Source organism: Maribacter luteus, from assembly GCF_009674825.1.
Taxonomy (GTDB): Bacteria; Bacteroidota; Bacteroidia; order Flavobacteriales; family Flavobacteriaceae; genus Maribacter_A; species Maribacter_A luteus.
The window spans coordinates 57,672-115,342 of sequence record NZ_WKJH01000008.1; the positions used below are offsets into that span (position 1 = coordinate 57,672).

60 protein-coding genes and 1 riboswitch (1 of these 61 only partly in view) are annotated in these 57,671 nt (G+C 37.7%); of the genes, 41 read left to right on the top strand and 19 right to left on the bottom strand.

The annotated features are described in order from the left end of the window. Positions 1–3 precede the first annotated feature (3 nt). Together GJ691_RS10680 and GJ691_RS10685 are read right to left on the bottom strand one after the other, a co-directional pair. Positions 4–1,122: a GTP cyclohydrolase gene (locus GJ691_RS10680; protein WP_154366711.1), complete on the bottom strand. Its 1,119-nt coding sequence runs from the start codon at positions 1,120–1,122 to the stop codon at positions 4–6. 104 nt (positions 1,123–1,226) lie between these two features. Then, positions 1,227–2,285, bottom strand: coding sequence for a transporter (locus GJ691_RS10685; protein WP_154366713.1), 1,059 nt, complete (start codon positions 2,283–2,285; stop codon positions 1,227–1,229). Positions 2,286–2,372: 87 nt separating this feature from the next. Between GJ691_RS10685 and GJ691_RS10690 the strand changes: the two genes are divergently transcribed. The 4 genes from GJ691_RS10690 to GJ691_RS10705 are packed head-to-tail and all read left to right on the top strand — an operon-like array spanning position 2,373 to position 7,834. Further along, positions 2,373–2,636, top strand: a complete 264-nt coding sequence (locus GJ691_RS10690; protein WP_154366714.1) for a DUF4834 family protein — start codon at positions 2,373–2,375, stop codon at positions 2,634–2,636. A gap of 34 nt (positions 2,637–2,670) precedes the next feature. Continuing rightward, entirely contained in the window at positions 2,671–5,112 is a 2,442-nt protein-coding gene (locus GJ691_RS10695) for a YfhO family protein (protein ID WP_154366716.1), read from the top strand. Further along, positions 5,109–6,380 (top strand): glycosyltransferase, encoded by a 1,272-nt coding sequence (locus GJ691_RS10700; RefSeq protein ID WP_154366718.1) that lies wholly within the window; start codon positions 5,109–5,111, stop codon positions 6,378–6,380. Before GJ691_RS10695 ends, GJ691_RS10700 begins: the two co-directional genes overlap by 4 nt. Beyond that, the gene (locus GJ691_RS10705; protein WP_154366720.1) at positions 6,380–7,834 is read left to right on the top strand and encodes an oligosaccharide flippase family protein; all 1,455 of its coding nucleotides are present in this window, start codon (positions 6,380–6,382) and stop codon (positions 7,832–7,834) included. Before GJ691_RS10700 ends, GJ691_RS10705 begins: the two co-directional genes overlap by 1 nt. Before the next feature lie 121 nt (positions 7,835–7,955). Here GJ691_RS10705 and GJ691_RS10710 read toward each other — a convergent pair whose 3' ends face one another. Both GJ691_RS10710 and uvrA read right to left on the bottom strand, forming a co-directional pair. Next, a complete protein-coding gene (locus GJ691_RS10710; RefSeq protein WP_154366722.1) occupies positions 7,956–9,176 on the bottom strand; it encodes a hypothetical protein in 1,221 nt (406 codons plus the stop codon). Positions 9,177–9,408: 232 nt separating this feature from the next. Continuing rightward, positions 9,409–12,192, bottom strand: a complete 2,784-nt coding sequence (uvrA, locus tag GJ691_RS10715) for an excinuclease ABC subunit UvrA (protein WP_154366724.1) — start codon at positions 12,190–12,192, stop codon at positions 9,409–9,411. A 383-nt stretch (positions 12,193–12,575) separates the two neighbouring features. Here uvrA and GJ691_RS10720 point away from each other — a divergent pair, with 383 nt between their 5' ends. From GJ691_RS10720 to GJ691_RS10725, 3 genes are all read left to right on the top strand, one after another. Then, on the top strand, positions 12,576–13,157 hold the full coding sequence (locus GJ691_RS10720; protein WP_154366726.1) for a sigma-70 family RNA polymerase sigma factor: 582 nt from the start codon (positions 12,576–12,578) through the stop codon (positions 13,155–13,157). Between the two features lie 115 nt (positions 13,158–13,272). Then, positions 13,273–13,416, top strand: a complete 144-nt coding sequence (locus GJ691_RS19535) for a hypothetical protein (protein ID WP_179955095.1) — start codon at positions 13,273–13,275, stop codon at positions 13,414–13,416. 373 nt (positions 13,417–13,789) lie between these two features. Then, positions 13,790–14,374 (top strand): sigma-70 family RNA polymerase sigma factor, encoded by a 585-nt coding sequence (locus GJ691_RS10725; protein ID WP_154366728.1) that lies wholly within the window; start codon positions 13,790–13,792, stop codon positions 14,372–14,374. A gap of 228 nt (positions 14,375–14,602) precedes the next feature. Here GJ691_RS10725 and GJ691_RS10730 read toward each other — a convergent pair whose 3' ends face one another. Next, complete coding sequence (locus GJ691_RS10730; protein WP_154366730.1) at positions 14,603–15,265, bottom strand: endonuclease III domain-containing protein; 663 nt, start codon at positions 15,263–15,265, stop codon at positions 14,603–14,605. Positions 15,266–15,318: 53 nt separating this feature from the next. Between GJ691_RS10730 and bcp the strand changes: the two genes are divergently transcribed. After that, complete coding sequence (gene bcp, locus GJ691_RS10735) at positions 15,319–15,771, top strand: thioredoxin-dependent thiol peroxidase (RefSeq protein ID WP_154366732.1); 453 nt, start codon at positions 15,319–15,321, stop codon at positions 15,769–15,771. Positions 15,772–15,844: 73 nt separating this feature from the next. Here the strand turns inward: bcp and GJ691_RS10740 are convergent, their stop codons facing one another. Continuing rightward, positions 15,845–17,296, bottom strand: coding sequence for a TonB-dependent receptor (locus GJ691_RS10740; RefSeq protein WP_154366734.1), 1,452 nt, complete (start codon positions 17,294–17,296; stop codon positions 15,845–15,847). Between the two features lie 89 nt (positions 17,297–17,385). On the opposite strand from GJ691_RS10740, the gene GJ691_RS10745 reads away from it, so the two are divergent. Both GJ691_RS10745 and GJ691_RS10750 read left to right on the top strand, forming a co-directional pair. Continuing rightward, positions 17,386–18,150 carry an MBL fold metallo-hydrolase gene (locus GJ691_RS10745; protein ID WP_154366736.1) on the top strand — a complete coding sequence of 255 codons (765 nt, stop codon included), beginning with the start codon at positions 17,386–17,388 and terminating at the stop codon, positions 18,148–18,150. A gap of 10 nt (positions 18,151–18,160) precedes the next feature. Next, positions 18,161–18,655 carry a hydrolase gene (locus tag GJ691_RS10750; RefSeq protein WP_154366738.1) on the top strand — a complete coding sequence of 165 codons (495 nt, stop codon included), beginning with the start codon at positions 18,161–18,163 and terminating at the stop codon, positions 18,653–18,655. On the opposite strand, the gene GJ691_RS10755 is transcribed toward GJ691_RS10750, so the two are convergent. From GJ691_RS10755 to GJ691_RS10775, 5 genes are all read right to left on the bottom strand, one after another. After that, positions 18,652–19,311, bottom strand: coding sequence for an alpha/beta hydrolase (locus tag GJ691_RS10755; RefSeq protein WP_154366740.1), 660 nt, complete (start codon positions 19,309–19,311; stop codon positions 18,652–18,654). The genes GJ691_RS10750 and GJ691_RS10755 overlap by 4 nt on opposite strands. A 1-nt stretch (position 19,312) precedes the next feature. Further along, positions 19,313–19,654, bottom strand: a complete 342-nt coding sequence (locus GJ691_RS10760) for a hypothetical protein (protein ID WP_154366741.1) — start codon at positions 19,652–19,654, stop codon at positions 19,313–19,315. 21 nt (positions 19,655–19,675) lie between these two features. Further along, positions 19,676–20,932: a dihydroorotase gene (locus GJ691_RS10765; RefSeq protein WP_154366743.1), complete on the bottom strand. Its 1,257-nt coding sequence runs from the start codon at positions 20,930–20,932 to the stop codon at positions 19,676–19,678. A 31-nt stretch (positions 20,933–20,963) separates the two neighbouring features. Beyond that, positions 20,964–22,883 (bottom strand): BatA domain-containing protein, encoded by a 1,920-nt coding sequence (locus GJ691_RS10770; RefSeq protein WP_154366745.1) that lies wholly within the window; start codon positions 22,881–22,883, stop codon positions 20,964–20,966. Between the two features lie 66 nt (positions 22,884–22,949). Next, positions 22,950–23,957: a glycosyltransferase family 2 protein gene (locus GJ691_RS10775; RefSeq protein WP_154366747.1), complete on the bottom strand. Its 1,008-nt coding sequence runs from the start codon at positions 23,955–23,957 to the stop codon at positions 22,950–22,952. A gap of 219 nt (positions 23,958–24,176) precedes the next feature. Here GJ691_RS10775 and GJ691_RS10780 point away from each other — a divergent pair, with 219 nt between their 5' ends. The 6 genes from GJ691_RS10780 (at position 24,177) to GJ691_RS10805 (ending at position 29,397) form a co-directional block, all read left to right on the top strand. Beyond that, positions 24,177–26,195, top strand: a complete 2,019-nt coding sequence (locus GJ691_RS10780) for an LruC domain-containing protein (protein WP_154366749.1) — start codon at positions 24,177–24,179, stop codon at positions 26,193–26,195. Between the two features lie 186 nt (positions 26,196–26,381). Beyond that, entirely contained in the window at positions 26,382–26,609 is a 228-nt protein-coding gene (locus GJ691_RS10785; RefSeq protein WP_154366751.1) for a hypothetical protein, read from the top strand. Between the two features lie 156 nt (positions 26,610–26,765). Further along, a complete protein-coding gene (locus GJ691_RS10790; protein WP_179955096.1) occupies positions 26,766–27,602 on the top strand; it encodes a sialate O-acetylesterase in 837 nt (278 codons plus the stop codon). 435 nt (positions 27,603–28,037) lie between these two features. Then, positions 28,038–28,115 carry a hypothetical protein gene (locus GJ691_RS19860; protein ID WP_343033479.1) on the top strand — a complete coding sequence of 26 codons (78 nt, stop codon included), beginning with the start codon at positions 28,038–28,040 and terminating at the stop codon, positions 28,113–28,115. Between the two features lie 169 nt (positions 28,116–28,284). Beyond that, entirely contained in the window at positions 28,285–28,869 is a 585-nt protein-coding gene (locus tag GJ691_RS10800; RefSeq protein ID WP_154366753.1) for a hypothetical protein, read from the top strand. A 162-nt stretch (positions 28,870–29,031) separates the two neighbouring features. Then, on the top strand, positions 29,032–29,397 hold the full coding sequence (locus GJ691_RS10805) for a hypothetical protein (protein WP_154366755.1): 366 nt from the start codon (positions 29,032–29,034) through the stop codon (positions 29,395–29,397). A gap of 154 nt (positions 29,398–29,551) precedes the next feature. Here GJ691_RS10805 and GJ691_RS19540 read toward each other — a convergent pair whose 3' ends face one another. After that, on the bottom strand, positions 29,552–29,719 hold the full coding sequence (locus GJ691_RS19540) for a hypothetical protein (protein ID WP_179955097.1): 168 nt from the start codon (positions 29,717–29,719) through the stop codon (positions 29,552–29,554). A 268-nt stretch (positions 29,720–29,987) separates the two neighbouring features. On the opposite strand from GJ691_RS19540, the gene GJ691_RS10810 reads away from it, so the two are divergent. After that, positions 29,988–31,430, top strand: a complete 1,443-nt coding sequence (locus tag GJ691_RS10810; RefSeq protein ID WP_154366757.1) for an ATP-binding protein — start codon at positions 29,988–29,990, stop codon at positions 31,428–31,430. Positions 31,431–31,611: 181 nt separating this feature from the next. Then, positions 31,612–32,016, top strand: coding sequence for a DUF6326 family protein (locus tag GJ691_RS10815; protein ID WP_154366759.1), 405 nt, complete (start codon positions 31,612–31,614; stop codon positions 32,014–32,016). 115 nt (positions 32,017–32,131) lie between these two features. Here the strand turns inward: GJ691_RS10815 and GJ691_RS10820 are convergent, their stop codons facing one another. Next, a complete protein-coding gene (locus GJ691_RS10820) occupies positions 32,132–32,362 on the bottom strand; it encodes a hypothetical protein (RefSeq protein ID WP_154366761.1) in 231 nt (76 codons plus the stop codon). Positions 32,363–32,780: 418 nt separating this feature from the next. Between GJ691_RS10820 and GJ691_RS10825 the strand changes: the two genes are divergently transcribed. The 8 genes from GJ691_RS10825 (at position 32,781) to GJ691_RS10860 (ending at position 39,781) form a co-directional block, all read left to right on the top strand. Then, positions 32,781–33,197 carry a hypothetical protein gene (locus GJ691_RS10825; RefSeq protein ID WP_154366763.1) on the top strand — a complete coding sequence of 139 codons (417 nt, stop codon included), beginning with the start codon at positions 32,781–32,783 and terminating at the stop codon, positions 33,195–33,197. A gap of 267 nt (positions 33,198–33,464) precedes the next feature. Continuing rightward, a complete protein-coding gene (locus GJ691_RS10830; RefSeq protein WP_154366765.1) occupies positions 33,465–33,875 on the top strand; it encodes a VOC family protein in 411 nt (136 codons plus the stop codon). Between the two features lie 159 nt (positions 33,876–34,034). Next, the gene (locus tag GJ691_RS10835; RefSeq protein WP_154366767.1) at positions 34,035–34,526 is read left to right on the top strand and encodes a hypothetical protein; all 492 of its coding nucleotides are present in this window, start codon (positions 34,035–34,037) and stop codon (positions 34,524–34,526) included. A gap of 28 nt (positions 34,527–34,554) precedes the next feature. Then, the gene (locus GJ691_RS10840; RefSeq protein ID WP_154366769.1) at positions 34,555–35,160 is read left to right on the top strand and encodes a hypothetical protein; all 606 of its coding nucleotides are present in this window, start codon (positions 34,555–34,557) and stop codon (positions 35,158–35,160) included. 231 nt (positions 35,161–35,391) lie between these two features. Next, a complete protein-coding gene (locus tag GJ691_RS10845) occupies positions 35,392–36,720 on the top strand; it encodes a DMP19 family protein (RefSeq protein WP_179955098.1) in 1,329 nt (442 codons plus the stop codon). Positions 36,721–36,791: 71 nt separating this feature from the next. Beyond that, positions 36,792–37,364 carry a DUF7010 family protein gene (locus GJ691_RS10850; RefSeq protein ID WP_154366773.1) on the top strand — a complete coding sequence of 191 codons (573 nt, stop codon included), beginning with the start codon at positions 36,792–36,794 and terminating at the stop codon, positions 37,362–37,364. Positions 37,365–37,538: 174 nt separating this feature from the next. Beyond that, positions 37,539–37,744: riboswitch (cobalamin riboswitch) on the top strand. A 107-nt stretch (positions 37,745–37,851) separates the two neighbouring features. Next, positions 37,852–38,997: a PKD domain-containing protein gene (locus tag GJ691_RS10855; RefSeq protein WP_154366775.1), complete on the top strand. Its 1,146-nt coding sequence runs from the start codon at positions 37,852–37,854 to the stop codon at positions 38,995–38,997. Positions 38,998–39,409: 412 nt separating this feature from the next. Further along, complete coding sequence (locus tag GJ691_RS10860; RefSeq protein ID WP_154366777.1) at positions 39,410–39,781, top strand: DUF805 domain-containing protein; 372 nt, start codon at positions 39,410–39,412, stop codon at positions 39,779–39,781. Between the two features lie 194 nt (positions 39,782–39,975). Here the strand turns inward: GJ691_RS10860 and GJ691_RS10865 are convergent, their stop codons facing one another. Continuing rightward, on the bottom strand, positions 39,976–41,232 hold the full coding sequence (locus GJ691_RS10865; protein ID WP_154366779.1) for an NAD(P)/FAD-dependent oxidoreductase: 1,257 nt from the start codon (positions 41,230–41,232) through the stop codon (positions 39,976–39,978). 133 nt (positions 41,233–41,365) lie between these two features. Here GJ691_RS10865 and GJ691_RS10870 point away from each other — a divergent pair, with 133 nt between their 5' ends. From GJ691_RS10870 to GJ691_RS10880, 3 genes are read left to right on the top strand one after another with little or no spacing between them, the layout of a single operon-like run. Then, entirely contained in the window at positions 41,366–41,776 is a 411-nt protein-coding gene (locus GJ691_RS10870) for a 6-pyruvoyl trahydropterin synthase family protein (protein ID WP_154366781.1), read from the top strand. After that, a complete protein-coding gene (gene folE / locus GJ691_RS10875) occupies positions 41,739–42,440 on the top strand; it encodes a GTP cyclohydrolase I FolE (RefSeq protein ID WP_154366783.1) in 702 nt (233 codons plus the stop codon). Before GJ691_RS10870 ends, folE begins: the two co-directional genes overlap by 38 nt. A gap of 5 nt (positions 42,441–42,445) precedes the next feature. Beyond that, positions 42,446–42,970 carry a glutathione peroxidase gene (locus tag GJ691_RS10880; RefSeq protein WP_154366785.1) on the top strand — a complete coding sequence of 175 codons (525 nt, stop codon included), beginning with the start codon at positions 42,446–42,448 and terminating at the stop codon, positions 42,968–42,970. Positions 42,971–42,975: 5 nt separating this feature from the next. Here the strand turns inward: GJ691_RS10880 and GJ691_RS10885 are convergent, their stop codons facing one another. The 5 genes from GJ691_RS10885 to GJ691_RS10905 form a co-directional block, all read right to left on the bottom strand. Further along, positions 42,976–44,457 carry a cryptochrome/photolyase family protein gene (locus tag GJ691_RS10885; RefSeq protein WP_154366787.1) on the bottom strand — a complete coding sequence of 494 codons (1,482 nt, stop codon included), beginning with the start codon at positions 44,455–44,457 and terminating at the stop codon, positions 42,976–42,978. Then, on the bottom strand, positions 44,454–44,582 hold the full coding sequence (locus tag GJ691_RS10890) for a DUF2256 domain-containing protein (RefSeq protein WP_154366789.1): 129 nt from the start codon (positions 44,580–44,582) through the stop codon (positions 44,454–44,456). The genes GJ691_RS10885 and GJ691_RS10890 overlap by 4 nt, the downstream gene beginning before the upstream one ends. A 640-nt stretch (positions 44,583–45,222) precedes the next feature. Beyond that, positions 45,223–46,338 carry an FAD-binding domain-containing protein gene (locus GJ691_RS10895; protein WP_343033477.1) on the bottom strand — a complete coding sequence of 372 codons (1,116 nt, stop codon included), beginning with the start codon at positions 46,336–46,338 and terminating at the stop codon, positions 45,223–45,225. A 4-nt stretch (positions 46,339–46,342) separates the two neighbouring features. Further along, on the bottom strand, positions 46,343–46,633 hold the full coding sequence (locus GJ691_RS10900; RefSeq protein ID WP_154366791.1) for a TIGR03643 family protein: 291 nt from the start codon (positions 46,631–46,633) through the stop codon (positions 46,343–46,345). An 18-nt stretch (positions 46,634–46,651) separates the two neighbouring features. Further along, entirely contained in the window at positions 46,652–46,816 is a 165-nt protein-coding gene (locus tag GJ691_RS10905) for a Lacal_2735 family protein (protein WP_154366793.1), read from the bottom strand. A gap of 449 nt (positions 46,817–47,265) precedes the next feature. Between GJ691_RS10905 and GJ691_RS10910 the strand changes: the two genes are divergently transcribed. The 12 genes from GJ691_RS10910 to GJ691_RS19715 form a co-directional block, all read left to right on the top strand. Next, on the top strand, positions 47,266–48,639 hold the full coding sequence (locus GJ691_RS10910) for a reverse transcriptase domain-containing protein (protein ID WP_179955099.1): 1,374 nt from the start codon (positions 47,266–47,268) through the stop codon (positions 48,637–48,639). A 136-nt stretch (positions 48,640–48,775) separates the two neighbouring features. Then, a complete protein-coding gene (locus tag GJ691_RS10915) occupies positions 48,776–49,384 on the top strand; it encodes an SLATT domain-containing protein (RefSeq protein ID WP_154366797.1) in 609 nt (202 codons plus the stop codon). Positions 49,385–49,516: 132 nt separating this feature from the next. Then, positions 49,517–50,476 (top strand): putative phage abortive infection protein, encoded by a 960-nt coding sequence (locus GJ691_RS10920; protein ID WP_154366799.1) that lies wholly within the window; start codon positions 49,517–49,519, stop codon positions 50,474–50,476. 172 nt (positions 50,477–50,648) lie between these two features. Beyond that, entirely contained in the window at positions 50,649–51,722 is a 1,074-nt protein-coding gene (gene amrB / locus GJ691_RS10925; protein ID WP_154366802.1) for an AmmeMemoRadiSam system protein B, read from the top strand. Positions 51,723–51,954: 232 nt separating this feature from the next. After that, the gene (locus GJ691_RS10930; protein ID WP_154366804.1) at positions 51,955–52,245 is read left to right on the top strand and encodes a hypothetical protein; all 291 of its coding nucleotides are present in this window, start codon (positions 51,955–51,957) and stop codon (positions 52,243–52,245) included. Between the two features lie 64 nt (positions 52,246–52,309). Then, positions 52,310–52,843 carry a hypothetical protein gene (locus tag GJ691_RS10935; RefSeq protein WP_154366806.1) on the top strand — a complete coding sequence of 178 codons (534 nt, stop codon included), beginning with the start codon at positions 52,310–52,312 and terminating at the stop codon, positions 52,841–52,843. Positions 52,844–52,906: 63 nt separating this feature from the next. After that, a complete protein-coding gene (locus tag GJ691_RS10940) occupies positions 52,907–53,734 on the top strand; it encodes a hypothetical protein (protein WP_154366807.1) in 828 nt (275 codons plus the stop codon). Between the two features lie 441 nt (positions 53,735–54,175). Next, positions 54,176–54,799, top strand: a complete 624-nt coding sequence (locus GJ691_RS10945; RefSeq protein ID WP_154366810.1) for an imm11 family protein — start codon at positions 54,176–54,178, stop codon at positions 54,797–54,799. Positions 54,800–55,486: 687 nt separating this feature from the next. Further along, positions 55,487–56,062 (top strand): Crp/Fnr family transcriptional regulator, encoded by a 576-nt coding sequence (locus GJ691_RS10950; protein ID WP_154366812.1) that lies wholly within the window; start codon positions 55,487–55,489, stop codon positions 56,060–56,062. 80 nt (positions 56,063–56,142) lie between these two features. After that, the gene (locus GJ691_RS10955; protein ID WP_154366813.1) at positions 56,143–56,556 is read left to right on the top strand and encodes a RidA family protein; all 414 of its coding nucleotides are present in this window, start codon (positions 56,143–56,145) and stop codon (positions 56,554–56,556) included. A gap of 8 nt (positions 56,557–56,564) precedes the next feature. After that, positions 56,565–57,371, top strand: coding sequence for a DJ-1/PfpI family protein (locus tag GJ691_RS10960; protein WP_154366815.1), 807 nt, complete (start codon positions 56,565–56,567; stop codon positions 57,369–57,371). Between the two features lie 192 nt (positions 57,372–57,563). After that, a protein-coding gene (locus GJ691_RS19715) for a methyltransferase domain-containing protein (protein ID WP_246200161.1) crosses the window boundary here: on the top strand, positions 57,564–57,671 show its 5' portion. It continues 75 nt past the right edge of the window; 108 of the gene's 183 nt are visible here — the first part of the coding sequence; it begins with the start codon at positions 57,564–57,566; its stop codon lies beyond the right edge, outside the window.

The window sequence follows — 57,671 nt, forward strand, 5'->3', positions numbered from 1 at the left end:
TGATTATAAGTTTTTACGGTACGTTCTCCTACGTTTGTATATTTCCGGATTAAAATGTTTCCATAGTTGTTTTATGGCGATATTATCCGCCAATTCCGGTGTACGAATACAATTCACGATTTTCTTAGCAGTGAATGTTTTATAGTATTCTTGGAACATTACAGCCGTTACCCCTTTGTTTTGGTAATCGGGATGTACGCCTATCAAATAGAAAATAACGTCCTTACTATGTTTTTTGGCGTGTAACATATGAAAAAGTCCAAATGGGAAAAGTTTTCCTTTGGCCTTTTGAAGGGCATGTGAAAAAGAAGGCATAACGATACCAAAGGCAATGAGATTATCCTCTTTATCAAGAATGAACTTTATATATTCGGGATTGATGAAGCTTATGTATTTCTTTTTAAAATAGGCTTTTTGAATTTCGGTAATCGGTACAAAAGAGGATAAGGAAGAATAGGTTTCGTTGAAGAGGTCGAACATTGTATCGGCCATGGCCATTACATCTTTTGTTTTTGTATAACTTAATGCTTTTACACCATACCTTCTTTTTACCAATTCACCGGCCTTATCATAAAATTTGGGATGGGCATTTGAAAAAGGAAACCTGTTTTCTACATATTCCTTTTCTTTTACAAATCCCAAACGCTCGTAATGTTCAGGATAGTATGCATGATTGTACCACGTGATCATGGTGCCCATTTCATCAAAACCTTCAACAAGTACCCCAACTTTGTCTAAATTGGAAAAACCTACGGGACCTTCCATATATTCCAGTTGGTGTTCTTTGCCAATTTCTTCGACTTTCTTCAATAAGGTTTCCGAAACTTCGGTATCATTGACGAAATCAAACCAACCAAAACGCATTTTTTTAACCTTTTGGTCATTGATTTCTATCCAATTGATGATAGCGGCTATCCGCCCAACGATTTCATTGTTTTTATAAGCTAGGAAAAAACGGGCTTCGGCATTTTTAAAAGCAGGATTTTTGGTTTTATCAAACGACTCCAGTTCATCGTTGATAATGGGAGGTATCCAATATGGGGAATCCTTATAGATCGAAAAAGGAAACTTTACGAACTTCTTTAAATCTGTTTTGGTTGTGGCTTCTTTCAGGGTGACCATACGTGTATTTTGTAAGGTCAATATTAGGAATATTAATCAATATCAGGAAATTAAGCCACTTTTTTTTAATACCAAAAGTCAAGGTTTTGAACGTTTCTTTTGGCTTACAGTCCGTTATCTTTTTTCTGTTCTTTTTTTAGCTTGCGGAGTTGTTTTTTTGTGGGCCCTAAATCAATGTCTTCAGCTCCACTTCCTTTATTTTTTTTCTTTTTTTCTTTCTTTTTCATGGAACCTTTCTTGATCTCGCCTCCGTTTTCATCCGCATTTTGGTCCTCAATGGCTTTTGGGGCATCCTTATGAAAATCAAACCGATAAGAAACTCCGGCACTAACGAAGATTCTTGATGGGGTGTTTTTAAAACTCGCACCCATATGTAAATCGGTCTGCAAGTCCTCATTGAATAAATAAGCTATACCACTTCGTAAGAGAATATCGGAATAGCGATCACTCTTAAAGCCTTGGTTTTCTGCAAATACACTCCATTTAGGATTTCGGAATGCATGTGAAAGTGAAACGGTATAACCCATTTCAGGAAAGTCCGTTCCAATGCGATCATAAGATAAATTGGTGATCAATACGAACCTGGGCGATAGCCTACTCTGGGTTGCGACCATTACCCTTGGGGATATGGTGGGTTCATCAATGTAAAAAGGATTGTCTCCTAGTACAAAATTCGCTCCTGCATATAATGATACGGAGGGTATCAGGTTTTTTAACTGGAAAATATTATTGGCCCTCCAACTGTAAAGATTCGGTTTATCTTCTTTATATCTGTCATAGATCAAGAACTTAAGTCCGATCCTATTTCTATAGAAATCAGTTCTTGAATCGCTGGTATCAAAACTGTTGAAAGTGATGTTTTGGTTTTGAAAGGTACCTTCCCAGTTTAATTCCAATCGTTCAAATAGAAGTCCATATCGCAACGAGATATCGGTGCCGATGATATTACTTTGGGTATTCAACAGATTATGGTCTTGTTGTTCGTAAAACAGACCGGATTCCAATTGCAATACGTTTTTACCTATGGCATAAGCACTTACAGACAAGCCTGGTCTATTTGAATTAATGACATCCGTATATTGGGATATTCCGAAAAATGGAATTATAAAGACTAAAAAAAGTGTTGCGTACACTGGTTTTTTCAACTCAAAACAACCGCTCATAGTTTGATTTTATTATTATTTTAAGACTTTTGCGCTACTATTACAACGTTAGAATTGTATTTTTGATATAAATTACCGAAAATTAATATGGCTTTTCTTAAAACGATTTTAATAATCTTATTGGTGTATTATCTGCTGAAAATTTTAGCAAGATGGTTTGCACCGAAGATCTTTAGCTATGCGGCAAAGAAGACCGAAGAGCGATTTCGTGAGAACTTTGGAGGATTTTCCCAACAAACCCAAACCAATGAGGAAAAAGTCGGGGATGTAATTATAGACAAGAAACCATCAAAAAAACCTTCATCCTCTAAAAAAGTTGGTGAATACATCGAGTTTGAGGAATTAGATTGATTATTTTAGCATTACCAACCACATTAATAAACCAATGAAGTCAGGTTTAAAAGCTTTTTATACCCATTCTTTCGTACTTGTTTTTTTTGTAATCATCGCCTTGGCATACTTTAGTCCTGTACTACAGGGCAAGGTCATTGAACAATCCGATATACGCCAGTATACGGGTATGGCCAAAGAGCAGAACGATTTTCGAAAAAAGAACGACGGGCAAGAACCTTATTGGACGAACAGTGCCTTTGGAGGCATGCCTACTTATCAACTTGGGGCTTACTATCCGCATGACTATGTGAAGAAATTGGATCGTTTGATCCGCTTTTTGCCAAGGCCTGCCGATTATCTGTTCATTTATTTTTTGGGCTTTTATATTCTTCTATGCTGCTTAAAAGTCGATTATAGATTGGCCGCTATGGGGGCACTCGCATTCGGATTTTCAACGTATTTGATCATTATTCTAGGAGTGGGCCACAATGCAAAGGCCCATGCTTTGGCTTATATTCCGATGCTCTTAGGGGGAATAGTACTGACATTTCGGGGTAAGTATTTATGGGGATTTGTTTTGACTGCATTTGCCATGGCTTTGGAAGTAGGGGCCAACCATTACCAAATGACGTATTATTTTATGCTTTTGGTACTCATATTAGGTGTCGTATATCTCATTTACGCTATTCGTAAGCATACTTTGCGTAATTTCTTCATATCCGTAGGGCTGCTTATCCTTGCCGTTGTACTGGGTATTGCTGCAAATACGACCAGTTTAATGGCAACAAAGGAGTATGCCGATTGGAGTACACGTGGTAAATCCGAATTGACCATTAATCCTGACGGGTCAGAGAAAACCAAAACGCAAGGACTCACCAATGAATATATTACCCAATACAGTTATGGTATCGTTGAATCCTTGAACTTATTCGTGCCTCGATTATTCGGGGGGTCCAATGCAGAGGATTTAGGTGGAAACTCCAAAACCTATGATTTTCTCATTGATCAAGGAATTTCGAGAAGTCAGGCTTTGGACTTCTCTAAAAATCTTCCGCTTTATTGGGGAGACCAACCCATAGTCGCTGGCCCGGCCTATATTGGTGCCATTATCCTTTTTCTGTTTTTATTAGGATTGCTTTTGGTGAAAGGAAAGGCCAAATGGTGGCTTTTGGGCGGTGTTATTATGGCCTTGTTATTATCTTGGGGCAAGAATTTTGGACCCTTGACCGATTTTATGATCGATTACTTCCCCCTATACAACAAGTTCAGGGCCGTATCATCCATTCAGGTTATTGTTGAGCTATGTGCTCCGGTTCTAGGCGTTTTGGCAGTGAAGGAACTCCTTGATCATAATGTGGATAAAAAAGAAAAATTAAGGGCATTGAAGATTTCTTTTTTCATAATGTTGGGAATTGGGGTGGCCTTATTCTTAATGAAGGGGGCTTTCAACTTTGTTGGTGCATCGGATGAAACGCTACAACGCTATTACGGTGATGAGATACTTTCGTTGATCAGGTTGGACCGGGAGGCAGTTTATACCAATGATCTTTTACGTTCCATAATATTCGTTGTGCTGGCAGCTCTATTTATTTGGTTGTATTTAAAAGAAAAAATAAAGACGAATCTGTTAGTGTTGGTTTTGGCACTTTTGATAGTTGTTGATTTAGTCGGTGTTGATCTGCGTTATGTAAATAAGGATGATTTCGTTTCAAAACGAAAAATGGCCGAACCTTTCCCGGAAACAATGGCCGATAAGCAGATTTCCCAGGATAAAGGAATTTATAGGGTATACAACACACAAGAAGGTATAAATGGTGCTAGGACCTCCTACTATCATAAATCAATAGGAGGATACCATGCAGCTAAACCGGCAAGGTTACAGGATCTATTCGATTTTTATATCTATAAGGGAAAAATTGAAATCCTGGATATGTTGAATGTCAAATATGTAATTCAACAAAACGAAGAAGGTAACAGTGTTCCGACAATGAACCCCAATGCCAACGGCAATGCATGGTTCGTTGACAAGTTGATAGCGGTTAATTCCGCCAATGAGGAAATAACGGCTTTGGAGCATCTTGATTCAAAGCATGAGGCAGTAGTGAATACTTCTGAGTTTTCAAACATAAACCGATTCGATTATCAGACCGATTCATTGGCTACAGTGGTCTTAACGGATTATGAACCCAATCAATTAATATATCGATCTTCAAACCCGAATGCAGGGGTTTTGGTATTTTCAGAAATGTATTATAAAAATGGGTGGAACGCTTATATCGATGGTGAATTAAAAGACCATTTTAGGGTCGATTATGTATTACGTGCCTTAAAAGTGCCAGAAGGGGAACATGAAATTGTCTTTAAGTTTGAACCGGAAATCGTTAAAACTGGAAGTGCGATAACCTTGGCAAGTTCAATTTTACTAGGGTTAATCGTAATCGGAGGTATAGTATACTCTGCAAGGGGTTCTTCGAAAAAAGAAGGGGATCAATGAAAAAAGTCTTGATCATTACGTACTATTGGCCACCGGCGGGTGGGCCTGGGGTACAACGATGGTTGAAATTCGTAAAATATTTACCTCATTTCGGAATAACCCCGATAGTCTATATTCCAGAGAATCCCAATTACCCTATTTTGGATAATTCTTTTGTAAAAGAGGTACCTAAAGATGTCATTATTTATAAGCATCCCATTCGAGAGCCGTACAAGTTGGCAGGACTTTTCTCCAAAAAAGATGCAAAGCGAATAAGTTCCGGTATTATAACGACAAAGAATCAATCGATTATAGAAAAGGCCATGCTTTGGGTAAGGGGCAATTTCTTTATTCCCGATGCCCGTAAAAACTGGGTTGGGCCTTCGGTAAAGTTTTTGGATGCAATAATTGATAAAGAACGGATTGATACTGTGGTAACGACCGGTCCGCCACATAGCATCCATTTGATAGGCAATCGTTTAAAGGAGTTAAAAGGTATTCGTTGGTTGACGGATTTTAGAGATCCATGGACGTCTATTGGGTATCACAAAAAACTGAAACTGACCCGGAAATCCCAACTTGAGCATAAGCGTTTGGAGCATCAGGTGTTGAACAATGCCGATGGTATTATCGTAACCAGTTATACGACCAAAAAAGAATTTGAAACGATTACCGATAAGCCCATTTCCGTAATTACGAATGGTTTTGACTCAGATGACCAAGGGCATGCACCTTTGACCAAAGATTTCACCATTTCTCATATAGGGTCCCTGCTTTCAGGTAGGAACCCTTTGGTGTTATGGAAGGTTTTGGGGGAATTGGTGAATGAAAATGAAGGTTTAAAAACCAGTTTCAAACTACGATTGGCTGGAGTCATAAGTGAGGATGTTCTTCAAACTATAAAAGATTCTGGCTTAGAAAACCATACCGAAATATTGGGCTATATATCCCATGAAGAAGCAATTACACTACAACAGCAATCCCAAGTGCTTTTGTTGGTAGAAATCGATTCTAAAGAAACTAGGGGGATATTGCCGGGCAAGTTGTATGAATATATGGCTGCTGAACGACCTATTTTGGCAATTGGCCCGGAAAAGTGGGATGCCGCCCAAATCATTGCCGACACCCATTCGGGGTTCAGCTTTGGATATTCGGATGAGAACGAATTAAAAGATGTACTTTTAAAGTGGTTTTGGGCCTATAAGAATGAAGGATTGGTAATGAAATCCGTAGGCTTGGAAAAATTTAGTCGAAGGGAGCTCACCAAGGAATTAGCCAAACACATTTAATGGGAATAGTCAGTAAACAAGCATTGAACAATACCATAATCACTTATTTGGGATTTGGGGTTGCGGCTATAAATACACTTTTTCTCTATACCAATTTTTTGACCGATGCCTATTATGGCCTGGTAACGGTTATCTTGTCCACTTCTGCGGTTCTGATGCCTTTATTGGCATTTGGGGTGCCCAATACTTTTATTAAGTTTTACAGCAGTTTTAAGAAAGAGGGAAGCAAAGAGGCCTTTGAGACCCTTATGCTGTTATTACCCTTACTTCTTATTCTTCCCCTTACTTTGTTGACTTTTTTATTTACAGATGCTATTGGAAGTTTTATCGCGAAGGAAAACAGTATCGTAAAGGACTATGTATGGTATATTTTCCTCATTGGTATGGCCATGGCATATTTTGAGGTCTTCTACGCTTGGGCGAAAGTTCAAATGAAATCCGTGTTTGGTAATTTCATGAAAGAGGTCTTTAATCGGGTAGGGGTCATGTTACTTTTGTTTTTGGTGTATTTTGATGTTATTTCGGTGGATTTTTTCTTGAAGGCCCTAGTAGGTTTGTATCTTCTAAGAACCGTGATCATGAAAATTTATGCCTATGGTCTAAAAATGCCGAAATTGAATTTCGATTTTCCTGCCAATACACGGGCAATCATTGGCTATAGTGCTTTGATAATCCTGGGAGGGTCCGCTGCGGTGATCATTTTAGAGATCGATAAGGTAATGATCAATCAATATAAAGTAATTGAAAATGTAGCTTATTATGGAGTGGCCATTTATATTGCAACAACGATCATTGTGCCATCCAGGGCGATGCATCAAATCACATATCCGTTAACGGCCGAACTGTTGAACGATAAAGATCATGACGGACTGGAATCACTTTACAAAAAATCATCATTGACCTTGTTCATAGCTTCGGGAATATTGTTCGTTTTGATCATTACCAATTTGAACGACCTTTTTCTTATTCTTCCAGAGGAGTATAGAGGTGGGTTCGTTATCGTATTTCTTATCGGATTGGTAAAGGTTTATGATTCGCTTTTAGGAAACAATAATGCGATCATGTATAATTCCGACTATTATAAAACGCTATTGGTTATGGGGGTGTTCCTGGCGTTACTGGTTATTTTGCTCAATATGTTCTTTATTCCGGCATATGGACTTAATGGTGCGGCATTGGCCAGTTTTATGGCTATTTCAATCTATAATACCATCAAATTGTTCTTTGTTAAGGCTAAGTTCAATATTATGCCATTTAGTTTGGAAACCCTAAAAGTGTTCGTGATCTTGTTAGTTATGGGAGGTGTTTTTTATATGGTAAGCCTGCCGTTCCATCCCATAATAAACATTGGTTTAAAAAGTGTTGTGACCATTGTTTTTTATATGGGAATACTTTATCGGTTCAAGATATCTGAAGATGTACATAGATTGCTTTCCAAGTATATAAAAAAATAAACCCTGACGGAAAAATATCGCATCAGGGTTTAAACAACTAACCAACCTAAAAACTATCTTAATGTGACCGGGATTTCAAAAGCCCTCTGCTAATTGTAACGCTTTGGTCAACTATTGTTTTTTAATATCTTCTAGAATTACTTCTGGTACTGCTACTTCTAGTTGCAACCTTTGTACTTCTAGATGGAGACTTTCTTACCGTGCTTTTACTGGTGCTACGGGTTGTTGAAGGTCTTTTGGCAACCGATCTCTGTGTTCTAGTAGTCGTACTACGTACCGTTCTTGTCTGTGTTCTATTTACAGGCTTCTTATACGTTGTTGTACTTCTGGTTACCGTAGTACTTCTTGGCGTTTTGGTTACAGATCTCTTGGTAACCGTATTTCGCTGTGGAGACCTTGTTGTTGTTGATCTTTTGGTAACGTTTCGATTGGCTGTAGACCTGGTGTTGGTTGTACGGGCCGATCTCGTTTGTACATTTTTTGATCTGTCAACTGCTGTTCTACCAGCTACCTTTGTATTTGATCTACTTGTACGTGTTCCAGAATTTCGAACAACATCGCCTCTATTATTATTTGATTTATAGTTTTTATAAGAATCATTGTTTCTAGCTACAGATCTATTGCTACGCACGTCACTGTTTCGTCTTACATTGTTAGAACGTTGAGCGACCCTCTTATCATTTCTGTAAATTGTAGCTCTCTCTCTACGAACTTTATTGTATCTATGTTCCCTACCGATCTTTGCATAAGCCCTTCGCTCATTAAAACGATATGGTCTGTAATAAGTATATCTATAAGGCGTATAATACCTTCTGTATGGTCTGTTCAATACCAATGAAAATCCGATGGAAGGTCTTAAGAAAAACCTATGGAAAGGTCTGTATACATAATGTCTGTTATAAACATTGATGTATCCTGTATGGTAATCATAAAAACCATTTCGGTTGTAATAAACATACATGCCACCCATTCTGAACACTCTATTGTTCCTATAACGGATATCAACATCCCCAATTTGGGTAACGCGACCATAATAGTCATAATATACGGGTACGTTCTCAACTTGAATTACCGCTCCGTAATCATCATATTGGGTATACGGACTATAGTCATATCCTGAGTTCATGGTTATCCCGTTCTTACGACCGGATACATAATTCTCTATATAAAAATCAAATTCACCATCGGGATATACGGAAAACGTAATGCCTTGTTCAACGAAAATGAACGAGTTGTTGTTTGTATAAGCATTGCGTGTTGCAACCTTATCTTCAGTTGTACTAGCCATGGTACCTGCAGTACCTAATAAAAGGGCTGTAAAAAGGAGTACTAATTTTTTCATGATATAAGGTTTAAATTCCTGAATGCAACTATTTACATTCGATTAGTATATACCAAACAGCGTGCCAAAAAATAATTTAATACGTTAAGTTATTGAACATCAATTACTTAAATATATTTTTGACGTTCGAAAATTGTGAGGATTTATTTTAAACCTTTAATCGAATCAGAAATAATTCAATTTATTCCAAAGAGAAAGTGTACCTAATTTAGGCTTTAATATGTATCAATTATTATTTCGTTAGTTTGTCTTTTAGGTAATTTGCGGTGAAAGATGTTTTACTTTTGATTATTTCCTCCGGAGTACCTTCCGCCAATATCATTCCGCCATTTTCACCACCTTCTGGACCAAGATCGATAATATGGTCGGCACATTTAATAAGTTCTATATTATGTTCAATTACCACTACGGAGTGTCCTTTTGCGATAAGCGCATCAAAGGATTTCAATAATTTTTTTATATCGTGGAAATGTAATCCGGTGGTAGGTTCGTCAAAAATGAACAAAGCCTTATCCTTTGTACTTCCTTTAACAAGAAATGAAGCAAGTTTGATCCGCTGGGCCTCTCCGCCGGAGAGGGTCGAGGAAGATTGTCCTAAGGTAACATACCCAAGGCCAACATCACGGAGTGGGTTCAATTTCCCTACGATTTTGGTCTGTCCGTGTTTTTCAAAAAAGTCGATCGCATCATCCAAGGTCATATCAAGGACATCGGCAATGCTGGCACCTTCGAAGGTAACCTCCAAAACCTCTTTCTTAAAACGTTTGCCGCCGCAAGTGTCACATTCCAAATGCACATCGGCCATGAACTGCATCTCCACGGTAATTTCACCTTCCCCTTTACATTTTTCACATCGACCACCGTCTACGTTGAATGAAAAGTGTTTAGGTTGATAACCTCTGATCTTACTGAGTTTTTGGGCAGCAAAGAGGGCCCTGATATCATCATAGGCCTTAATATAGGTTACCGGGTTGGAGCGCGATGATCTTCCTATCGGATTTTGGTCAACGAACTCTACATGTTTTATAGATTGATATTTGCCTTCGACAGAAGTAAACTGTCCGGCTTTTTCTCCATAACCACCTATTTCCTTTAATATAATAGGATAGAGTAGTTTTTTGACCAATGTACTTTTGCCGCTGCCGGAAACGCCTGTTATCACCGTAAGCATGTTAAGAGGAAAGTTGGCGTTGATGTTTTTAAGGTTATTTTCCCTGGCCCCTTTAATTTCAATATAATTTTTAGAGGTACGTCTTTTCTTCGGTACGGCTATTTCCAAGGTGCCATTTAAATAACTTGCGGTCAAGGATGAAGATTTCAGTATTTCGGACAGTGTACCATGTGCAACGACCTCACCACCATGGGTACCTGCTTCGGGCCCAATGTCTATGACTTCGTCAGCAGCGTTCATGATATCCTCATCATGTTCAACGACAATGACCGTATTGCCTAGATCGCGCAACGATTTCAGTACATCGATTAAATTCTCCGTATCCTTGGGATGCAGGCCTATACTGGGTTCGTCCAGAATATACATGGATCCAACTAGACTACTTCCTAAAGAGGTAGCCAGGTTTATACGTTGGCTTTCCCCTCCCGAAAGGGAGTTTGATTTACGGTTGAGGGTAAGGTAGTTGAGTCCTACCTTTTGCAAGAAACCCAATCTGGTATTTATTTCTTTCAGTAATCTGTCCGCGATTTGGGCATCATGTTCATTAAGGGAAAGCTCTTTGAAAAAGTTGGCCAACTTTCTAATGGGCAGCTCTACAAGGTCGGTTATCGATTTGTTATCGATCTTTACATACTCGGTCTCTTTGCGGAGGCGTTTTCCTTTGCATTCGCTGCATTTTGTTTTGCCACGGTACCTAGAGAGCATCACCCTGTTTTGGATTTTATAACTCTTCTCCTCCAGCAGACCAAAAAATTTATGTAATCCCGTAAAATGCAAATTCCCGTCCCATACCAATTGTTTTTGTTCTTCAGTAAGCTCAAACCATGGTTTATGTATGGGGAAACCGAACTTATAGGCATGGTTTACCAACTCGTCCCGGTACCACCCCATGCTTTCGCCCCTCCAAGGAAAGATCGCATTTTCATATACGGATAAGGCAGTGTTCGGTATGACCAAATCTTCATCTATACCTATAACATCCCCATACCCCTCGCATTTAGGACAGGCCCCGTACGGATTGTTGAAACTAAAGAGATGGACGTTCGGTTCTAAGAAAGACATACCGTCTTTCTCAAATTTATTATTGAAAATCGTCTGTTTTTCCGTTGCCAATTCTTCAATGATACACTCGCCTTTTCCTTCAAAAAAAGCAGAATCAATGGCATTGGCCAAACGATTGTAGAAATCTTCATCGTTCTTGGTTATGATCCGATCTATGACCAGGCTAAATTTATGGCCAATGTCTTCAGGAGCGGCGTCGATACGAATGACTTTTCCGTTATGCTTGATCCTTGCGTACCCTTGTTTTGAAAACAACTGCAATGACTTTATAGGGTCTCTATCTTTCTTTATTACTATAGGGGCAAGAAGCAAGAGTTTTTCTCCTTCTTTGAATTCTTTAATGAATTTGACTGCGTCGGTAACCGTATGTTTTTTTACCTCTTCACCGGAAATAGGGGAGTAGGTCTTACCGATCCGGGCAAATAACAATTTAAGGTAATCATAGATTTCGGTAGTGGTGCCAACCGTTGAACGGGGATTGGTGGAATTCACTTTTTGTTCAATGGCTATGGCAGGGGCTATACCTTTTATATAATCTACTTTTGGTTTATTCAGTTTGCCCAAAAACTGGCGGGCGTATGAGGATAGGCTTTCTACATACCTCCGTTGCCCCTCCGCATATAAGGTGTCAAAGGCCAAACTTGATTTGCCCGATCCTGAAAGTCCTGTTATCACTACCAGTTTGTTTCTTGGTATTACAACATCGATATTCTTAAGATTGTGCAGTTTGGCACCTTTGATGATAATATTATCCTTTGGATTAACGTCTTGTATTTTGGGCATATGTTTCATTAGGATTGCAAAGATACAATGTACGTATCTAAACTTTTATAATTGACCTTAAATTTGACTTGTCAACCTATGGCTTTTAATACGGGACAATAGAATTGGTGGGCGTATCATAGTATCGGATATTGGGCCGGACGAACTTCAAAAGACAAAAAAGTACGGGCCTATGGACTTGTTTTGCGGTTTCTTATATATTTATAAATTGATGATTATTAGGGTGCTATTTTTTTATAACCTATAATTTTGTCTATATTTGAACTAAATAAAATGTTAATACGCCTATAGAAGAACAATTACTTTTTAAAATTAGTGTAACCCCAAAAAGGCTTTTCCCTAAAGGACTGGCCCCTAGTTTTAACTTTAAAAAAGTAATTGACATGGAACTTCAAATAGCCGATTCCCTACTTATACAAAATTATATCAACGGAGATGAAAGAGCTCTGGAAACCTTGATCAGAAGACACAATCAACGATTGAGCAGTTTTATTTATTCTAAGGTAAATGATCGGGAGATTACCGAAGATATTTTTCAGGATACATTTATAAAGGTCATTAGAACCCTAAAGAAGGGTAGATATAATGAAGAGGGTAAATTTTTGCCTTGGGTAATGCGTATAGCCCATAACCTTATTATAGACCATTTTAGGAAGAATCGCAGATTACCTTATTTCGAGGGATCCAATACTTTCGATATTTTCTCTATTATTCATGATGAGAAATTGAATATTGAGAAACAACTTATAAAGGAACAGATTGATGAGGATTTGGTTCTCTTGATCGAAGAGCTGCCCAAAGACCAACGGGATGTACTGGTGATGCGAATGTACAAGGATATGAGTTTCAAGGAAATTTCGGAAAATACGGGTGTCAGTATCAATACGGCACTGGGGCGTATGCGGTATGCACTTATAAATCTTCGTAAGATCATAGAGGATAACAATATTGTTTTAACGAACTAATCGTAACTTAGGTCGACCTTCTTGTGTTTTGGTCGAATATAAATGACGTAGGTCGAACGGTTTTATTATATTTATCCTAATAGCGTTTTAGTAATGAAACAATACTGAAATAGATATGGGGAAATTTTACGTAGAGGATAAAAACAAGATTAAAAAGGTCGAGGCCAAAAAAGAAACTATTGATTTTTTGTTGAACTACTCAAAATCATTGAAAATAGATAAGATCAATGGTGTCGCCTATGAAAGTAATTTGAATTGAATATTATTGTACCGCTTATAAAGCCCTTGTTGCAAACGCAATAAGGGCTTTTTTAATTTTCTGCCTTTTTGAGTTGGTTCCTTTTTACGTTTATCCCCTGAAAGTATGCCGAAAAGTATAGTATGGATGTAGTTCGTCAAAACAACTAACAATTTTCCGGATTATTGTACAGAAAATCAAAAATGATTGTTTCACATCATAAAAAGGGTATTTGACAACATAGTTTTTTTCTCACCCCCCCTTTTATCTAGTTTAGAGTCATAATTAATGAATAGCACCTTTTTTAACCGAAAGCTGTTTAACTCAAAGTAAAGACCGAATAACTTAAATCAAGCTTTTTTTAAAGAAGCCCTAAACTTAAAAAGTACTTTGTATGGAACTACAAATTGAAGACTCAATATTAGTAAGAGATTATATCAGTGGAGACGAAAAAGCTTTAGAGATATTGATCCATAGACACAACCAACGTATTTCTAGTTTTATTTATTCCAAAGTATTGGATAGGGATATCACAGAAGATATTTTTCAGGATACCTTTATTAAAGTAATCAAGACCTTAAAGAAAGGTACGTATAGTGAAGAAGGTAAGTTCTTGCCATGGGTAATGCGAATAGCACACAACCTTATTATAGATCATTTCAGAAAGAACAAGAGAATGCCTATGTTCGAGGGGAATGATGATTTCAATATTTTCTCTGTAATAGGTGACGATAAGTTGAATGCCGAAAAGCAATTGATCAAGGAGCAGATCAATGTAGATCTTAGATATCTTGTAGATGAGTTACCGGATGATCAAAGAGAAGTGCTTTTAATGCGCATTTATAAGGATATGAGTTTCAAGGAAATTTCCGAAAATACGGGAGTAAGTATAAACACAGCTTTAGGTAGAATGCGTTATGCCCTTATTAACCTTAGAAAGATCATTGATAAGAATAACATTGTACTTACAAATTCATAAGCAAAATTCGGTTAAAACAATATTTTGATTTTAGTTGCGTTATTGTAACATAACAATACTATAATCACTATGGAAAAAATTTACTTTGAGAACGAAAAGAAGAGCCATCCGGTAATGGCATGTAGTGAGACAATCCAATTTTTGACAAGTTTTTCCAAGTCACTTTGTATCGTCCGTCCAAACAAAATGCAGTTCGAATTGAATTTGAACTAATAAAAAGACCCGCAGTTAGCGGGTCTTTTTATTTTTAAGGTAATCGTTCAGCACCGATTTTCTTCCTATTGTGCTGGTTATAATGTCTTTATTAAGGTCCCAACCTCTAGCCGGCGAGTATTCCCGACCATACCATATTATCTGTAGATGTAGGTCGTTCCATGCTTCCTTCGGGAAAATACGTTTTGCATCTTTTTCCGTTTGGGTTACATTTTTTCCGTTCGATAGTCCCCATCGGTACATTAATCGATGAATATGGGTGTCCACTGGGAAAGCTGGAGTACCAAAGGCCTGGGATACCACAACGCTAGCGGTTTTGTGGCCTACGGCCGGAAATTCTTCCAAAAGTTCAATATCATTGGGTACCACTCCGTCATATTTATCTATCAATATTTGGGATAAGCCATGAATACCCTTAGCTTTCATTGGTGATAATCCAACGGGTTTTATGATTTCGCGAATTTCATCCACCGATAATTTCACCATGTCATAAGGATTATCGGCCCGGGCAAAGAGTAGGGGTGTAATTTGGTTCACCCTTACATCAGTGCTTTGTGCGGACATTAGTACGGCGATCAATAGGGTGTAGGGGTCTTTATGGTCTAAAGGTACAGGTATCGTAGGGTATAGTTCCTGTAATTTTCTTAAGACAAAATCTACCTTTTCTTTTTTCGTCATTTAAAGCTTAATTTAGCTATGGATAAAGAATTGCTAATTTATAAAAATCAACTATGAAAACACTACAAGTAGGGGATAAAGTCCCTGATTTTGAGGCCAAGGACCAAGATGGGAATACCGTTAAATTATCTGATTTCCTGGGAAAAAAGCTGATCGTATTTTTCTATCCCAAGGCCAGTACGCCCGGGTGTACGGCTGAGGCCTGCAACCTAAGGGATAATTATGGCGAACTGCAAGCCCAAGGTTTCCACCTACTGGGTGTTAGTGCCGATTCGGAAAAAAGACAGGCCAATTTCAGGAATAAGAATGAATTTCCATTCCCACTTTTGGCAGATGAAGATCATACCGTTATCAATACTTTCGGAGTTTGGGGCCCCAAAAAATTCATGGGTAGGGAGTATGATGGTATACATAGAAAAACTTTCGTGATCAATGAGGAAGGTAAGGTAGCCAAGGTCATTGATAAGGTGAAGACCAAGGATCATGCCGCTCAACTTCTTGATTAAAGGCTAAGGGTTATAATCAAAAAAAAACGTCCCAATGTTAGATTGGGACGTTTTTGTTTATTGAATAATATTCCTATTTCATATCGATATCCCTTTCTCGGGTAAAGAGTTTTTTCTCTTTGATAATATCGGCAATACCTTCTGGAAGCGAATCTTCCCAACCTTCTTCATTGTTAACGATTTTCTTGAAGACATCCCTGGAGAAAATATCCATGATCTCAGTATCATAGTCGATGATATCCATGACCTTTCCATTATATTTAAAGAACTTGTAGAGTTCCTTCATCCTAGGATGTACCTTGATATTGTTACTGGTCATGATCTGGCCAGTTTCAGGATTTTTCATCGGATAGAGGTAAACTTGAAGTTCTTTAAAGAACAATTTACCGAAGGCTTCCAAAATACCACCACTTAAATGGCGATAGTATTTTTCATCGAAAATGTCCACTAGGTTATTTACACCCATGGTAAGCCCGATTTTGGCCTTCGTATAATTATTGAAATATTCGACCAATTTATAATACTCCTGAAAATTGGATATCATTACCGTATGCCCCATTGAACAAAGCAATTCGGCCCTATCCATAAAATCCCTTTCATCAATTTCCCCATCGGCTTTAAGGTTGGATAAGGTAATCTCAAAAATCACAATGGCCTTACTTTCATCTACAGCCCGGTCACGTACAAATATATTGTAAGATTTCTTGAGCATATCCATATTAACCTTGGTAACGGGCCTGAAACTACCCCTTAAGGCCAAAATGTTCTTTTTGTAAAGCTTGGCGGCAGGTAAAAGGTTGTTGCCGTCGGGACCGAACATTACGGCATCGGTCATTCCGTTACGGATCAACTGAAGGCTCATCAATCTGTTATCGACCCCCTTGAAATTAGGGCCTGAGAAATTGACCATGTCAATTTCTATGGTATCCTTATCGATATGGTCGTAAAGATATTTTAATAATTTTCTTGGCTTGTGGTATTTGTAGAAGGCCCCGTAAATGAGATTTACCCCAATAATACCCAAAGTTTCCTGTTGTAAACGGGCTTCGGTCTGTTTAAAGCGCACGTGAAGAATTATTTCATCAAATTCTTTTTGATCGGGCTCTAATTGAAATCGGATACCTAACCAACCATGACCTTTATACCTTTTTGAAAAATCTATGGTCGCTACGGTGTTGGCATATGAAAAGAAAAGACGATCAGGATGCTTATCCCTGGTAATACGTTCTTCCATAAGACGCATTTCGTGGGAAAGCATTGTTTTCAATCTAGGTTGGGTAACATAACGTCCATCAGCTTCTACGCCGTAGATGGCATCACTGAATTCCTTATCGTACGCACTCATGGCCTTGGCGATCGTACCCGATGCGCCCCCCGCCCTAAAGAAATGTCTGGCTGTTTCTTGACCTGCACCAATTTCCGCAAAAGTTCCGTAAATATCAGGGTTTAAGTTTATCCTCAAGGTTTTTGCCTTGATAGAAGGTATGTTCTCAAATGCTGTGTCCCTTTTTAGAACTAAAGACATATAATGGTTTTTCGTTTGTCGCAAAGTTAGCAAGATCGGGTAATCTATTAAATAAATATGTTATAAATTTGAAATAAACTGTTGAAGCGTTGAAAATTACATTTTTGGGAACAGGCACATCACAGGGTATCCCTGTTATCGGGAGTTCACATCCGGTCTGTTTAAGTAAGGACCCTAAGGACAAACGACTTCGTGTTTCGGTATTACTTTCTTGGGGGGATTATACTTATGTGATCGATTGCGGGCCCGACTTTAGACAGCAGATGTTGACCAACGGGGTTACTAAATTACATGGTATTCTTTTTACCCATGAACATTCTGATCATACTGCCGGTATCGATGATATTCGACCGTTTTTCTTTCGGCAGGGCGATATACCCATATATGCCCATAAAAGGGTGGTTGAATCCTTGAAAAAGAGATTCGATTATATTTTTGCCGATGCAGACCGATACCCGGGTGCTCCGGCCGTTGAAATCAATCAAATCGAGAACAACGAACCTTTTACTATTGGGGGAAGGCAGGTGGTACCCATTAATGCAAAGCACAATAGGCTTCAGGTATTCGGTTTTCGGATAAACGATTTTACATATTTGACCGATGTAAAAACAATCGATGATTCAGAGATCGAAAAAATAAAAGGTACAAAGGTGCTGGTGGTAAATGCCCTGAGGGAAGAGCCCCACCATTCACATTTTAATTTAAGCGAGGCCTTGGCCTTTATTGAACGGGTTAAACCGCAAAAAGCCTACTTGACCCATTTAAGCCATTTGTTGGGTTTTCATCGGGAAGTAGAAAAAAAATTGCCAAAAGATGTACATTTGGCTTACGATAATCTTCAAATAACCCTTTAGGTAGTCAACCATGAAAAATAAACTCTTTTTATACCTTTTTGTCTTTACGGCCTTGATCTGTCTCTTTTTGTTCGTAAGTAACGGTAATATGCAAAAATCTAAGGACGCTAAGTTGGAAAAATTGGGGAATAAGGTAACAGCATTGACAGATTCCCTTCAGGATGCTCGACTAAAGGTGTTGGATATGCAATACTTTTCATTGGAGAACAATGAGGATGCCTTGGCATATTATGATCATTTGGAAATCGAGGACCCTAGCCGTTATATAGCTGATAAGTTATTGGAAACCAATGAGTCCAAAGGTGATAATCCTTTAATCCCTTATGAAGGGATGGAGAGTGATTTTAAATTGAACAAAATCAAGATCTTGAACCATAAATGGATTGTGGCCGATTTTTCCGATGGAAAATATTGGGGCGAATTATTGATCAAATACGAATTGAAAGACGATTTGGGGGTTGATTTTACCCTTCTAGATCATTTGTTGTATACCCGTAGTAATTAGAATTTATCTTGCAGCCATTTCTTGAACGAATAAAAGTTCTGGGGTGCCACACCATGGCCTACAGGAAATTCCTCATAAACGTGCTCAACTCCTAAACCACTTAGTATTCCAGGTATTTTTTGTGCCCAGTCCGGAGGAATTACTTGATCAACTTGTCCGTGGGAAGCATAAATTTTAAGTTTGCCAAAATCTTTTTTGGTAGGGTCTCCGGCAATAAGCTTTTTGTTTATATATCCACTAAGGGCAACAACGTTCTTGATTTTCTCAGGATAGGAAAGTGCAACGGCATAACTAAGGATAGTACCTTGGCTGAAACCCAATAAGGATATCCGATCCGTATCAAGCCCGTAGGTATTGCAAGCTTCGTCTATAAAGGATACTATTTTTTCCCTGGATTCCACAGCTTGTTCATCATCGCTCCATTTTCCTTGGTCGGCATCAAAATTTATGGCATACCAAGCATGTCCGTACGGTTCTAGGTCGTAAGGGGCACGCACGGCGATAATACAAAGTTCCGATGGTAGTTCCGGTGCGAATGAAAATAGGTCTTCCTCATTGCTGCCATAACCATGGAACATGAATAGAACTGGGGCTTTGCCTTCTTTTAAGGAGGAAGGCCTGATCAAATGGGTCAAAGAAAGTTGGGCAGTTGTCATATCAAGAAATAAATGTAAACCATTTTTGAAAATAAGGTCCTAGGGCTGGGACCAATTGTTTTTTATTGCCCAAGACTCCTAAAAAGCCATAGATCCAGAGGATGAAATAGCAAAGATAGAGCCCAAAAAGAGCATATTGATTGTACCAAACACTGGAAAACAGGGCAAAACCGTGAAACATAAGGTGTAGACCAAAAGCCTGACGCGTATGAAAACGGGCGAACTCATTTTTAGGTTCCGAGTTCATGAAAATGGCTATGATGGCACCAACAATGGTGAGGTAGGCCACAATTGCGGTTGTTTTTCCTTTAGCAATGGTATCATCTGAAGAATTCGGAGTCATGCGAAACGTACTTTAAAAGGGCTAATTTAAAACCAATTGATCGTTATTGAAAATTCCATAGACTTTTCCTTTCAAGGATTCACCTATGGTCATACTGTTTTTAGATGTGGAATGAATATTATCCTTTTCAAATGTATATTCTTTATCAGGGTCAAAAAGGGTAAGACAAGCTTTGTTGCCCTCTGCCAAAACGGTTTCCGATAGGCCATATCGTTCTTTTCCATGTGTCAAGAGTTCAATACACTTCTCAGTATCGAATATCTTATGTAAAAGTCCAAAAGCGGATTCCAAACCAATGGAGCCATAGGTTGCATTATCGAATTCCACCGCCTTCAATTCAATATTCAGTGGGGTGTGGTCGGTGGTTACAAAATCAATGATGCCGTCATTCAATCCCTTGATCAGTACTTTGGTATCTTTTTTATCCCGTAATGGCGGATTTACCTTAAATGCCGTATCAAATTCTTCAAGAACTTGATCTGTATAGTATAGGTTATGTATGGCAACACTGCAGGTCACATCCAATCCTTTTTTCTTGGCATCAGCAATGAGTTTAACCGAATTGGCCGTGGAAATGGTTGGTATATGTAATTTTCCCCCTGTGTATTCCAGGATAAAAAGATCGCGTACGATCTGTAGCTCCTCGGCCATTGAAGGAATCCCTTTTAATCCTAATTTGGTAGATGTAGTGCCTTCGTGTACCAAGCCTTTACCGGCTATTTTGGTATCCAGCGGTTCTGAATATATGAGTCCGTTGAAATTTTGCACGTATTGCAAGGCTATTTTAAGCAGGTTCGAATTTTCTATGGGCGATTTAAAATCGTAAAAGCCTACGGCCCCCGCATTGCTCATATCATATAATTCAGCTAAGTCGATACCCTCTGCACCCATCGTCATTGTTCCTAAGGGAAAAAGATCGGTAGCCGAATCCCGAGAGGCATTTTTTAAAAAGACAATATCGGAACTACTGTCCGCAATAGGGTGCGTATTGGGGTTCAATACAATATCGGTGAACCCACTTAATGAGGCCGTCCTAAGGCCGTTTAATATGGTTTCCCTTTCCTCATAACCCGGCTCGCCAAAACAAACACTACTATCGAACCAACCTAGGGACACGTGTAGGTTTTTCAATTCCACGATTTTCGTTCCTTTTGGGGCATCTATTTTACTTGCGATTTTGGCCAAGGTGCCGTTTTGGATTAAAATATCCCTTTTTTTTAAGTGCAGATCCTTGCTTTGTGCATTTACGATTTTGGCAGATTTTAGGAGTACGTTCATTTCCACAGGGTTTATCTATTGTTTTTATGGATCATTTAAAAAATTTGATAATAAGCACTTCGATCAAAAGAAAAAATAGTGCTAAAATAACAAACCATTTCCAAAGCTCGGTTATACGATTATCGTCTTTCAGTTCTTGGAAAAGGGTCGTTATCGAATTATGTATGCTCGCGGGATCGACCTGGTTCAAATCCATAAAACCAAGGTCACTTTCATCCCGAGGGTAATTGAAACTTATTTTTTTCAAAGGAGTCATATTTTCTGAAATAGTATAGACACCATCTTCGGTGGGGTTATCTATAAAGCTTAAGGAAACCTTATTCGCCAACGTCTTTTGTTGGGGTATGAACTCTTGGTCGCCTTTGGAAACTTTAAGAATATGGTCTTTTGCCATTTTTCTTGAAACATCCATATTTACAGAGCCGTTCATGACAAAATACAATGGAGGGGGTTGTAGGCTGTTGGTCCCCATTTTCAGGAAAGTGGGAACGATCAAAGGGGATTGTTGAAAGTTGGAATTTTCGATGGTAAGTGCGGCCGTAAACAGATAAACCCCATTAGAGCCCACTAGGAATGCCTCACCGTTTTGATAGGTCAATGCTTGTTGGGTGTTCGACTTTAACTTATAAAATTGGTTTACTTTCGGATATTGGAAATTATCGATGCTCTTTTCAAACACCCCTTCATAAAGTGGGTGGCCGAAAGTTATTTGTGTAATCAGGTTTTCTGATTTTACCCCTTCAGTGATAGTGCCCAAGGATAAGGGGCCTAATAATTGGTTGTATGAGTTGATATCGGCATTAATGGCAGGGATAATGGTTAGGCTACCTCCATCCGCAACAAAAGATTGAATACTCGAGATAAGGGAGTTGGGAATGTTCTGTAATTCATTCAGTATAATCAAGTTTTGATTTTCAATATCCCGGTAATTCAAATTTTTCAGGGAATAGGAAGAAAAAACGAACTCGTCTTCGGAGTAAATACGCTGTAAATAGTTTGAGGGTGTTTTTTCAATGGCCAAAACCTTTGGCCTGTCCTTTTCATCAATGTTAAAATAAAGGTGATTATCATAGGGGAGCCCCTTATCGGTAATCACCAATTTTCCCGAAACCACTTCAGAAGCCGGCAGGGTAAAGGTAGCTTCACTTTTTCCGTTATTGAAAAGGGCAGCGGTCTTAGCGATCAATTTATCATTGTTATACAAAGAAACCGGGGTCCTTTCTACATCTGGAGATGCTGAAAACAAAGCAGTTATATCAATAATGTCAATTCCGGATTTGCTAACGTAGCAGCTGTCTATGGTTATATTTTCTAAATCCGTGACCGGTATTTTCACAAGGTGTTTTTGCAAGGTGCTGTCCGTTGTGTAGGATTTTGGGGAAATACGGTTCTGAAAATCGGAAACGATGATCAGGTTTTTGATGGTGCCTCTATTTTTTGAAAAGAACGTGCCGGCCTTTAACTCAATTTCTTCCAAACTTAATTGATTGGGTGTAGGGGTAATCCTTAAGAGTTCGTTCTGAACTTCCACTAAACGAATGTCCTTATATTCGTTGGTATTGGTAAATAGGCTGAAAGTGCTTTCCGGGGGTACGGATTTCAGTATATCCTGCACCGCATTGTTCATCAGGGTCTCATCCAGATGCTTTGCCCACATGCTGAATGAATTGTCTAAATATATGACTGTTTCCTTGGTCAACAATGCTTTTGTATTGGCCAGAAAAGGTCGGGCAAAAGCTAGGATCAGTGCTGCATAGAGTAAAAGACGTGTGCAAAGCAACAACCATTTTTTGAGGGAATTGCTCTTACGGGACTCGGAAACGATTTTTTGTAACAGCTTTACATTCGTAAAAGGTGTCTTTTTGAATCTTCGAAGTTGAAAAAGATGAATGAATATAGGAATCAGTAGAAGAAAAAAGGCCCAAAGAAGTTCTGGATATTTAAACTGCATTCCCGATTTTGGTTTGACAAATATATGAAGTATTCAGAAATTGATCGTACTTATTCATATTTAAATTCAACAAAAGAAAAAATAGTCGTTCATCGGTGTTCGGTCCAGGCCCTTAAAGAAGGTTTTAATCGCTTCCTGTTCCTTTTCATTGGCCACCGTAATGATGTTCTGTGGATTTTCAAGTTGGTTCAGAACTTGAAAATGTTGCAGTTTTTTTCCGTAAATATCCTTATTGATCTTTTTAGGGTTATCGCAGATCCATTCGAAAGAAATATTTTTGGCCAATAGCCTTTTGGCAATGGTCTTTCCTTTGTTCCCGGCACCCCAGACAACTAAAGGCCTGTTCGCTTCATAATCGAGCTTTAGGAAATAATGCAATTTGATATCCAGAAAATAATTGGCCGCATAGTGTTCACTGGTGCGGGAAGTGCGGTCATCGTAGTCGCGCCAATGGTGTAAAACCTTGCTGCATGGAATACATTCGAGTTTATTTTCATAAAATCGGAAGGTTAGGTCATAATCCTCGGGATAACGATCGGGTTCAAAGGCCCCACAACGATTTAAATCTTCCCTAAAAGCCATCCAACAGGGCGAAGGGATTACACATTCTTTATATATTTCGGTGTAATTGCTTCCCTTTGCTGTGAGTTCGTTCAACCATTTTTCATATCGGGCATACCCGTTACTGATGCCCCGATAGCTAAAATAGGCCACCTGTCCTACCGCCAAATGTCCCATGCCTTTTTGAAGCAATAGGTTGACCATGGTACCGATCTTATCTAGGGTCATGATATCATCGGAATCCATTCGTGTAATCAGTTCACCGTGGCAATTGTCATATGCTGTTCGCAAAGCGGCAATGATTCCCGAACCTTGGTTTTTAAGTAAACGTATTCTGGAATCTTTCAAAGCGAAACGATGTACGAGATCGTAACTGTCATCTGAAGAAGCATCATCAATCGCCAAAACCTCCCAAAAAGGATAATCTTGTTGCAGAATCGATTCTATACATTCCGGCAGGTAGGCTTCGGTATCCTTAAAAGGAATCAAGATACTTACAAGGGGTTTTTGCATGTCCGCAATTTATGAAAAAACCCTCATTGAAACATTCATTTTGTATTCACCGTACGATAAATTCCATTGGTCTATAGCAAAGGGCGACTTACCACTTACAAGCAAATTTAATAACGATACGTCTCTAGTTTTGTGGGTAATAACATCCATCTTAAAATAAAAAGTAGGAAAATACGTTATAAAAATTCATATTTATCTGATGATCTTAAAACTGTAAAAATGACAACCAAAAATACACTGTATCTTTTCATATTCCTTTTATCGATTCTAACGGCTTCTTGCTCAAAAAATGAATTTGAGGAACCGCAAACAGAAGCTGTGGAACCGGAAGAGGAAACGACCGAATTACAGATTACCCAATTGGTGATTCCGACCGACTTTGATTTTGCTACCCAACAAAATATTACGGTAACGATCAATGATGCGAGTCCGTATGTGCGTTATGACCTCTATGCCTATAACGATACGGATGAGGAAAGTGAAGAAGTAACCTTTGAAAATGAAATTGGGGAAACCGTTACAGGCACTGAGTGGCAATTTGATTTATTGAACAGATTGGTGTTCTCAGCTGTTCCCTATAATGGGAAAATAGAGAAACAAATAGTACTTCCTACCTATTATACCAAGGTTTATATTCGTAGAAAGGAACAAAATAAATATTCATCCGAAGTGGTATCCGTGGTCAATAACCGTATAGATTATACCCATGTTAATTCATCAGGGAAGACCGCGAAAGCAGGGGTTACGGATTACCTGTATTGTGTGAACGGGGGAGGCGAGTTGTTCCAGGTAGATCCCTTGGATGGTTCTTATACACCGCTTTCAACCATGCCGATGGGAAGTTATACCGCGGCAATAGATCAAGAGAACAAGGTATTGTACAGCATAGGTAAAAGTTCCCCTTATCCTTTAATGAAGTATGATATCGCTACCGAGGAATGGAGCACTGTTAATGACTTGGGTTATGGAGGTCCTCGTTTGGCCTATAATGATGAGGATAGGTTACTTTATTTCTCGGATAACAGTGGTATCCTAAAAATAATAGATCCAATAGAGGGAGTTACACTTTCCTCATGGGAAATAACAGGCTTGGATAATACTGGTGGAGGGGATTTGGCTTTTGATCCCGAAGGAACCATTTTCATGTGTACTTTTTCAGGATTGTATGAGTTGGCGCTTACTGATGATAGTTATTACAGTGCCACCCGTATAAGTGCCGATAATCTACCGTTCAACCCTACTTCCATGACTTTTGATTCCAATGATGAGTTGTGGTTGGCCACATCCAGTTCCGATTCCGATCTGATCATTATGGATACACAGACCGGCGGATGGGAATATAGATATGGGGTAAACGCGACTGGATCGGAACCCATTGGGCGGGCCATAAACGACTTAGCCACTTTCAGGGTATTTTCCGAAGATGATAAGTTGGTAGACACCGATGGGGACGGAATCGTTGACGGTGATGATGAATTTCCGGATGATGCGGATAAGGCATTTGAATCTTACACACCAAGTAAATATGGTAATGGAACCTTGGCTTTCGAAGACTTATGGCCGTTTCAAGGGGATTATGATTTTAATGACGTGGCAGTCAATTATAAGGTAATCGCTGTTGAAAATGCCGCAAATGAAGTGGTTCAGGTCAATTTTGAAATAACCTCAAAAGCCAATGGGGCAGGTTTCACCAACGCATTCGGTATAGAATTCGAGAACTTATCCCCATCGATTATCGCTTCGGTTACGGGGCAGGTACTCAATGAAGGTTATATAGATCTGAATGCCAATGGTACAGAGGCCGATCAAGAAAATGCCGTGGTCATATTTTATGATAATAACTATTCCGTCCTTAAACAGGATCTGGTTATTTCAATTAAATTCACGGAACCCATAGAATCGGGTAAATTAGGTACGGCGCCTTTCAACCCCTTTATTATCGTAGATAAGGATAGGGAGGTTGAGGTTCATCTACCCTATGCGAAACCTACATCCTTGGCCAAGAATTCTGAAGTGATCGAAGGGAATAATAAGGATACCGATAAAAATTATGTTACCGATACCGGTTTGCCTTGGGCAATTAATGTGGTACACGATTTTAAGGTGCCAACGGAAAAAACAGCGGTCAATAAGGCTTATAACCATTTTGATACCTGGGCCACATCTGGCGGAGTGGACAAAGCGGATTGGTACAAAGACAGTGCGGGGTATAGGAATACCTCAAAGCTGGCCGATTAAAAAACAATCATTTACTATCATTACCAATAAACAAACCCTGACATATTCGTCAGGGTTTGTTCTTTTTAATGGTAAGGTATTATTAAAAAAGAAGCGAAATTTTAAGGAAATAAACAGATTCTATGTTTTTATTTGGGAGATATCCAATATATCTATATATTGCTATATTAGTTAAAAAGAATGTAAATGGACATATTAAAGGAGGCGGCAGAATTTGAGAATGCCAAGATGAGTAACATGTCTACTAGTGATAGGGTAGAGGCTTCGAGGGAAGCAAAAAGGTTGATTTTGGGTATAAACGAAATATATAAGGAAACCAAAGACCCGGAGCTTATGGAAATCATGAAACGATTGACCGCAAAAAAGAAAAAAATAGAAATACGATTGAAGGGAAGACCCGATCAAGTTATTTGATTCGTGATGTTCCCTATCTGGGAAACAGGGGGTGCGCAATTCCCGAATGAACGCACACATAAAATACGGTAAATTCTTATTCACTTTTGACGAAATACCATTAATCTAATGGGTGGTTATTGTATATTTTTATAATCCAATTATAAAACCAATATCATGTTTTCACCTATTCAGAGAATAATAGTTTGGATCATACTTTTCTGTGTTTCCCAAATGTTTTCACAAGACCCTGATTTTCAGATTTATCTTTGTTTTGGACAATCCAATATGGAAGGTTCGGCCACGATAGAGGAACAGGATAAAACGGTGGACGAACGTTTTGTTATGATGCCTTCGATGGACTGTGAGGAACAGGGGAGGACCATGGGTAATTGGTACCCTGCAGTACCCCCATTGAGTCAATGTTATGTTGGCCTTTCACCTGCCGATTATTTTGGGCGTACCATGGTCGAAAAACTTCCCGAGAACAAAAAAGTAGGCGTGATCAGTGTGGCTGTTGGCGGTTGTGATATACGTTTGTTCGATAAGGACATCTATAAAGAATTTACCCAGACCTACCCCGAAGATTGGTTTCAAGGAAAGATCGCAGGTTATGGAGGCAATCCATACGATCGTTTGATCACTTTGGCCAAGCAAGCCCAAAAAGAAGGGGTGATCAAAGGTATATTGCTTCACCAAGGAGAAACCAATACCGATGACGAAAAATGGCCTGCTTACGTGCAACAGGTATATACCAATATGTTGAACGACCTAGGATTAGAGGCCAGTGAGGTTCCTCTTTTGGCCGGGGAGGTAGTTCATGAGGAACAAGGCGGCAGATGTGGCAGAATGAACGCCATAATAGATAAACTGCCCGAAACGGTGCCAACGGCCTACGTTATTCCTTCTAAAGGATGTGCCGTGCGGGAAGACGATATACATTTTAACTCAGAAGGTGTTCGCGAAATGGGAAGGCGTTACGCAGCGCAAATGTTGCAGTTAGAGGGCTATTGATATCGATCCTTTTTTGCTAAAAAAATTCAAAAGTCCCACAAACACCTTGTTGTGGGACTTTTTTTGCTTTTTCTTGAAGTATGCCCAAAGAAATGGATTTACTTGCCAAGCTACTTTTTGATGATAACTAGGCCTCCAAGGTTGACAAATGTTTAAGAACCAGTTTTCATGAAATCTTGATTTGGACTATTTTAGAGTAACTGTGTTATAGCGCGTTTTGATGAAGAAAAGTGCAGGTTTTGGATCAAGGTATTCAATACTTTTTTAGTACAACCTGATTGGTGTACGGAATCAATGGTGGTGTATGGATTTAAAATAGAGAATGGCAATTTGGTTGACTTTTGGAGACAAGAAGCAGGTTGATCTCAGTATATTAAGAATAATAGGGTCAAAACCAGGTACAGTCCTTCCCGTGTTCTGAACATTATTGTCAATGTGGCAAAAAAAGCGGGGATACATAGAAGGGTTACTCCTCATATGCTAAGGAATGGTTTCGCAACCCATTTGCTTTAGAAAGGTACTGATATCAGGCATATTCAATTAGTACTGGGTCACGGGTCTACAAGAACGACCGAAAGATATACCCATGTGGTGGATAGGTCATTTATGAAATAGAAGATTTGTTATCTTAGGCGTATAATGTATATATGATCAATGATCATATTCAATTGTTGTAGCCAATATGAGAAAACACCTTTTCCAAATATCAATTATCGGATTTCTAATCCTGATTTCTTGCCAAAAAGAAAAAGAAATCACTATCGAAAATGATGATTTTAAATGGACTATTAATATTCCGAATAACTTTAAAGAAGTTTCGGAAAAGAATTGGATTAAGGTTAAGTCAGATGGAATGGAATCATTCGAAAAAGTATCTGCCCAGAAGGTTAAAAAAGAAGATATTGAGAATACTTTATTCGCTTATAAGAATGGACAATTCCACACTTTGGAATCAAACTATAAAATAATCAATACGACTGAAAATTATATAAAAAGCAATAAAGAACTGAATACTGTGACGTACGAATCTTTGAAAAAAGCAATGTCAAATACGGAATTAGATTCTTTATCATCTAAACAAGTGATAAGCGGAATGGAATTTGACACTTTCGAAATTAATTTTGACTATCCGAATGGTGAAAGACTTACGACAAAGAGTTTTAGAAGATTGTTTGGAAATAAAAGATTTACAATAAACATAGTTTACAAAGATGAGGCAATCGGAAAAGAGCTGATTAACTCAATTACAAACTCGAAATTTGAATAAATACTGGCTACAACACCGTATTTAATTTATTGCTAGTTCTAGCCTACTTACGAAAATCCTCTCGGATTTTATATTCGATTTTTATTTGCTAAATTAGGTGTTTAAACCACGCAACATACCATATACAAACACGTTACCACACATTTGAGAAAACCGAACTAAATGACAATTTGGACTATATTGTTTATAATTATTGGAGTTTATGTATATCTGACTTATACTAAAATTGAATTTTTAAATTTAAGAACTGGATGCAAAAAAATATCAGCAGAAGTTGTGGAATATAGAAAAGAAAAAGGACCAATGCGGAATGATTATACGGAATTGGATTACCCTTATGTGAAAATTGATTTAGAAAACAAAGAATACACGATTAGAAGACTGAAATACGCTAACAGTATGAATAAACCATTTGCCATTGGGCAAAAAGTTGATGTATTTTGGTATGGAAGCGACCTTTTGTATTGGAATGCTTATGATAACGGAATTAATAAATATTTGCCTAATAAATGGAATTTACTGAACTGAAAAGCTTGCCGAAAAATAAAAAACGTGTGGCAACACTGGTAACTGTTGCACAAGCCCTTAATTCCTGCATAAACGGATTCATATAAGCCTTCTTAAGGGGCTTTTTTCATTGTGTCCCAGTATTGCAAGGTCGTTTTCGGGTACCGTACCAGGGTTAAAAAAAGTCGTAGAAGACAATTTTCACCAAATATGCCGAAACAAGCATTCCCGCCCCGCTTTTCGCTCGTTTTCCAATGAATTTCAGGTATTTCTTCAGGTTGTAGGCGATCGCCAACTGGAAACTCGCGAACAGTTTTTCCTGATAGTCCTTCTTGCCTTGCATACCTAAAGTTACGATCCATTTCCAGATCGGCAATGATCCACAATGACTATTTTCTTAACTTGTGCAACAGGCACAAAGCCTAAACGTAATGCCCTTCAGGACACTGCGCATAGTCAGGTCGTAGTGTTTCATTGAATGTAAACTGGAATTGTCGAATTAATAGTTTATATATGCGAATATCTCCTTAAAATTATATTTTATGTAAGAATAGATAGTTTTTAATCTACTTATATTATGTATATTTGTCATATTAAGATAAAATATAACAATGCTTAACCTTATTCCGACAGAAAAAATTATTGAACGTCTTCGCTATGAAAACCCATGGTGGATCACCAAAGAGATTCCGAACACTTATAGCTCCATGTCTAGGAGGTTATATTTTGACCTATTTTATCCGTTCGTAACTGAAAGAAGAATTAAAAGAGCGGTAGTCCTGATGGGACCTAGAAGAGTTGGTAAAACAGTGATGTTATTTCATTGCATTGAAAATTTACTGAAAGAAAAAACAAATCCTCACAAATTATTCTTTATTGGAATCGATAATCCTATTTATGTCAATTTAAGTCTAGAAGACATATTAATTCTTTGCAAAGAGTCCTTGAACCTTGAAAACCTTGATGGTTGTTATGTTTTCTTTGATGAGATACAATATTTGAAAGATTGGGAAAGGCATTTAAAAGTATTGGTTGACTCTTATCCCGAAACTAAGTTCATTGTTTCTGGCTCAGCGGCAGCTGCATTAAAATGGCATAGCACAGAAAGTGGTGCAGGCAGATTTACTGATTTTTTGCTGCCTCCGTTAACATTTCAAGAGTACATCCATTTGAAAAAGTTGGATCATTTAATTTTTCAAGGTGATATTCAATACGGAGACAAGGATATACCATATTGTCTAACTCATGACGCCAAAGCATTAAATAAGGAATTTATTCATTATTTAAATTTTGGAGGCTATCCGGAAGTTGTATTCTCTGATAGAATTCAGAGTGATATGGGTAGGTATGTTAAAAACGATATTGTGGACAAAGTTCTACTTCGTGATTTGCCTAGTCTATATGGAATCAAAGATGTTCAAGAGTTAAATAGATTTTTCACATATATAGCTTATAATACTGGAAATGAATTTTCCTATGAAACTATGTCAAGGGAAAGTGGTATTCTAAAAGATACGCTAAAAAAATATTTGGAATATTTAGAAGCAGCTTTCCTAATTAAGGTGTTAAATAAGGTTGGCGTCAATGCTAAAAGATTAAAAAGAATAACGAGTTTTAAAGTATATCTTACCAATCCGTCACTCCGTACTGCTCTATTTTCGCCAATAAGTGAAATTGACCAAGAAATGGGAAACATGGTAGAAACAGCAATTCTTTCGCAATGGATGCATAGAGAACAATTGGATTTAACATATGCTAGATGGAAGGACGGAAGACAAGATGGGGAAGTAGATTTGGTTCTAGTTGATGAAAAAAATTATAAACCCGTTTGGGGAGTAGAAATTAAATGGAGTAATCGATATTTCGATAAGCCTCAAGAATTAAAAAGTTTAATTAAGTTTTGTGATGCAAACAAACTCGATTCCGCTGTTGTAACCTCTATTGATCAAATTGGCACAAAAGAAGTAAAAGGATTGAAATTTACATATCTTCCTGCTTCAGTCTACGCTTACAATATTGGGGAGATTACACTTAAAATGAAAACTGGTAATTAACAAAACGAAAACACAACAAAATGTATTTTGCATGGCTGCCCTTTGGACTAGCAACAGCACCATACACAACCGTGGGCAATAGGCCGAAAATCGAACTAACTTTAAAATTCAGGCAACCATTTAAAAAGATTTTACGTCTATATAAATACAAACGGACTTGAATTGTAAAACTTTAAAGGATATGTTAGAAAACCCGAAAGTGAATATCAAAATTAAACTTGCTTCTTTATGGGCTTCAGCAACTTTCTGTTATTTATATGGAGATTATTTTGAACTCTACACACCAGGAAAAATAGACAGTTTACTTTCAGGCGAAAATATTTTAGATAGTCCTACCAAATTATTAATAGCCTCAATGATTTTAGCAATTTCATCGGTAATGGTGGCACTCTCAATTATCCTAAAACCAAGAATAAATCGTGTTCTTAATATTGTATTTGGAATATTGTTTACTATAATGATGTTATTCATTGGATTCAATTCAAATACTGAATGGTATGGTTTCTATGTGTTTTTAGCATTTTTAGAAAGTATTATTACTGCATTAATTGTTTGGTATGCTTGGAAATGGCCTAAAGAAAAATAAATACTTTAAGGAAAAAGTTTGAACAAATTAAGAAAAGAATATAAGCTAATTGCCAACAAAGGTAACCGATGCTCAAGCCCTTAATTCCTACATAAACGGATTAATATAAGCCTCTTCAAGGGGCTTTTTTCAATGTGTCCCAGTATTGAAAAGGCGTTTTAGGGTAACGAATCGGGGCAAAAAAAAAGTCGTAGAAGACAATTCCCACCAAATATGCCGAAACAAGCATTCCCGCCCCGCTTTTCGCTCGTTTTCCAATGAATTTCAGGTATTCCTTCAGGTTATAGGCGATTGCCAATTGGAAACTCGCGAACAGTTTTTCCTGAGAGTCCTTCTTGCCTTGCATACCTAAAGTTACGATCCTTGTCCCGATAGGCAATGATCGACAAAGACTTTTTTCTTAACTTGTGCATTAGGCACAATGTATAACCGCAATTACGGCGGGTTAGACTACGTCCGAATCCACTCGGAATTGCTACATCATCGCAGAGTTATGACAGATTGCCATCGGGATAGGGATGAGAGGTCACTGGCAAATAACGCCGCTACGGCTTTTCAACGCAACATATCAATCCGCTATATACAATTTATTCACCGTTGCTTGCTAATTTTGCGGGTGTTCATCGGTCGATTTGCTCGGTGGTACACGCCATTTTATTCCCAATATGGTCGAAAACCTTTTAAGGTTTTCATTATATTTCCATAAAATAACGTGGACTTCACATAGCGCTGTGTTGTACATAATTTAACAGAATGAACGTAAAATGAATTTAAATAAATCAATTGTCACAAAACTGATGTACCTATCCGGAATAATGAATATAGGTGGAGTATTAGTTTTATCCAGATTTTTTTCGAATAAAGCAATTAATCAAGCTGACCCAGTAGTAATGTCCAATTTTGGATTACTTATGATAGTTGTTTGGGGACTTGTATTTTTAGCTATGGCACCTAAATGGAACTATCTTAAATGGGTGATTGGAGCATTCGTAATTGAAAAGTTTATTTACGGTTTTATCTGGACTAAATGGCTAATGAATAATAACCTTTCAGATGTATATGAACAGGATACGATGGCTGGAATTTTCTGCACTATCTATGGAGCGAATGATTGGTTTTTCTGCATATTTTACTTGACTGTTTTTATTTACTTAAGTAAAACTCAAAATAAAGTAATCTGATAATATTAAAACTATGTACAACACCGGTAACCGTTGCACAAGTCCTTAATTCCTACATAAACGGATTTATATAAGCCTCCTTAAGGGGCTTTTTTTTATTACTTCATTAGTATTGGACCGTAAATTTCTGATGGCCTTATCCTTTTTAAGACAACTATAAATTCAACAATTTTATAACAAAGACCTATTTCTATTAATATATTATCTTTAAGTCAGTAAGCGACAAAACAAATTGAGACCATACGGAGTATTCATAAAACCACAAAAATGAAAGTAACACTTATAAGCATCCCAGTCCGTGATCAAGAAAAAGCCCTGCGGTTTTATACTGGGAAATTGGGCTTTATAAAAAAGAAGGACGTACCATTAGGTGAGGGTAATCGTTGGTTGACCTTGGTGTCAAAAGAATGGCAAGATGGACCGGAATTATTGTTGGAACCCGCCCCAAACCATTTTGAACCGTCAAAAGTATATCAAGATGCATTAATGAAGGCCGGGATTCCATGGACCCAATTCGATGTGGAAAATATTGATGACGAATTTGATAGATTAACGAAACTTGGGGTGGAGTTCAGTGTAAAACCAACCGGAATGGGGACGGTCAAAGTCGCCATTTTTAATGATACCTGCGGAAATAACATTCAACTTGTTCAGGTGTTGGAAAGCACTACGACTTAAGATTTCGACTCTTTTTAATAATCAGGGAATTGAAGAATTACTTTTAAGGTTGGCCGCATGTGTATTTAGTGACGAAAACCCTTAGCTACCTCAGTCAATATATCAATAAAGTTGGTCATTTATAAACATAGCGGTTAAGACCTGTTTTATTCTAATGAAATGAAATCGAATATTTCTCAATGGGTATTATATAATCTAGTTGTTTGCTTTGCTGTTTATTGGTTGTCAAACGTTATACTTTGGTATCCTTGGAGTATAAATGAGCAATTGGGACAATGTATAATGTTGACTGTAAATCCGATTTTGTGGGGATATGCATCCTATGTATGTATTAAAAAATATCCTAAAGCCCATTTGTTCAAAGGGGTGGTTTTCAATAGTATTATTTTTATTGTGGTGGCCATTATTTCCGATATGGTTCTCTTTGCAGGTATTCAAAATGCAATGGATAAACTAATGCATGTGACGACCTTATATGGATGGGCTTTCGTGGTAACGGTTCCTTTTTCCATATATCTATTGTTCAAAAATAAAATGAAAGCAAAAACGAAAGTGCTGGTTGGGGATGATTTTAAAATACCATTGATTATCGGTTTGTTTTCATTTATGGTAATTTCCATTATCTTGTTATTTAATATACGTTTTGGATAATGAAACGGAAAAATTCAATGCATAGAAAATGAGCGATAACTATATAACTATTTGTACCAAAGAAGAAGTTGAAAATCCTATTGATTTAGGGCAAAAAATACTTCAATGGTTACAATCGAATGAAATTATTGAACAAGAACCGTCAGACTGTATTCTAAGTACCAAAACAAAAGGGTATAAACCGGGTAAAAACCACACAAGTGCTATTGGGTATGACGAAGATCTTTTACGGCTTAAAGTATGCGGGGTAGAAGTGAAAACAGAACGTGAAGTTTTCAATGTTGGCGCATTTACGCCTATGACTAAATTGGAATGTCCAAATTGCCGAGCGAACAGGTTCGAAGGAATAACGCCTCAAGACTTTTTTACCGATAATTGTACGAAAGAACAATTAAACTTATTTCATACGGTATTTCCCGAATTTGATAAGTGGACAAACAATGAAAAGGCTACGCTCGTCTGTCCACATTGTTCTAACGAAAGTAACTTGTCCGACTATGGTACCGATCAATCGATCGCATTTTCCAACCTTGGTTTTACTTTTTGGAATTGGCCAGATCTAAACGAAGAATTTCTAATGGACTTAAAGTCTGTTATAGGAATAGAAATTGTCAGAATGAATGGCCACCTTTAAAACGTTCGGTTATGAATAATAACTGCATTTGGGGTATGTGTTCATCGAATACCATGGGTTGTTGTCTTTCTCTTATTTGTTTGGATTAACGTCTGGAATTACAGGCAACGCCAAATATTTTTGGGCCCAGGGAATGAATAAATCTAAAATTCAGTACTTTACCCTAACTTTTATAATAACGAAGAACAGGGCTTGTTCTCGGTACGAACGATTACCTTTTAAATGAGTATAATGAAGCTACGAAACGTTTTTGGCGGTAAAGACCAGGATGATAATGATCCGTATTGGGAATTTAATGAAAAAAGGCATTTTAAGCCTAAACTGAATAAAGGTGATTATTATAAATTAAGCGGTTTCGATTTCGGATGGTTTGTACTTGAGCCTATGTCTAATTTCGTGCAAGACAAGGAGCACGAAATTGAACGGGGAAAATCCTTATCGTACGGGCAGAAAGCACTTTACTATTGGTGGTATTTGGATGCTCAGGTAACCAATGGCGGATTTGTTCAATTTTACTACAATGGTTATGCTCCTTATGTAGCGACGATAATCAAGGGGTTGGAGTTTATCGGTGATATGGAAATGGCCGATCTTGTCAAAAAAGCGGATACCATTTATCAAAAAAACAAGGAACTCGTGATCAAGGCGCAAAAAAACGATTTGTTTGACAGTGACCTTTACGATAAACTTGAAGAACTGTCCGTACTCGATGACAAATACTATGGTTTGAATATGAAGACCATGGCAGCATTAGAAAGTTATATACGCAAATACCCTGATGAAATATGCTTGACTGAAGATGGTTTGCCCTTTGATTTAACTTATACGGGCTTATATAGGACGTACTTTGAAAACAAAAATATAAAAGAAGAATTTAGCGTTGAAGCAGGTTTGATAAATGGGGAATACAAACTTTTTTATCAAAACGGTATCCTGAAAGAAATGGTGGTGTACGTAAAAGGCCAAAAAACCGGGGAACGTAAAGCGTATAACGAAGATGGGGTTTTAGTACATGAGGTTATAAAAGGAGATACTGAAAACAGTTTGATTCATAAATGGTTTTATGAAAACGGAATTCCTAAAAAGATGGAGACCAGAAATGCCGATACCGATAAAAAATGCGGGGCCTATAAAGAGTGGTATGATAACGGACAACTTAAAGCGGACTCCAATTTTTTGAACAATAGTACGAGAATTGGTAAATGGTCGGAGTATTGGAAAGATGGAAGTAAAAAATTCGAGGGAGAGGTTTTGGAAGGAAAACCCCATTGCATCAACTATTGGACAGAAGAAGGTGGGCAAACACTTAAAAACGGTACGGGAATGTATTATACGGAATGGGTGACACGATCCAGTATAACTATTTATGAAACGGAATTCAAAAATTATTTAAGGGACGGTACGGCGAAAAGTATCAAAGATGGTCGACTTACCTTATATCAAGAATATAAAGAAGATAAACAGCACGGTTATACCAGATCTTATTATGATGACGGAAGCGTAAAAGAGGAAAAGTATTACGAGGATGGAAAACTGATTTCTTCGAAAAAATTACCATGATCTAAAGAACTTAAAGTGAGCATGTCACTTATCGGGACCATTTAGGTGCATTTGCAAAAAAAAACTAGCGAATGAAAAGAACACTTGAAGTACAGCGAATTGATTTTTCCAATCAAAAATTTCTGGCCACCCCCTTGGCGGGTTTGATCGTGTGGACGATTATTGGGCTTATCGGTATTTTTTTCTCGGATTTTGTGGCCGTATGGTCAATTTTCATAGGAACCGGAAGCATTGTGTACGTAGCTCTGTTTCTTTCTAAATTTACGGGTGAAAATTTCCTGGATAAAAGTAAACCGAAGAATGAATTTGATAAATTGTTCTTTTTTACGGTGGCGCAAGCGGTTATGGTCTACGCCATTGCAATTCCGTTTTTTCTAGTGGACTATTCGTCTTTACCGCTGACAGTAGGGATTTTAACCGGACTAATGTGGCTTCCGTTTTCCTGGATTATTAACCATTGGGTGGGTATTTTCCATACGCTGACAAGGACAATTTTAGTACTTTCACTATGGTACCTGCTTCCTGAATACAGGTTCATTGCAATTCCCTTTGGAATAGTGCTGATTTATATAGTAACGATACTGATTTTGAAGAACAGAAAGAAAGTGGAGAAAGAACTATCGACAACAACACCTCTCAAATAAAACCGTTTTTCAACGCTACTTAATAAAATAAACCTTTTTTTCTTCCATTGGTTATTTGGGAATAGGGGCATAGGTATGTGTGTATTAATGTGTTGGGAATCCATGCGGGATTAAAGGCACCATTCCATTCAAAAAAATTAAAAAAATAAGTAACCCACTTAAAAATTTTATCATAATTTTGACCTGATTTTCGGTTACATATTCTTTTTTGAAGAATGGTATTAAAAGGGAATCAGGTGTAAATCCTGAACAGTTCCCGCTGCTGTAAATCCCTTCCGGTTGTTCCGGAAAAAATCTTTTTAACAAACCACTGTCTTTTAAGATGGGAAGGGTTAAAAAGAGGGATGAGTCAGAAGACCTGCCGCAATTCACATAGACAGAGCTTTCGGGAGTTATAGCTTTGGGTAGATTTTCTATTCTGACCATATCCCCATTGTTTTGTTTTGTAAATAAGTTAATGCAAATTATTAACCTCAATACAATTCAAATGCAATTAAAATCAACCTTTAAAGTATTGACCCTCTTGGTGGGTGTCCTCTTTTTTTCGTCCTGTAGCGACGATGATGAAGATGATGTCGTACCTATGTTCTTCACCGATTCCGATTATCAGACGGAATATGAGTTTACCATGGGTGATACATTGGTAATCGACCATGAAATACAGCATATACCATTGAATACGGCTTTTAGCTGGGTATTGGGTGAAACCGTAATCTCCACCACTAAAAATCTGGAGTATATCGTTGGGGAAGCAGGGACCTTCGCCCTTGAATTCAACGCAAAGGCGGAAAATGATTCCCTCTTTAGATCGTACCAATTGACGGTAAACGATCCGTATGAGTTGTATTTTCGGCCAAAAACGGAAAACAGTAGCGAATTTATTTCTGAAATAATCGAATACAAACCTGCACCGGGACAGTTTATTAATGATACCTATGGTACCATGGAAGCTGCGGGGAAAATCGTCGGTGGAAAATCAGACCTTATTTCCTTAGGGGCTTGGGGCGGTTACGTGGTTTTTACTTTTGACCATACCATAGAAAACCGGGAAGATGCCAAGGATTTTGTTGTGTACGGCAATGCGATGAACGGACTTTCAGAACCTGGGATCGTACAGGTTTCCTTTGATGAAAACGGGAATGGTTTACCCGATGATGCTTGGTATGAACTGGCAGGGAGTGCCCATGACGCTGAAACCACTTTATTGGATTATGCGACTACGTATACCAATCCCGGCGAACATGCCGATATACCTTGGGTCGATAATTTGAATAATGATGGAAGTGTATTGGTCAGTTCTTACCATGCGCAAAACTATTATCCACTATTTATAGAAGAACAGGAACAGGTGACCTTTAACGGTACCAGGGTGTTTCCGACGATAAATTCAAGTGGTTTTGTTTCTATAGACGCCTTGGAATGGGGGTATGTAGATAATTTTGATTCGGAATATAGTACCTATGGCGGAAATGCAATGGAAATTGATAGGGCGATAGATGCGGATAGGAATACAGTGAATTTAAAAGGAATCGATTTTGTAAAAGTGTACTCCGGGGTACAGGAAAATGCGGGTTGGCTTGGTGAAGTCTCTACCGAAATCAAAGGTGCTTCAGACCTTTCGATGATTAATTAATGGCTATTCTTAGAGTTCAATATGGGAGGGGGTCCACGTTTTACGTGGGCCCTTTTCTTTGCTTAAAACCTTCATCTTGGTGGTTACGTTATAGGCGAAAACGTATGGATCAACGCAAATAGCCTTGTTAAAGCATAAAGTGCCATTGCCGGTTTTTTTCAAAAGGATCCATAATATATTTTAGGCCCTTCTAATAAAATATTATGTTCTATAAATACGTTTGATAAAGGGTTTTTAATGGTCGGGAAATAAGGTAAAATATAAAATCGACTTTAGTTGATATAATGACTTGTTAAAAGATTTTGGGTGATAGAAAATAAGAGTTCATAAAGTGGAGACCAGCCAACACTTTAAAAACGGGGTGATACCGAAAAACCTTACGAGTAGGAATAATAAATTAAAAGCAAATTTTATGAATTGGTATTTAAAAGTTTTAAACCAGTATGCTGACTTTAATGGCCGGGCAAGAAGAAAAGAATATTGGATGTTTGTTTTATTCAACGTTTTGTTTGCATTCATCGCAATGATTCTTGATAACGTTCTCGGTATTGCGTTTGAAAATATTGGATATGGACCGATTTATGGCCTATATGGTTTAGCCGTTTTTATCCCAGGATTGGCAGTTGGTGTAAGAAGACTTCATGATACGGGAAAAAGTGGATGGATGTTGTTGGTAGGTTTAATTCCAATAATCGGCGCAATTTGGCTATTGGTATTAATGGCAACAGACGGTGATTCTGGAGATAATAAATATGGTCAAAATACTAAGGCAGTAACTGCTTAAAGTTAAAGAGATCGATCTTTTAAAATTATGTTTCGGGGGATTTTTGCTCGGTTTTATTGGTGTACTTCAGATTTAAAACTTAGTAGAATAAATCCTAATAACACAGAAATCCCCCAATATGTATTCTGCAATCCTTCAAGACATACTATTGTGGTACGGCCGAAAATACAAGAAGAACGGAAAACCGCAGCGTCTTAATAATAGGTAACCCCGTTGATCACGTCCATAAGGCCTTTGGCCGCAGCTTCCCCGGAAATCATTGCCGCGTTCAGGGAACCGTTCAACAAGGTGTCACCTGCCAAGAAAATTTCGGAGGTCAATTGGGTTTCAGAGGGTGATAAACCATAGTTTAAGCCAATGAGGTCTGGCAATGCTTTTGGGATAGTGAATTTTTTCAGGAATATGGCAATGTCAATATTACAATAGCGTTTCAGTTCTTCCTGGACTTGGGTAATTAGGGCCTCTGCTGATAAACGGTGATCTTTGACCACCGTTACCGATAAAAGTTCATTTTCGGTATTCCCAGAGGTATGAAGACTGGTATGGTAAAAAATGTTGTTGATCAGGGCCGATTTATCGGCTATGAGTCCGATCAAAGGTTGGGAGATTACCTTGGTTTCGGTTTCAAAATATAGGGTTTCGCAGGAATGCCAAGAAATAGTTTGGTTTTTTAAATTCGGGACCAAGGCGCTGGCCTCCGTTGCTACGATCGTATAATCGGTTTGCAGTACTTCACCATTGTCCAACACTATTTCTTTGTTCTTAACGCTGGCCACGGGGCAATTGTATTTAATGCTAGAGTGTTCCAGTTGTTGTACAAGCTGTTGGGGAATGGCCGCTATTCCCGATTTGGGTAAGGCAGCATGCCCCTCACCGAACATTTTATAAACGAATTGGAACATTCTGCTCGATGTTCTTAGATCCGGTTCCAGAAATATACCACTGAAAAAGGGTCTGAAAAATTGTTCGATCATTTGGGCGGAAAACCCAAAACCCGTTAAAAAAGACAGGGTCGTTTCTTCTTGCTCCCCGAATATTTCGAGTACTGATTTTTGCTTTAAAATTCTATTTAGTTGGAGAACTTTCAGTTTATCCGAAAAATCCCCGATACCCGAGAAAACGGTAGGGAAAAGAAAACGGATGTCCCTAAAAGGATCACCAATAATATATTGTTTACCATTGTTGAAAATAGCAGCTCCCGGCATAAACTTTTGCAAGTCCAACGCCTTGAGGTCAAGGTGTTTTTGAACAGCGGGGTAGGCCGTTAATAGCACTTGGAAGCCATGGTCGAGGGTGTAACCGGCAAAGGTTTCTGATTTGACCCTTCCACCAGCAGCTGCCGAAGCTTCCAAAATTGTCGGAGAAAACCCGTGCTCCTCCAAAACTTTGGCCGCAATGAGCCCACTGATACCTGCGCCGATAATATGAATATTGTGGTTTTTCTTTTCCATAGGGTCATTTGAAAATCAAATTACTAGGGACAAAGATAGTAGTTTTAAATAATGTTTAACAAAATATATTAATAGTTAAACAAATTATAAAATATCTTTACCTCGGTTAGTGAATAGAACAGAATAAAGATATATGGATAAAACAGCGGTAGTACGTTGCGAACATTTTAATGCGGCCCATCGGTTGCATAATATGCATTGGAGCGATACCAAGAACAAGGAAGTTTTTGGTAAATGCAACAATCCCAATTATCACGGACATAATTATGATTTGGAGGTAAAGGTCATTGGGGCTGTTGATCCTGGCACGGGTTATGTCATAGATACCAAAGTACTGTCCAACATCATTAAGATCAAGGTGCTCGACCGTTTTGACCATAAGAACCTGAATTTGGATACCGAAGAGTTCAAGACCCTGAACCCAACGGCAGAAAATATAGCCCAGGTTATTTATAAGCTGATCAAACCGGAGTTAAACACTGATCTGGAACTGAAAATAAAACTTTATGAAACACCAAGAAACTATGTTGAATACCCTTATTAAAGAAAACGGACTTAATGGTTTTAGTGATGAGGAAATAGGTGACGACCATATTTATACGGGGTTGGAAACCCCAATGAAAACCGATGCCTTTGAAATTTCAGATGAGGAGAAAAAAGAAAAAATAGAACATCTTTTTGCGCAGATCATGGATGTTATGGGATTGGACCTTACCGACGACTCTTTAAAAGGTACCCCCAAACGGGTGGCCAAAATGTATATCGAAGAGATATTTTCGGGACTCAATCCCGCCAATAAACCCAAAGTGGCCCTATTCGATAATAAATACAGATACAATCAGATGCTGGTGGAAAAGAACATCACCTTCTATTCCAATTGTGAGCACCATTTTGTGCCGATCATAGGAAAGGCACATGTCGCTTATATTTCGTCGGGTAAGGTGATAGGACTTTCCAAACTCAATAGGATCGTGCAATACTATGCCAAACGCCCACAGGTACAGGAACGATTGACCAATCAGATCGCGATGGATTTAAAAGCGATCCTACAGACCGAAGATGTTGCCGTAATCATTGATGCCAAGCATTTATGTGTATCTTCACGGGGTATCAAAGATGATACTTCTGCTACGGTCACCTCGTACTATGGTGGCGTGTTCATGAAGTCGGACAAGATCGCCGAATTACAGAATTATTTGAATGAATAAGGCTTATGAAAACAGTGAACGAAGCTAAAACAGGTCCAACCCATAAAGGAAAAAACACAATGAAGAATCTATATGATATTCCGATCCATAGTTTAAACGGGGAACCTATCTCGCTGTCGAAATTTAAGGGTAAAAAGATATTGATTGTGAACGTTGCTTCCGAATGTGGTTTTACCAAGCAGTACAAAGAGCTACAGAAATTGAGCGATACCTTTCCCGATTCGCTGGTGGTCATCGGTGTGCCCTGCAATCAGTTCGGAAATCAAGAACCGGGGAATGCACAGGAAATACAAACGTTCTGCGAACGTAATTTTGGGGTTACTTTCCTATTGACCGAAAAAGTGAACGTAAAAGGCAGTGATCAACATCCGTTATACAAATGGCTTACCTCTAAAGACCTGAACGGAAAGAAAAGCTCGAGCGTAAAATGGAATTTCCAAAAATACCTGATTGATGAAAAAGGCCAGCTTATCGATTACTTTTTTTCATTGACCAAGCCCATGAGTTCCAAGATCACCCGATACTTGTAGATTTATTACGATAGTTTCTTCAAATAGGTGTCGGCCTGTTCCAGATGTGATTTTCGTTTTTCTTCGGGCATTTTGTCGAACATGGAAACCAACATCCCCAATCGTGGATTTTGGGTAAAGAAATCACGGTGTACATGCATAAATCGCCAAAAGAGTCCGTCCCAAACGCCCTGCCATTCCCCTTTGGGGTAATTTCCCATTTTCATCAGGTAATTACTACCGCTGATGTATGGCTTGGTGGCGAACAACCCTCCGTCGGCAAATTGGCTCATACCATAGATGTTGGGCACCATGACCCAATCATAGGAATCTATGAACAGCTCCATGAACCAGCGATAGACGTCATCGGGGTCAAATTCACAAAGCATCATAAAATTACCCAAGACCATGAGTCTTTCTATATGATGGCAATACCCGGTCCGCAATACTTTCTTTATGGTTTGGTCAATTGGGGGAATGCCCGTGGTTCCGTCATAAAATGAAGATGGAATCTTCTTCGTGAACCCCCAATAATTCCGTTTTCGTTCTTGTGAACCATGAAACCGGTACATACCGGCCATAAACTCTCGCCAACCGATCAGTTGTCGTATAAAACCTTCCGTTGAGTTAATGGGAATAGTGTTCTCTTTGGAATAAGCTAGACAGGCATCGATGATTTCCTGTGGGGTAACCAGTCCAATATTCAACATGGGGGTCAATACACTATGGTGAAGTATCGAATTTTCGGCCACGATCGCATCTTCGTAGGTTCCGAATTCCATAAAGCGTTGTTCAAAAAATTGGTGCAGCCAAGCCTTGGTCGTTTCAAAATCGGTAGGGTAGAGGGCATGTTCGGTCAGTTGGCCCAAATGATCTTGGAAATTTTCGTTTACATAGGCATTCGCTTCAATCTGGTAATCATCAATATCAGGAAATTGTATGGCCGGGGGAGTTTTTTTCTTTGGGTATTTCTTTCGGTTCTCCGTATCAAAAGTCCATTTTCCGCCCGTAGGTGAACCATCGGGATCGATCAATATATTCCGTTTTTTCCGTTCTTCGGTATAGAAGCTGGTTTGGTGGTATTTCTTCCTTCCATCCTTAAAATAAGCCTTTAGGTCTTCCTTGGTGTTTAGGAATAAGGGCGATTGTAGCACCTCAAGGCTTATTTCCGCATTTTGGCAGCCTTGGGTTATGCGTTTTTCCAACCAATTATCATTGGGGTCTATATATGTGATATGGGTGATGCCCTGATTACCCAGTTGGGGCAAAAGTAGGCGAATGTCCGAACGTTCTTCGGTCGATGGGATATAATGAACCTCAATATCCAAGGACTTTAGGTAAGTTTCATACTTTTTCATACTGGCCCTATGCAGCGCTATCTTTTGTTTATGAAACGGATATTGCCGAAAGAAAAGGTATTCTTCTACCAAATAAACGGGGCCCTTCTTTTGAAAAAGAGGGGAGTCTTTAAAGAGTTGGTGCGGAAAGATCAGGTGTATGCTTTTCATTTGTTTCTTCTACAACGTTCACTACAATATTTTACTTCTTCCCAATGCTTTTCCCATTTTTTGCGCCATGAAAAAGGGCGAAGGCAAACCGGACAAGTTTTTTGTGGAAGGTGCTGTTTTTTCATCACAACTATTTATTCATTATTGTTGCCCCTCGTGCGGCGTCGAGAGGTTGGTTGATTAGTGTTTTTTCAATTAGGTCTCGACTGCGCTCGACCTGACATTTGTTTTTTCATTACGACTATTTATTTGTTGTTGTTGTTGTTGTTGTTGTTGTTGTTGTTGTTGTCCCCTCGAGCGCAGTCGAGAGGTTGGTTGATTAGCGTTATTTCAATTAGGTCTCGACTGCGCTCGACCTGACATTTGTTTTTTCATTACGACTATTTATTTATTGTTGTCTCCTCGAGCGCAGTCGAGAGGTTGGTTGATTAGCGTTATTTCAATTAGGTCTCGACTGCGCTCGACCTGACATTTGTTTTTTCATTACGACTATTTATTTATTGTTGTCTCCTCGAGCGGAGTCGAGAGGTTGGTTGATTAGTGTTTCTTTCATTAGGTCTCGACTGCGCTCGACCAGACAGATGATTTTTCATTACGACTATTTATTCGTTATCGCTGTCCCCTCGAGCGCAGTCGAGAGGTCTTTTTTGTTTAGCGTTTTTTCAATTAGGTCTCGACTGCGCTCGACCTGACAATAGGTTGTTCAACACAACTATTTATTCGTTATCGCTGTCCCCTCGAGCGCAGTCGAGAGGTTATTTTCGTTTACATTAACTTTAGTTCTTTCTTGCATTTCTTCCAGTAGGAAAAGAATGAAGGATAATACCCTTTTACCGAAAACATGAATTCCCGCGGTTCTTCCGTGCCTTGGTAATGTACATTGAGTGGATGTTCCTTGTAATGCACATCCGTCAGGGCATTGATATGCACCAACTCGTGGAACTCCCCGATAAATATTTGCATTCCGGGAATGATTTCCGTCAGGGCGAGCATAAAATCCATACTTTTTTGGGAAATCGGAAGCCGGTTAAAATGTGAGGGCTCCAATAATAGGATTCGGTTGGCCGTTCTATCGTTCATCCAAAGGGGATCAAGATTGTAAAAATTATAGAGGCATGTGGGTTGGGTCGTATCGATTTCCAAAGCCGAATGCCTGGGTAGGGGCGTTGTGAGTTCTAGGGTCGTGGTTGGGAGAAGCACCTCGGGCACGGACATATCCTTAAGCGTGTCATAACCCACATCTAAAAAAGTGCCCTGTTGATCGGTATGGCAATACTTGTTTACGTTCTCTTGGTTGGCCACGTATTTTTTGTTGCTATTGGCCCCTGCGACCCATTGCCAGCTCAACGCATTACTGGCCCAATCGGCATCCAATAAGTGATAGTACATCCAATGGGCGGGCGATTTCCAATGGCTCTTGGCAATATTACAGGCCAAGGAAGCAATGTACATACGAACATGGTTGTGCAAATATCCCGTTCTGTAAAAATCCGTAATGGCCGTATCTATGGCTTCGATTCCCGTACGTGCGGTGATGATGGCGGTGGAAAGACCCGTATTCGTAACCGGATGCTGGGCTTGCTTTAGGTCCAAATCAATGGCATTGCCCTTGGCGATCCAAATTTGTTGCCAATAATCGCGCCATGCCAGTTCCTGGATGAACTTTTCTATTTTTTCAGGAGCGTACCCCCGTTTTAAAACTGCGGCAAGTACTTGTTTTGTGGAAATGACCCCTCGGGAAATATAGGGCGATAAATAAGTGACCTTCCCATCGATGAAATTACGGGTCACCCCATAGGCTACGGGGTCTATTTTTTGTAGCCGTTGCAATACCTCGCTGTACGAGGTAGGGAAAAGTGGTATTTCTTCTTTGAACAACACGGGTTTATCGTTTGCTTATTTTGTTGCCTGTAATGGCCCTTTGTCGGGAACATTTGAATCTATTGATGTCGGGATGCCTCTTTTTTAGGTGTTTTTGGCTTACGCCACTGTTCACGCGTTTTCTCCATCTTTTAAAACTCGTTGTTTTCAGCTGGCCCCGCATCAGAACGATCACCTCTTTCTCCGGTAGCCCAAATTGATAGTGGATAGCTTCGAAAGGCGTACGATCTTCCCAGGCCATTTCTATAATGCGGTCGAGTTCCCTTGGTGAAAATTCTTTATTATGCGTGGTCATGGCACATGGGGTTAAAGGTTAGGGTAATTGCTCTATTCGTTGCATCACCTGTTCCGCTTCAAATACTTTGGCATCGCTCATTTTACGGTTGGTGGTAGAAAGGCTATGGGCCTCTTTCAAAAGCTTACCGTATTGCGCTTGCAGTTTTTCTTTTTCTGTCTTTTTATTGAATAGTCCGAACATTGTTTTGTTTTGGTGTGATACCCCTTGAGGTATCCTGTTTGAGTCATAAAGATATATAATGTTTAATAAATAATAATAAACATTAAACAAAATATAACATTTGCTTATGTATGGAAACCGAACTAGGTTGATAACTGTTGATAAGTACGTTTTTACAAGGCTTGAATTTGCCATACTTTAGAGTACGATTTTACGCACGTGAAGGAATAGGGCAAGGGAAAAGGTGTGTAAGTGGTAGGTACAACCGTAAAATGGTTTTTGAACCATTGTTTTTTAGGGCGTTTTAGCCCTAAAGAAAAAAAAGCGAATGCCATTACGGTTTTCTGTAAAGCCAAAACCGAAAATTGTAGTAGGTTGCGATAGTCATCGGTTTGCTCCTTATGAGGGGTGTGAATGATGGGTTTTATATTTTATATAAGAAATTTACGTACAAGGTTTTAAATCAAAATATGAGTAAAACGGAGATATTTAAAAAAGAAAATCTTGAAGTAATTTTCAAAGAAAATTTTGATGAAACAAAGACAAAAGGTATAGATAAATTAAATGCGATTGGTTTTCGGAATCGTAAAGATGAATTATTAAATGCTACTGAAAGAAAAATTTACGATGCAACTTATACCTTCAGCCCTTATGTTGAAGTTTTAAAGCTAAAAGGAAGAAATAAACATCCAAGAATTATTTCAATTCCAACGGTAAGAGATAGAATTGTATTATTTGCTATCAAGGAATATTTGCATGACTTATTTCCTGACAGTATAAATAAAAAATTGCCAAATTCCTTTATACGTGACATAAAAAAATACCTTTCTATAAATAAGAAGTCAAAATACTTCCTTAAACTTGATATAACTAAGTATTACGATACAATAAATAGAAAATCACTCCTTCAAAAATTGAAGGATAAAGGGGTGGATATTTGTGTTTTGAGATTAATCCAAAATGCAATTGAAACACCAACAGTACCTCAAAACACTAGTAAATCAAAATATCATCTGTACGAAACAAAAAAAGGAGTACCACAAGGTCTTTCTATTTCTAATGTTCTAGCTCAAATATACATGGAGGAACTAGATAAAACTTTAAATAGGAGAAAATATTTCTATTCAAGATACGTAGATGATATTCTAATATTAAATGATGATCTTATATCAAAATACAGATTTCAAAATGTAGAAAAAGAGATTAAAAAGATAAACTTGGACCTAAATAAACCGAAAACCGAATTTGGTAAAGTTTCAGATGGTTTTATTTTTCTTAGCTATTTTATATCAGAGAAGAATGTTTCAATTGCAGAAAAGAACGTTCAGCTTTTTATAAGAAGGATTGCGGGAAAATTCACATGGTTTAAAAATGGTCTATCAAATAAATATGATAGACCCAGATGGCTTAAGGATGATAAAGATCGTTTTAAAAAAGTTTTTTTAGAAGAACTTAATGAGATGATTACAGGCATTATATCAAAAAATAAAAAGTATGGATGGTTATTTTACTTTGCTGAGATTAATGACAAATCTTTATTATTCAAACTGGATAAAATTATTGCCAGTTTTTTTGAAGATTTAAAAGCTTTTGAAAATAAGCCACCAAAAGAATTAAAGAAATTAGTTAGAAGTTATCATGTGATAAGATTTGATAGTAATAAGAATTATCTTGCAAATTATGATGAGATAAATACAATTAGGAAAAAAAGAGAATTCTTGGTTTTTAGAGGTCAAATAGGGTCTGAAATACCGTATACCAATGAGGAAATTGAGGATTACTTTGAAAAATTCATGAAAAAAACAATAAATAAACTGGAAAAAGATTTAGGTTATAAATATTAAAAAAAAACGGGGCTACTTCCACATTGTGGGACTTGATAGATTCAAGTATTTGTACAATTATCATAGAAATGTGTTTAGATTTCCGAAAGGAAAAATTGTCCTACTGTTCTTTTAAGTAGCCCCTTATCATTCAATTATGGAAAACGAATTAAAACGATGGCATAAAAAATTGTGGGAAACTAAAGGAAGTAGATTTATAGCTGCGAAAAGGTATGAAAAACATGAAAAATGGTCAACAATAACCATAAGTTTAGTGTCAGTTTATATTATTTGCATTAACCTGTTAATATTCGTTCCCAATAGGCCCAGAATCCTTTCAGACATAAATATAACCTTATCAACTATTACTCTTTCAATTATGGTTATTGTCATTTCAATAATATTAAACAATATGGGTTACAAACATCTTTCTCATAGGTTTCATGATTGCGGAAGAGAAATAACCATTATATATGATAAATTATGTCTTATGAAAATTAAATCGGAAAATGTCAGAGCAGAAGATATAGAGGAAATTTCGACAGAGTACAATTCGGTATTAAGAAAATATGATATTAACCATTCAACGCTTGATTATAAAGTTTTTCAGAAAAACAATATTACAGAATACCCTAAGATAAAATACTCTTCTTTGTTCCAATTATGGGTGTTTCTACGTTATCAATTCGACACTTTAGGACGTTATCTAATATTCATTTTAATACCAATTGCATTATATTTAATCTTTGTTAAATCTATTGCCTAACGTCGATAATAGCAAATAGCTTGGTTTTGAGAAAAAATGTAATTTTAGAAGCCTGGAAAGAAAAGGTTAAACCGACAAATTTGAGTGTTTACTCTCGCTTCTTGCCCATAACTATAACCGCCGTCATTAATTTTGAAAAAAACATTAACAGAAAGAAACAGCAAAATTTTACTATGGATTGGGTTAGCCCTATTCATAGTGGGAATTGCTATATTTTTTTATAAAGAAAGCATAATATTCGATTCAAAAGTTAATTCTGAAAAAGTTGCGCAATTTGGTGATTTTATTGGTGGGATCGTAGGCTCATTGTGGTCTTTAGCAGGGGTTATACTCTTTTATGTTGCCTTAACCGAACAGCGAAAAGATATTGAGATTAACAGAGAGACTTTGAATGCGCAAGTTTCAGCTTTAAATCAACAAATTAAGGAATTTGAATTACAACGAACTGAGCTATCAGAAACAAGAAAGGTATTTGAAGAACAAAGTGAAACACTAAAAATCCAAAGATTTGAAAACACTTTTTTTCAACTTTTAAGTTTGCACCACGAACTTGTAGATAAACTTAATTTTTCAAAGGTGTCTATGGTGAGGAACGTTTCTATGGAAAAAAGAGAGGTCTTATCCAAAGCATTTGAGGACTTAGAAATAAAAATGAAATATTCAAATGGTATTATAGGGAAAAACTCAACTGGGGCAGAAACTTATACTGATGATCCTCCTATAACAAAAAAAGTTGCAGAAGAGAGAATGAACAAGGCTTACAGAGAATTTTATTTTGAAGATTACAAGCAAATTCTAAGTCATTATTTCAGAAATGTTTATCACATTTTTAAGTTTATTCATAAAACCGAATTAATTGAAAAGTCAAAGAAGCAATTTTATGCTTCTCTTGTTAGAGCTCAATTGTCATCAGATGAGCTTTATCTCATTCTTTACAATTCCCTTCATCTTGGATTAGGCTATCCAAATTTTTTATTTTTAGTCAAAGAATTTGAGATTATGCAAAATTTTGACTTTAGAATTATTGAAAAATATTCATTTCATGGAGAAATTTATAATGATAGAATTAAGGACGTGAAACCAACATTCTGAAAATAATTAATACCAGCAAAACCTGTAGTAAATAGGGAATAAAGTACTTTATTAATGGCTTTGGCAACAATACTGCCGAAAATTAGCTAATTCGCCCACTGTTGAAACAGAGGTCTTGACCGCTGCAAAAGCTTTTTTTTTTTAGTGTACATTGTTTAAAATAAAATAGTATATGCGACTAATTCTTATGATCTGTCTTTGTTGTTTCAGTTGTAAAAACGGAACAACGGTAAAAAACAACGTACAGGACCAAACCCCGGAAAAAAAGGTTAGGCAGGTGCATGATACGATTGGTTTTACAAAATATAATTGGCAGTTAGATACCATTTATAACCGTTTAGGTATTAAGGATGCTAAAAATAATTTGCAATGGAAAGCGGCCATATGTCCACATGACGACTACAAATACGCGGGACGTTTGTATTACGAATCGCTAAGGGGAATTAATGCCAACACGATTATTTTAGTGGGTGTAGCGCATCGCGCTAGAAACTTTAGTCTCCAGGACAAAATCATTTTCGGGGATTTTACCCATTGGGAATCGCCCTATGGAGATGTAAAAGTATCCGATCTAAACGCTGAAATTATCGAGCGACTTCCAAAATCTTCATACCTGGTTCATAACGATATGCAAGCGTTGGAACATTCTTTAGAAGCCATTGTGCCCTTTTTACATCGAAAAAACAAAAACCTGGAAATTATCCCGATCCTTGTGCCTTATATAAATTATGAAACGATCGATCGTATAAGTAATGATCTCTCTAGTGTTATATCAAAAATGTTAAAAGAAAAGAATCTTGAATACGGAAAAGATGTCGCAGTTGTAATTTCCAACGATGCGGTGCATTATGGTAATGAAGCGTGGAGTGGGGATTTAGCACCTTTTGGGGTTGATGATGAAGGCACTAAAAAAGCAAGAGCTTTGGATAAGGAGATTATTGAGAAGTGTTTGGTAAACGAAATCAGTAATGAAAAAGTAAAAAACTTTACGGAATATACAGTGCAAACCAATGATTATAAAGAATATAAATGGGTATGGTGTGGTCGTTATTCCGTGCCTTTTGGATTGGGTTTAGCAAATAAATTAAATCTGGCATTACATAATAAACCGTTAACAGGAACTTTTTTAGATTACGAAACAAGTATAGATCATGATCTTATAAAAGTGGAAGATCTAGGTATGGGAACTACGGCCATTGCAACTCAAAAACATTGGGTAGCATATGCGAGTATAAAATATGAATAGATATGTAATTCTTCATGGTCCTCTGCTACTGCCAGTCTGTGACTAGTAGCCATTTTTTAAGTTTAACATATAGGATAAGAAACAATAAAAAGCGGTAGCCTATAATTTGTATGTACTGCTAAATAATTTGTCGCGAAGCTTCGGGAAGTTTTTAAGAATGAGTAAATTTAAACTGTTACCGATAATACATAAAGCAAACAAGGCAATCCCCTTATAAACCAGTCCTTTTTATATGAATTATAAGATTTTGGCCGATTCCCCAGCCTTATACGAATTCGCAGATGATAAAACGCGTCAATCAGTTTTTGATGCCCTGATTCTTAAGGGTAAAACGACAAATTATCATTTTGATGATATACTCTATATCCAGGGGCAAAAAAATAAACAAGATTTAAACATTAAAGAAACCCCGGTTTTAACGGTAGGGGGCAAGCTGTTTATTTCCCAAAGCGTTAAAACCATCTTTGAAAAATATAAAGTAGGTGGGGAATACGCCCGCTCTGCGAAGTCTGTGACTTCGTAGCAACTAAACCGATGGCAACAAACTGGAAAAAATTAATTGAAGTATTAAAAAAACTTGACGTAAAATGGAGTTTAATGAAACTATAGACGTATTAAAACTAGCAATCGCATGGGCAAAAGCCGAAGTATTCTCAACACGCTTCTTTATTTTCTTTGCGATTGGTTTTTTAATCGCAAGTGTTGGATTTCGGCAATTAGGAAAAACAAATTTGGCAAAAGCTTATATTATTCCAACTTTAATAGTAGGTATATTACTATTGATAATTGGCATCGGTACCAACTATGCCAATATTCAAAGAGTCAAACAATTTGAAAAGGATTTTAATACCGATGAAACTGCCTTTTATAAGTCCGAAATTGAACGCTCTGAAAGCACTATAAAGCAATTTACAGTTGTATTTAAATTAGTTCCAATATTAATTATCATAGCTGCATTATTAATTCTATGTATTAATACACCTACCTGGAGAGCAATTAGTATTACAAGCATTTCAATGTTGATTGTCATTTTGTTGATTGACGGAAATGCACACTCAAGAATTGAGAACTACCACAAAGATTTGAAATTATTGAACTTAAAAAATGAAATAAAAAAATAACTCGCTCTGCGAAGTCGGTGACTTCGTGGCGACCAAACCGTTGTGCAACATATGGATAAACCTATGAAATACATAGTATTACTCGGAATTCTGATTTCTTTTTCAGGAACTAACCTTGCAGCCCAATCGACCAAAGACAGTCTTAAACCAAAAATGAAAATGGTCAAAGAAGTCATATATAGTGTTGAGAATGGAATACTGAAAAATAGAGATGATCTTTTCGGATCTAAACTTACAGCGTACATTATTTATGATAAAAATGAAGAACCAATAGAATATGTTCAGTACAAAACCGATGGTTCTATTTACGAAAAAACAACCTACGAAAGGAATGAAAAAGGAGATGCGCAAAAAGGTATGGAGAAAAACGCATCGGGCGAAATCATAAGCTATTGGATATACAAGTGTGATTCCAACGAAAATCTGATCGAAGTTAAAACCTACGATGCGGAAAACAATCTGACCGAAATACAATCCAATAAAAACGATGAAAATGGAAATATTATTGAGATACAATTAAAAAGTCCTGAAAGCGAAAAGGGTTGGAGATATGTATACAAATACAATTCCGATAATAAAAAAATAGAGGAATTAAGATATACACCGGATGGTAGTTTAAAAGATAGGAGAATGTACTTGTATGATAAGAATGGAAATGAGAATACGGTTATCAAATACTACCCTGACGGCGATTCTGTAAAAAAAGTTTGCGAATATGATACCTGGAATAATTTGATCATTGAAAGTTTGTTCGATAATCACGGTAAAGTTAGTCGCCAAACCTCATTTGAATATGTGTATGACCATTATGGCAATTGGATCACAAAAATAAGAAGTGCCGATGGAGAATTGAATATGGTTTACGAAAGGCAAATAGAATATTTTGAATAAAAAATAGGTAGCACAACAAAGAACTGGGCTACAAAGCCAAAAAATGCCCCCTTCATCCATGTCAATAATCCAAAAAATAATATGAGTCCAGCTCTTTTTTATTGATACGGTCAAATACAAAAACTACTTTTTCGCCATTAGTAGAAGATCTAGGTATGGGAACTACGGCCATTGCAACTCAAAAACATTGGGTAGCATATGCGAGTATAAAATATGAATAGATATGTAATTCTTGATGGTCCTCTGCTACTGCCAGTCTGTGACTAGTGGCCATTTTTATAGCATAAGAAACAATAAAAAGCGGTAGCCTATAATTTGTCTGTACTGCTAAATAATTTGTCGCGAAGCTTCGGGAAGTTTTTAAGAATGAGTACTTTTAAACTGTTACCGATAATACATAAAGCAAACAAGGCAATCCGCCTATAAACCAGTCCTTTTTATATGAATTATAAGATATTGGCCGATTCCCCAGCCTTATACGAATTCGCAGATGATAAAACGCGTCAATCTGTTTTTGATGCCCTGATTCTTAAGGGTAAAACGACAAATTATCATTTTGATGATATACTCTATATCCAGGGGCAAAAAAATAAACAGGATTTAAACATTAAAGAAACCCCGGTTTTAATGGTAGGAGGCAAGCTGTTTATTTCCCAAAGCGTTAAAACCATTTTTGAAAAATATAAAGTAAGTGGGGAATACTTTGATGCACGGGTAAAAGTCAATGGTGACGCTTATGATGAAGATTACTATTTGTTCAATCCACTGATCGGGGTTGATTGTTTAGATTACGAGAACTCCATCTATCATAAAGCGTATGATGATTGGAGTAAGCTTTATAATATTTCTAAAATCTCACCCCTGAAAATTGATGAAAGTAAAATACCGGATAGTCCATCGTTATTTTTTTTGGGACAGTTTCCGAATAAAGAAAACGAAAATCGATTTTTAGAAAGTATCATCCTTATTAGGCATGATTTGGCCACTGAATTGCTAAAATCCAAAGTATTGGGAATCAATATTTTCGAGGTTGAAAACTATGACCGCACTTGGAAATGGAAATGATCACGCTTTGAACTATAATCTAAAGCTGGGGGTACACTAATTACAATTCTATTTAAGTTTAAAATATAGATTAAGAAACAAACGCAACCAAGCATGAATTACCCGATAGGCAAACATTGAATGAAAATTATTCCATCAGAAAAAATTGAATTGAGAACGGAACTTTCCAAACAGGAAGTCAGAACAATATTGAACTAAAACATTAGACCTAAAAGAGGTATTGCTTTTTCATTCGATAAACCAAAAGAAACCAAACTTTTTGAAGGGAAGTTCGAACAGGACAGGTTTGAAATACAGCGGATAATAAAAGGGAGGAATTCATTTCTTCATCAAATTAAAGGAAGCATTCGATCGGACCTAAATGGAACTAAATTAAACGCGAATTTAAAAATTAACGCATTTGTGATTGTTTTCATGATCTTTTGGTTTGGATTTGTTTTTCTGGGGTTTCTCGCTACAATTGTGGGCGTTTCAGTCCAAGAAGCTAATCCAATAGTAATAATCGCTCTTTTGATTATGATGGCATTCGGGATTGGATTAGTGAGGTTCGGGTTCCATAACGAAAAGGAAAAATCTATAAATGATTTAAAACGAATATTGAAGGCGAGGATAAGGAAATGATCGTTTACCAATAACACGTAAAACAAATAAGGCTTAAAACGCTACATTTAAGTTCTTGTACAACAAATGAAGGAATTTAAACTATTTTTAGAATCATTGGTCCCTTTTACAGAAAGTGAGATGCAAGTTCTTTTGTCATTATTTTCTGAAATTCAACTCAAAAAGAAGGACTATTTTGCCCAAGAAGGGGAGTTTTCATCAAAATTGGCTTTTGTTTCAAGCGGCGTGTTACGGGCTTTTTTCCGTAATAAAACGGGCAATGAATATAATAAGACTTTCTTTACCCCTTCAAACTTTGTAGCGGCGTATTCCTCTATCACCACAAAGCAGAAAAATTTAATCAATATTCAATGTCTAACGGACTGTACGCTGTTGGTTGCAGATTTTAGACAACTCACTTCACTATATAAAGCGTATCCAAAATTTGAAAGTCTTGCCCGGGTTATGGCAGAATACAAATTTTCGATAAAGGAGAAACGCGAAATAGAACTTGTAACGCTCGAAGCAACGGAGCGCTACGAAATCTTCAAGAAAGAACACCCGAATCTGGAAAACCTGATCAGTCAATACCATATAGCTTCATATTTGGGCATCACCCCAACCCAATTAAGCCGAATAAGGCGCCAAAACAGTAAGAGCTAATTTCCTTTACATATGTAAATGTGTACGTGCTTAAGGTGCGTTTACTTTGTTGTGTAGTTCTAACACTAAAAAACAAGGAAATGCAGAATAAAGAAAATACGTTCATAAATCCGACAGGTTTGTTCAATCCCTTAAAAAATGGGTTTTCCCATATAGTCAAAATCCCAAAAGGTAAGGACCTTTACTTTTTTTCGGGTCAATGGGCTTCCGATGATAAGGGCCAATTGGTATCCCAGGATTTTGGGGAGCAGGTTCGTAAAACGGTTTCCAATGTTAAAACAGCCATGGAAGCGGCAGGTATTACTATAATTGATGTAGTAAAACAAACCGTCTATATAGCGGATTTTACATTGGAAAAAAAGAACATTTTAATTGAAGTGGCTTCCAAGGAATGGGAAACGGAAAATTTTCCTGCAAGCACTATTGTCCCGGTTTCCATATTGGCTACAGCAAAAGACTGTCTAATAGAAATTGAGCTTATTGCCGCCAAATAGAATATAAAATGGACAAATTGAAATTTATAATTACCGTAATCATGCTTACAAATCTTTCCCTTTCGGCACAAAGCAACAAAATACTGTTCGTAATGAGTGCAGAAGATACCATACCTTTAAACAATGGGCAAAAACTGCGACAAACGGGCGTTTTCCTAAACGAGTTTTACCTTGCCTATAAATCGGTGACCGAAGCTGGGTATACGGTGGATTTTGCTACACCAAATGGGATGGTTGCCACGATAGATGAGGAAAGTACAAACGATACCTACTGGAAAAACAACCTGGAGATTAAAAATAAGGCTTTAAAATTCACTCAATCGGATAGTTCTTTCAACAGTCCCATAACCCTTGAAGAAGCCATTAAGACGAAAACGGAGTACTTGGGACTGGTTATTCCGGGAGGTCAAGGTCTAATGGTAGATCTGGCCAAGGACAAACATATTCCTGTTTTGTTGAAATACTTTGCCAAAGCGCACAAACCTACAGGACTTATTTGCCATGCACCAAGTCTTATTTTAACCATTCCAAAGGCAGAGAACCCGTATATCGGATTCAAGGTCAACTCGGTATCACCAATTGAAGAATTCGTTATTGAGCGATTTATTATGAAGGGAAAACCGGAAAACAGGAAAATAGCGAAAGGACTAAGGAAAATGGGGTTAAAATATAGACGTGGATTACCAAAGTCGAACTTTGCCATAAAAGACAGGAATTTGGTAACCAGTCAAAATCCTTTTTCCGGGAGTGCATTCAATAAACATTATTTACAAGCGCTGACCGAATATTTGGAAAGGATGCCTGTCGGCAATTAAACCGAAAGCCCTCTGAGCAAAAACCATGGGTAAGAGGAAATAAACTATTAGCGGCTCCCGCTCTGCGAAGTCTGTGACTTCGTAGCAACTATACTTTTAGCGTACGATTTATTGTAAGTGTGGGAATAGGGTAGGGAATAGGTGTGAAAGTGTTAGTTACAACCGAACCATGACTTTTGAATCGCTAATGTATTGGAATTAGGGTGTGGTACAGGGAAAAACACAGTATGGTTGTTGAAAAAGGCCCAGCGGATCATTGGATTGGATTTTTCCCAAGAGATGCTGAACATAGCCAAAGAA

Coding starts and splice junctions, on each gene's coding strand:
- GJ691_RS10680 (WP_154366711.1), bottom strand. CDS start 1,122: ATGGTCACCCTGAAAGAAGCCACAACCAAAACAGATTTAAAGAAGTTC.
- GJ691_RS10685 (WP_154366713.1), bottom strand. CDS start 2,285: ATGAGCGGTTGTTTTGAGTTGAAAAAACCAGTGTACGCAACACTTTTT.
- GJ691_RS10690 (WP_154366714.1), top strand. CDS start 2,373: ATGGCTTTTCTTAAAACGATTTTAATAATCTTATTGGTGTATTATCTG.
- GJ691_RS10695 (WP_154366716.1), top strand. CDS start 2,671: ATGAAGTCAGGTTTAAAAGCTTTTTATACCCATTCTTTCGTACTTGTT.
- GJ691_RS10700 (WP_154366718.1), top strand. CDS start 5,109: ATGAAAAAAGTCTTGATCATTACGTACTATTGGCCACCGGCGGGTGGG.
- GJ691_RS10705 (WP_154366720.1), top strand. CDS start 6,380: ATGGGAATAGTCAGTAAACAAGCATTGAACAATACCATAATCACTTAT.
- GJ691_RS10710 (WP_154366722.1), bottom strand. CDS start 9,176: ATGAAAAAATTAGTACTCCTTTTTACAGCCCTTTTATTAGGTACTGCA.
- uvrA (WP_154366724.1), bottom strand. CDS start 12,192: ATGCCCAAAATACAAGACGTTAATCCAAAGGATAATATTATCATCAAA.
- GJ691_RS10720 (WP_154366726.1), top strand. CDS start 12,576: ATGGAACTTCAAATAGCCGATTCCCTACTTATACAAAATTATATCAAC.
- GJ691_RS19535 (WP_179955095.1), top strand. CDS start 13,273: ATGGGGAAATTTTACGTAGAGGATAAAAACAAGATTAAAAAGGTCGAG.
- GJ691_RS10725 (WP_154366728.1), top strand. CDS start 13,790: ATGGAACTACAAATTGAAGACTCAATATTAGTAAGAGATTATATCAGT.
- GJ691_RS10730 (WP_154366730.1), bottom strand. CDS start 15,265: ATGACGAAAAAAGAAAAGGTAGATTTTGTCTTAAGAAAATTACAGGAA.
- bcp (WP_154366732.1), top strand. CDS start 15,319: ATGAAAACACTACAAGTAGGGGATAAAGTCCCTGATTTTGAGGCCAAG.
- GJ691_RS10740 (WP_154366734.1), bottom strand. CDS start 17,296: ATGTCTTTAGTTCTAAAAAGGGACACAGCATTTGAGAACATACCTTCT.
- GJ691_RS10750 (WP_154366738.1), top strand. CDS start 18,161: ATGAAAAATAAACTCTTTTTATACCTTTTTGTCTTTACGGCCTTGATC.
- GJ691_RS10755 (WP_154366740.1), bottom strand. CDS start 19,311: ATGACAACTGCCCAACTTTCTTTGACCCATTTGATCAGGCCTTCCTCC.
- GJ691_RS10760 (WP_154366741.1), bottom strand. CDS start 19,654: ATGACTCCGAATTCTTCAGATGATACCATTGCTAAAGGAAAAACAACC.
- GJ691_RS10765 (WP_154366743.1), bottom strand. CDS start 20,932: ATGAACGTACTCCTAAAATCTGCCAAAATCGTAAATGCACAAAGCAAG.
- GJ691_RS10770 (WP_154366745.1), bottom strand. CDS start 22,883: ATGCAGTTTAAATATCCAGAACTTCTTTGGGCCTTTTTTCTTCTACTG.
- GJ691_RS10775 (WP_154366747.1), bottom strand. CDS start 23,957: ATGCAAAAACCCCTTGTAAGTATCTTGATTCCTTTTAAGGATACCGAA.
- GJ691_RS10780 (WP_154366749.1), top strand. CDS start 24,177: ATGACAACCAAAAATACACTGTATCTTTTCATATTCCTTTTATCGATT.
- GJ691_RS10785 (WP_154366751.1), top strand. CDS start 26,382: ATGGACATATTAAAGGAGGCGGCAGAATTTGAGAATGCCAAGATGAGT.
- GJ691_RS10790 (WP_179955096.1), top strand. CDS start 26,766: ATGTTTTCACCTATTCAGAGAATAATAGTTTGGATCATACTTTTCTGT.
- GJ691_RS10800 (WP_154366753.1), top strand. CDS start 28,285: ATGAGAAAACACCTTTTCCAAATATCAATTATCGGATTTCTAATCCTG.
- GJ691_RS10805 (WP_154366755.1), top strand. CDS start 29,032: ATGACAATTTGGACTATATTGTTTATAATTATTGGAGTTTATGTATAT.
- GJ691_RS19540 (WP_179955097.1), bottom strand. CDS start 29,719: ATGCAAGGCAAGAAGGACTATCAGGAAAAACTGTTCGCGAGTTTCCAG.
- GJ691_RS10810 (WP_154366757.1), top strand. CDS start 29,988: ATGCTTAACCTTATTCCGACAGAAAAAATTATTGAACGTCTTCGCTAT.
- GJ691_RS10815 (WP_154366759.1), top strand. CDS start 31,612: ATGTTAGAAAACCCGAAAGTGAATATCAAAATTAAACTTGCTTCTTTA.
- GJ691_RS10820 (WP_154366761.1), bottom strand. CDS start 32,362: ATGCAAGGCAAGAAGGACTCTCAGGAAAAACTGTTCGCGAGTTTCCAA.
- GJ691_RS10825 (WP_154366763.1), top strand. CDS start 32,781: ATGAATTTAAATAAATCAATTGTCACAAAACTGATGTACCTATCCGGA.
- GJ691_RS10830 (WP_154366765.1), top strand. CDS start 33,465: ATGAAAGTAACACTTATAAGCATCCCAGTCCGTGATCAAGAAAAAGCC.
- GJ691_RS10835 (WP_154366767.1), top strand. CDS start 34,035: ATGAAATCGAATATTTCTCAATGGGTATTATATAATCTAGTTGTTTGC.
- GJ691_RS10840 (WP_154366769.1), top strand. CDS start 34,555: ATGAGCGATAACTATATAACTATTTGTACCAAAGAAGAAGTTGAAAAT.
- GJ691_RS10845 (WP_179955098.1), top strand. CDS start 35,392: ATGAAGCTACGAAACGTTTTTGGCGGTAAAGACCAGGATGATAATGAT.
- GJ691_RS10850 (WP_154366773.1), top strand. CDS start 36,792: ATGAAAAGAACACTTGAAGTACAGCGAATTGATTTTTCCAATCAAAAA.
- GJ691_RS10855 (WP_154366775.1), top strand. CDS start 37,852: ATGCAATTAAAATCAACCTTTAAAGTATTGACCCTCTTGGTGGGTGTC.
- GJ691_RS10860 (WP_154366777.1), top strand. CDS start 39,410: ATGAATTGGTATTTAAAAGTTTTAAACCAGTATGCTGACTTTAATGGC.
- GJ691_RS10865 (WP_154366779.1), bottom strand. CDS start 41,232: ATGGAAAAGAAAAACCACAATATTCATATTATCGGCGCAGGTATCAGT.
- GJ691_RS10870 (WP_154366781.1), top strand. CDS start 41,366: ATGGATAAAACAGCGGTAGTACGTTGCGAACATTTTAATGCGGCCCAT.
- folE (WP_154366783.1), top strand. CDS start 41,739: ATGAAACACCAAGAAACTATGTTGAATACCCTTATTAAAGAAAACGGA.
- GJ691_RS10880 (WP_154366785.1), top strand. CDS start 42,446: ATGAAAACAGTGAACGAAGCTAAAACAGGTCCAACCCATAAAGGAAAA.
- GJ691_RS10885 (WP_154366787.1), bottom strand. CDS start 44,457: ATGAAAAGCATACACCTGATCTTTCCGCACCAACTCTTTAAAGACTCC.
- GJ691_RS10890 (WP_154366789.1), bottom strand. CDS start 44,582: ATGAAAAAACAGCACCTTCCACAAAAAACTTGTCCGGTTTGCCTTCGC.
- GJ691_RS10900 (WP_154366791.1), bottom strand. CDS start 46,633: ATGACCACGCATAATAAAGAATTTTCACCAAGGGAACTCGACCGCATT.
- GJ691_RS10905 (WP_154366793.1), bottom strand. CDS start 46,816: ATGTTCGGACTATTCAATAAAAAGACAGAAAAAGAAAAACTGCAAGCG.
- GJ691_RS10910 (WP_179955099.1), top strand. CDS start 47,266: ATGAGTAAAACGGAGATATTTAAAAAAGAAAATCTTGAAGTAATTTTC.
- GJ691_RS10915 (WP_154366797.1), top strand. CDS start 48,776: ATGGAAAACGAATTAAAACGATGGCATAAAAAATTGTGGGAAACTAAA.
- amrB (WP_154366802.1), top strand. CDS start 50,649: ATGCGACTAATTCTTATGATCTGTCTTTGTTGTTTCAGTTGTAAAAAC.
- GJ691_RS10930 (WP_154366804.1), top strand. CDS start 51,955: ATGAATTATAAGATTTTGGCCGATTCCCCAGCCTTATACGAATTCGCA.
- GJ691_RS10935 (WP_154366806.1), top strand. CDS start 52,310: ATGGAGTTTAATGAAACTATAGACGTATTAAAACTAGCAATCGCATGG.
- GJ691_RS10940 (WP_154366807.1), top strand. CDS start 52,907: ATGAAATACATAGTATTACTCGGAATTCTGATTTCTTTTTCAGGAACT.
- GJ691_RS10945 (WP_154366810.1), top strand. CDS start 54,176: ATGAATTATAAGATATTGGCCGATTCCCCAGCCTTATACGAATTCGCA.
- GJ691_RS10950 (WP_154366812.1), top strand. CDS start 55,487: ATGAAGGAATTTAAACTATTTTTAGAATCATTGGTCCCTTTTACAGAA.
- GJ691_RS10955 (WP_154366813.1), top strand. CDS start 56,143: ATGCAGAATAAAGAAAATACGTTCATAAATCCGACAGGTTTGTTCAAT.
- GJ691_RS10960 (WP_154366815.1), top strand. CDS start 56,565: ATGGACAAATTGAAATTTATAATTACCGTAATCATGCTTACAAATCTT.